At 44.7% G+C, this 57,671-nt stretch carries 53 protein-coding genes and 2 pseudogenes (1 of these 55 running past the window's edge); 8 read left to right on the forward strand and 47 right to left on the reverse strand.

All coding sequences use genetic code 11. The features are described from left to right. Positions 1-45 precede the first annotated feature (45 nt). The 7 genes from OB236_RS10755 to OB236_RS10785 all read right to left on the reverse strand — a co-directional run bounded on the left by OB236_RS10755 (position 46) and on the right by OB236_RS10785 (position 4,276). A complete protein-coding gene (locus OB236_RS10755) occupies positions 46-576 on the reverse strand; it encodes a stalk domain-containing protein (protein WP_262683997.1) in 531 nt (176 codons plus the stop codon). Positions 577-881: 305 nt separating this feature from the next. Next, positions 882-1,307 (reverse strand): hypothetical protein, encoded by a 426-nt coding sequence (locus OB236_RS10760; RefSeq protein WP_262683998.1) that lies wholly within the window; start codon positions 1,305-1,307, stop codon positions 882-884. Positions 1,308-1,677: 370 nt separating this feature from the next. Further along, positions 1,678-1,950, reverse strand: coding sequence for a hypothetical protein (locus OB236_RS10765; protein ID WP_262683999.1), 273 nt, complete (start codon positions 1,948-1,950; stop codon positions 1,678-1,680). Positions 1,951-1,987: 37 nt separating this feature from the next. Next, positions 1,988-2,995 (reverse strand): copper amine oxidase N-terminal domain-containing protein, encoded by a 1,008-nt coding sequence (locus OB236_RS10770; RefSeq protein WP_262684000.1) that lies wholly within the window; start codon positions 2,993-2,995, stop codon positions 1,988-1,990. 228 nt (positions 2,996-3,223) lie between these two features. Then, positions 3,224-3,583, reverse strand: coding sequence for a hypothetical protein (locus tag OB236_RS10775; protein ID WP_262684052.1), 360 nt, complete (start codon positions 3,581-3,583; stop codon positions 3,224-3,226). Positions 3,584-3,671: 88 nt separating this feature from the next. Then, complete coding sequence (locus OB236_RS10780) at positions 3,672-4,001, reverse strand: hypothetical protein (RefSeq protein ID WP_262684001.1); 330 nt, start codon at positions 3,999-4,001, stop codon at positions 3,672-3,674. Between the two features lie 116 nt (positions 4,002-4,117). After that, positions 4,118-4,276 carry a hypothetical protein gene (locus OB236_RS10785; protein ID WP_262684002.1) on the reverse strand — a complete coding sequence of 53 codons (159 nt, stop codon included), beginning with the start codon at positions 4,274-4,276 and terminating at the stop codon, positions 4,118-4,120. Positions 4,277-4,494: 218 nt separating this feature from the next. Between OB236_RS10785 and OB236_RS10790 the strand changes: the two genes are divergently transcribed. Next, complete coding sequence (locus OB236_RS10790) at positions 4,495-4,662, forward strand: hypothetical protein (protein WP_262684003.1); 168 nt, start codon at positions 4,495-4,497, stop codon at positions 4,660-4,662. Between the two features lie 32 nt (positions 4,663-4,694). On the opposite strand, the gene OB236_RS10795 is transcribed toward OB236_RS10790, so the two are convergent. From OB236_RS10795 to OB236_RS10825, 7 genes are all read right to left on the reverse strand, one after another. Continuing rightward, positions 4,695-5,093: a NucA/NucB deoxyribonuclease domain-containing protein gene (locus OB236_RS10795; protein ID WP_408638442.1), complete on the reverse strand. Its 399-nt coding sequence runs from the start codon at positions 5,091-5,093 to the stop codon at positions 4,695-4,697. Between the two features lie 76 nt (positions 5,094-5,169). Then, complete coding sequence (locus OB236_RS10800; RefSeq protein WP_262684004.1) at positions 5,170-5,676, reverse strand: hypothetical protein; 507 nt, start codon at positions 5,674-5,676, stop codon at positions 5,170-5,172. Between the two features lie 77 nt (positions 5,677-5,753). After that, the gene (locus OB236_RS10805) at positions 5,754-6,128 is read right to left on the reverse strand and encodes a hypothetical protein (protein WP_262684005.1); all 375 of its coding nucleotides are present in this window, start codon (positions 6,126-6,128) and stop codon (positions 5,754-5,756) included. A 97-nt stretch (positions 6,129-6,225) separates the two neighbouring features. Further along, positions 6,226-6,654 (reverse strand): ankyrin repeat domain-containing protein, encoded by a 429-nt coding sequence (locus OB236_RS10810; protein WP_262684006.1) that lies wholly within the window; start codon positions 6,652-6,654, stop codon positions 6,226-6,228. Positions 6,655-6,682: 28 nt separating this feature from the next. Further along, positions 6,683-6,877, reverse strand: a complete 195-nt coding sequence (locus OB236_RS10815) for a hypothetical protein (RefSeq protein ID WP_262684007.1) — start codon at positions 6,875-6,877, stop codon at positions 6,683-6,685. Positions 6,878-6,901: 24 nt separating this feature from the next. Continuing rightward, positions 6,902-7,171 (reverse strand): hypothetical protein, encoded by a 270-nt coding sequence (locus tag OB236_RS10820; RefSeq protein ID WP_076235225.1) that lies wholly within the window; start codon positions 7,169-7,171, stop codon positions 6,902-6,904. A gap of 278 nt (positions 7,172-7,449) precedes the next feature. After that, positions 7,450-7,788, reverse strand: a complete 339-nt coding sequence (locus OB236_RS10825) for a hypothetical protein (protein WP_262684008.1) — start codon at positions 7,786-7,788, stop codon at positions 7,450-7,452. Positions 7,789-8,042: 254 nt separating this feature from the next. Here OB236_RS10825 and OB236_RS10830 point away from each other — a divergent pair, with 254 nt between their 5' ends. After that, complete coding sequence (locus OB236_RS10830) at positions 8,043-8,342, forward strand: hypothetical protein (RefSeq protein ID WP_262684009.1); 300 nt, start codon at positions 8,043-8,045, stop codon at positions 8,340-8,342. Positions 8,343-8,594: 252 nt separating this feature from the next. Beyond that, positions 8,595-8,849, forward strand: coding sequence for a hypothetical protein (locus OB236_RS10835; protein WP_262684010.1), 255 nt, complete (start codon positions 8,595-8,597; stop codon positions 8,847-8,849). Positions 8,850-8,919: 70 nt separating this feature from the next. On the opposite strand, the pseudogene OB236_RS10840 reads toward OB236_RS10835, so the two are convergent. Further along, a pseudogene (locus OB236_RS10840) lies at positions 8,920-9,111 on the reverse strand (DDE-type integrase/transposase/recombinase); the annotation flags it as partial. Between the two features lie 238 nt (positions 9,112-9,349). Here OB236_RS10840 and OB236_RS10845 point away from each other — a divergent pair. Next, a complete protein-coding gene (locus OB236_RS10845; protein WP_262684011.1) occupies positions 9,350-9,643 on the forward strand; it encodes a hypothetical protein in 294 nt (97 codons plus the stop codon). Between the two features lie 241 nt (positions 9,644-9,884). Here OB236_RS10845 and OB236_RS10850 read toward each other — a convergent pair whose 3' ends face one another. The 16 genes from OB236_RS10850 to OB236_RS10925 all read right to left on the reverse strand — a co-directional run bounded on the left by OB236_RS10850 (position 9,885) and on the right by OB236_RS10925 (position 31,107). Continuing rightward, positions 9,885-11,624, reverse strand: coding sequence for a DUF5605 domain-containing protein (locus tag OB236_RS10850; RefSeq protein ID WP_262684012.1), 1,740 nt, complete (start codon positions 11,622-11,624; stop codon positions 9,885-9,887). 15 nt (positions 11,625-11,639) lie between these two features. After that, positions 11,640-11,828 (reverse strand): hypothetical protein, encoded by a 189-nt coding sequence (locus tag OB236_RS10855; protein ID WP_262684013.1) that lies wholly within the window; start codon positions 11,826-11,828, stop codon positions 11,640-11,642. 21 nt (positions 11,829-11,849) lie between these two features. Then, entirely contained in the window at positions 11,850-13,400 is a 1,551-nt protein-coding gene (locus OB236_RS10860; RefSeq protein ID WP_262684014.1) for a glycoside hydrolase family 43 protein, read from the reverse strand. Between the two features lie 70 nt (positions 13,401-13,470). Continuing rightward, positions 13,471-15,093: a response regulator transcription factor gene (locus tag OB236_RS10865; protein WP_262684054.1), complete on the reverse strand. Its 1,623-nt coding sequence runs from the start codon at positions 15,091-15,093 to the stop codon at positions 13,471-13,473. 1 nt (position 15,094) lies between these two features. Next, entirely contained in the window at positions 15,095-16,846 is a 1,752-nt protein-coding gene (locus tag OB236_RS10870; RefSeq protein WP_262684015.1) for a sensor histidine kinase, read from the reverse strand. Positions 16,847-16,932: 86 nt separating this feature from the next. Next, complete coding sequence (locus OB236_RS10875) at positions 16,933-17,820, reverse strand: carbohydrate ABC transporter permease (protein ID WP_076235389.1); 888 nt, start codon at positions 17,818-17,820, stop codon at positions 16,933-16,935. 53 nt (positions 17,821-17,873) lie between these two features. After that, complete coding sequence (locus tag OB236_RS10880) at positions 17,874-18,776, reverse strand: ABC transporter permease (protein WP_262684016.1); 903 nt, start codon at positions 18,774-18,776, stop codon at positions 17,874-17,876. Between the two features lie 67 nt (positions 18,777-18,843). After that, positions 18,844-20,577, reverse strand: a complete 1,734-nt coding sequence (locus tag OB236_RS10885; RefSeq protein ID WP_262684017.1) for an extracellular solute-binding protein — start codon at positions 20,575-20,577, stop codon at positions 18,844-18,846. Between the two features lie 295 nt (positions 20,578-20,872). Next, complete coding sequence (locus OB236_RS10890) at positions 20,873-22,411, reverse strand: alpha-N-arabinofuranosidase (RefSeq protein WP_262684018.1); 1,539 nt, start codon at positions 22,409-22,411, stop codon at positions 20,873-20,875. Positions 22,412-22,427: 16 nt separating this feature from the next. Next, positions 22,428-22,691 (reverse strand): DUF6171 family protein, encoded by a 264-nt coding sequence (locus tag OB236_RS10895; RefSeq protein WP_262684019.1) that lies wholly within the window; start codon positions 22,689-22,691, stop codon positions 22,428-22,430. Between the two features lie 18 nt (positions 22,692-22,709). Further along, positions 22,710-24,242: an alpha-N-arabinofuranosidase gene (locus tag OB236_RS10900; protein ID WP_262684020.1), complete on the reverse strand. Its 1,533-nt coding sequence runs from the start codon at positions 24,240-24,242 to the stop codon at positions 22,710-22,712. A gap of 36 nt (positions 24,243-24,278) precedes the next feature. Further along, on the reverse strand, positions 24,279-25,124 hold the full coding sequence (locus tag OB236_RS10905) for a carbohydrate ABC transporter permease (RefSeq protein ID WP_262684021.1): 846 nt from the start codon (positions 25,122-25,124) through the stop codon (positions 24,279-24,281). Positions 25,125-25,126: 2 nt separating this feature from the next. Then, positions 25,127-26,077, reverse strand: a complete 951-nt coding sequence (locus OB236_RS10910; RefSeq protein ID WP_262684022.1) for a carbohydrate ABC transporter permease — start codon at positions 26,075-26,077, stop codon at positions 25,127-25,129. An 88-nt stretch (positions 26,078-26,165) separates the two neighbouring features. Next, a complete protein-coding gene (locus OB236_RS10915; RefSeq protein ID WP_262684023.1) occupies positions 26,166-27,482 on the reverse strand; it encodes an ABC transporter substrate-binding protein in 1,317 nt (438 codons plus the stop codon). A 156-nt stretch (positions 27,483-27,638) separates the two neighbouring features. Beyond that, the gene (locus tag OB236_RS10920) at positions 27,639-29,276 is read right to left on the reverse strand and encodes a response regulator transcription factor (protein WP_262684024.1); all 1,638 of its coding nucleotides are present in this window, start codon (positions 29,274-29,276) and stop codon (positions 27,639-27,641) included. Then, a complete protein-coding gene (locus OB236_RS10925) occupies positions 29,266-31,107 on the reverse strand; it encodes a sensor histidine kinase (protein ID WP_262684025.1) in 1,842 nt (613 codons plus the stop codon). The genes OB236_RS10920 and OB236_RS10925 overlap by 11 nt, the downstream gene beginning before the upstream one ends. A gap of 337 nt (positions 31,108-31,444) precedes the next feature. Here OB236_RS10925 and OB236_RS10930 point away from each other — a divergent pair. Beyond that, a pseudogene (locus OB236_RS10930) lies at positions 31,445-31,572 on the forward strand (IS3-like element ISBth8 family transposase); the annotation flags it as partial. Positions 31,573-31,637: 65 nt separating this feature from the next. Here OB236_RS10930 and OB236_RS10935 read toward each other — a convergent pair. From OB236_RS10935 to OB236_RS10995, 13 genes are all read right to left on the reverse strand, one after another. Next, positions 31,638-33,281, reverse strand: a complete 1,644-nt coding sequence (locus tag OB236_RS10935) for a sulfatase-like hydrolase/transferase (protein WP_262684026.1) — start codon at positions 33,279-33,281, stop codon at positions 31,638-31,640. Positions 33,282-33,387: 106 nt separating this feature from the next. Continuing rightward, positions 33,388-34,935: a sulfatase family protein gene (locus tag OB236_RS10940; protein WP_262684027.1), complete on the reverse strand. Its 1,548-nt coding sequence runs from the start codon at positions 34,933-34,935 to the stop codon at positions 33,388-33,390. A 122-nt stretch (positions 34,936-35,057) separates the two neighbouring features. Then, complete coding sequence (locus OB236_RS10945) at positions 35,058-36,578, reverse strand: extracellular solute-binding protein (protein WP_262684029.1); 1,521 nt, start codon at positions 36,576-36,578, stop codon at positions 35,058-35,060. 192 nt (positions 36,579-36,770) lie between these two features. After that, positions 36,771-37,754: a formylglycine-generating enzyme family protein gene (locus tag OB236_RS10950; protein ID WP_262684030.1), complete on the reverse strand. Its 984-nt coding sequence runs from the start codon at positions 37,752-37,754 to the stop codon at positions 36,771-36,773. Between the two features lie 127 nt (positions 37,755-37,881). Then, positions 37,882-39,321, reverse strand: coding sequence for a sulfatase-like hydrolase/transferase (locus tag OB236_RS10955; protein ID WP_262684031.1), 1,440 nt, complete (start codon positions 39,319-39,321; stop codon positions 37,882-37,884). A 129-nt stretch (positions 39,322-39,450) separates the two neighbouring features. Beyond that, positions 39,451-41,694 carry a glycoside hydrolase family 3 protein gene (locus tag OB236_RS10960; RefSeq protein WP_262684055.1) on the reverse strand — a complete coding sequence of 748 codons (2,244 nt, stop codon included), beginning with the start codon at positions 41,692-41,694 and terminating at the stop codon, positions 39,451-39,453. A 48-nt stretch (positions 41,695-41,742) separates the two neighbouring features. Continuing rightward, positions 41,743-42,612: a carbohydrate ABC transporter permease gene (locus tag OB236_RS10965; protein WP_076235311.1), complete on the reverse strand. Its 870-nt coding sequence runs from the start codon at positions 42,610-42,612 to the stop codon at positions 41,743-41,745. Between the two features lies 1 nt (position 42,613). Beyond that, on the reverse strand, positions 42,614-43,570 hold the full coding sequence (locus OB236_RS10970; RefSeq protein WP_256711484.1) for an ABC transporter permease: 957 nt from the start codon (positions 43,568-43,570) through the stop codon (positions 42,614-42,616). A 248-nt stretch (positions 43,571-43,818) separates the two neighbouring features. Then, positions 43,819-45,633 carry a cache domain-containing sensor histidine kinase gene (locus OB236_RS10975; RefSeq protein WP_262684032.1) on the reverse strand — a complete coding sequence of 605 codons (1,815 nt, stop codon included), beginning with the start codon at positions 45,631-45,633 and terminating at the stop codon, positions 43,819-43,821. A 192-nt stretch (positions 45,634-45,825) separates the two neighbouring features. Then, positions 45,826-47,148, reverse strand: coding sequence for a sulfatase family protein (locus OB236_RS10980; RefSeq protein WP_262684033.1), 1,323 nt, complete (start codon positions 47,146-47,148; stop codon positions 45,826-45,828). Positions 47,149-47,373: 225 nt separating this feature from the next. Further along, positions 47,374-48,903, reverse strand: coding sequence for an extracellular solute-binding protein (locus OB236_RS10985; protein WP_262684034.1), 1,530 nt, complete (start codon positions 48,901-48,903; stop codon positions 47,374-47,376). Continuing rightward, positions 48,900-49,925, reverse strand: coding sequence for a response regulator transcription factor (locus OB236_RS10990; RefSeq protein ID WP_262684035.1), 1,026 nt, complete (start codon positions 49,923-49,925; stop codon positions 48,900-48,902). The genes OB236_RS10985 and OB236_RS10990 overlap by 4 nt, the downstream gene beginning before the upstream one ends. Positions 49,926-50,052: 127 nt before the next feature. After that, positions 50,053-50,814 carry an IclR family transcriptional regulator gene (locus OB236_RS10995; protein WP_076235321.1) on the reverse strand — a complete coding sequence of 254 codons (762 nt, stop codon included), beginning with the start codon at positions 50,812-50,814 and terminating at the stop codon, positions 50,053-50,055. 248 nt (positions 50,815-51,062) lie between these two features. On the opposite strand from OB236_RS10995, the gene OB236_RS11000 reads away from it, so the two are divergent. Genes OB236_RS11000 through OB236_RS11010 form a run of 3 tightly spaced genes read left to right on the forward strand, consistent with a single transcriptional unit; the run spans position 51,063 to position 53,634 of the window. Beyond that, positions 51,063-52,007 (forward strand): fumarylacetoacetate hydrolase family protein, encoded by a 945-nt coding sequence (locus OB236_RS11000; RefSeq protein ID WP_262684036.1) that lies wholly within the window; start codon positions 51,063-51,065, stop codon positions 52,005-52,007. A gap of 2 nt (positions 52,008-52,009) precedes the next feature. Then, positions 52,010-52,504, forward strand: coding sequence for a DinB family protein (locus OB236_RS11005; protein WP_262684037.1), 495 nt, complete (start codon positions 52,010-52,012; stop codon positions 52,502-52,504). Positions 52,505-52,521: 17 nt separating this feature from the next. Then, complete coding sequence (locus OB236_RS11010) at positions 52,522-53,634, forward strand: cupin domain-containing protein (protein WP_262684038.1); 1,113 nt, start codon at positions 52,522-52,524, stop codon at positions 53,632-53,634. A 183-nt stretch (positions 53,635-53,817) separates the two neighbouring features. On the opposite strand, the gene OB236_RS11015 is transcribed toward OB236_RS11010, so the two are convergent. The 3 genes from OB236_RS11015 to OB236_RS11025 all read right to left on the reverse strand — a co-directional run. Continuing rightward, a complete protein-coding gene (locus tag OB236_RS11015) occupies positions 53,818-55,338 on the reverse strand; it encodes an extracellular solute-binding protein (protein WP_262684039.1) in 1,521 nt (506 codons plus the stop codon). Positions 55,339-55,822: 484 nt separating this feature from the next. Continuing rightward, a complete protein-coding gene (locus OB236_RS11020; protein WP_262684040.1) occupies positions 55,823-56,629 on the reverse strand; it encodes an undecaprenyl-diphosphate phosphatase in 807 nt (268 codons plus the stop codon). A 321-nt stretch (positions 56,630-56,950) separates the two neighbouring features. Then, positions 56,951-57,671, reverse strand: the 3' portion of a protein-coding gene (locus OB236_RS11025; RefSeq protein ID WP_372237381.1) for a carbohydrate ABC transporter permease. 98 nt of this gene lie beyond the right edge of the window; 721 of the gene's 819 nt are visible here — the last part of the coding sequence; the start codon falls outside the window, past its right edge; it ends in the stop codon at positions 56,951-56,953.

Raw genomic sequence — 57,671 nt, forward strand, 5'->3', positions numbered from 1 at the left:
TTTAGGTTGTATTGCTATAATTCGACGATGTGGAAATGAATTCCTTTAGTTCAACTTATATAGTTTAAATTTTTTAGCAATTGTGTCAAGTGTATAGTTATAACCTTTTGGAGTAGCCCATGCAACATCCTTACTAAGATCTCCTATAGTAATATCAATTCGTCCATTTTCACCATAAGCTACTTGCATATCAAAATACTCACTAAGGAATGTAAGTGGCGTATACATTACATAATTTTCAGAAATTATAGGATATTCTAATCGTGTACTATGGACATCCCCTTTGCGACCAATATACGTTAATATGTTTTGATCTGAAATTACCATTAGTATTCGATTAGGATGATTAATTTTAAGTACACCATTGTAGTCTTCAGTTGACATGTTTAATTGACCTAAAACGGCCCATAGTGGTACATAAACAGCATTGTTTTTTGTTATAGGCGCATAGTCAGAATTTAATTCCTTGCCATTAATATAAACGGAATATTCAGATTCATTTGCTGAAGCCATTAATGGAATAAAGATAGATATGAATAAAGCGACAAAAAAGACAATACTTATACGAACTTTCAAATAGATCATCTCCTATATTGGGTAATAATACTAAGGTAGTTTACCATTTATAGGAATATTCATCTACAATTAATTTGAAAATGTGATGTCGATAAAACAATTATTTGCTCAGTTATTCAATCATTAGTCACAGTATGTAAGAATTTATTTCACGGGAAGTCCTACATAATAAAAATTAATAGAGCCTTAAATCATTCCTCCCGATATATCCTTACCACGCACTCAACATGTGTGGAGACGGTGAAAGGGATATATTGGTTTTCGAGAAAATCAAATTATGTGATTGTTGTACCTGCCAAAGAAATTTATAAGGTCTTTCTTTCTCCCGAGATAACTAAGTAAATTTGATCTTTTAAGTTCTTCTCAATGAATTCATCATGAACCCATAAGGTATCCGTTATCATGCCTCCACCTATACCTTCTTCCGAAAAATGAATTTCATAATATAAGCCTCTTCCATAAACATCATTACAGCCCCATGCTACCTTATCTAGATCAATCAACAAGGTCTGCAATTCCTCCTCTGAACATTCCACTAAACTCATAGGACAACTCAAATATATTTGTCCACCCCAATCACCTTCCATAATTACGTATGAATGCCCTGTTTCTTTTGCTTCTTGAAAATCCTTAATGAAAATTTCATTTGATAATCCGTTTACCTCATTTAGAATATGTCTTACTGGGCTATGATACTGAGGGATTTGTTTAGAATCTTTATTGCCTGTCATTTTGAAAATTCTCCTTTTGCCAACTAGAACTCGAACTTACACCTGCTTATCAAATTAATTATTGGTTAATTTCTCATATATATCATAATCATCAGACTCGTTTTTTCTCCACATTATTCTACTTCAATCCGGGCATTCATACATTCTTTCAATAAATTTAACTACAGAATAATCAAGTTCGACTAACTCATCCAAACTTTTAGTCTCCGTCTGCTTGCGTTTTGTTCGTTTTCCAATAATTCTTCGTAATCGGAATCCTTCACAACAATATAGCCTTTATCGGGAATAGGTGATAGATCGTGTATTTATCCGCAAACACAGACTAACTTTGGCATACCCATTTAACTCCTGTTCATTTGAAAACGATATTTTATTTGCATATTGCAATTATTAATGGCTCAATTAGTTCTCGAAACTTTTCAGAAGAGATTCCGTTTCCATAATGTTTCAAAATCTTTTTTAGCACAAAGTTATATTCATGCTTCTTAACTAATTCAATTTGCTCAATTAACTCTTTGAGTAATTCATTTCCTTCAATGGTTTTATAAAACTCAACATGCTCAATAAGACTTTCCAGAGATGGTTGCAGATTATTATTCACAGAATACATAGCCATAAAGTGCTCAAATGTTACTAGTTCCATATTGATATTGTCCACCCTCACTTATGAAATCGTCATTTCATTTGCCACCAGTAAATACAAAATCATTTTGCCTGATTGAAAGATCAATATTAGTAATATCTTTTTTGTTCGATCCACTTAATAAGAGATGCACGGTAAACTCTTCTGTTTTCCATGCAGCACTAATTGAAAGATCTCCATCAACCAGCTTTTCAAAAAATATTTCATCAACTTCATTCTGATTTTTGTCCTTAGTTGCTTCGATAAAAGAATTAAATGTCTTCTCATTTATAAAACGAGGTTCATCATACTCTGGTTTCCCATACTTTTGTTCTAGCTCATACCTGATCTTTGAAAATCGTTCTAAGGAACGTTCTTTATCATTGAGCCTGTACGCTATTTCTTTAAGCCTGTTTTCTCTAAAATGATAATAAACTTGTGTGTTAAAATTTAATAACTTGTAATCACTGTAAGCAACAACATAGCCGAGGTCAGCTAGTTCTTTTAACCCTTTACTCCTATTCTTTATCTCATCTAAATTCGTATCCCAGTTAAACTCACGGAAAAGATCTATTAGATTAGTTAACTGGAGATTCTTTCTGTCATCATCATATTTAACTTTGAGTCCCTGAGCCAGTGAAATCTCAATAATGGGTATGTACAATGACTCTTCAATCATTCTTATTGGCTGCTCTATTGGAAAACCATTGATGATTGCTAACTCCTGATCAATATTTATCACAATTTCAGAACTGTCTTTTTTTGCTATGACCTTTCTCTCAACCTCATCCCACGTTACTTCAAAACCACTACCTTCAAAATAATTTCTTGCTTGAACGTATAGATCATTGGGATTGGATTCAATATTGATCGTATTTAACTTTAATTGAGTATTGTTAAATTGAACGTCAATTAAGTTTCCTTCATCTTGCGCTAGTATAGTAGAACTATTTAATAGGCCAACCAAGATCGTTGCTATGATTAGTACTTTTCTCTTCAAAAAATTACCCTCTCTCACCATTTTCATTTCCAATGAATCCGTTATTTCATCAAAAATTATCTTCATTACCAAACAAGCCTTCAAATAATTCATGTATAATATGTAATGCAAAAAAATACAGTAACGTTAATATTACGATGAATATAATAATGCCAATAAACGCAATTTTAACAAACCTTTGCGTACGTTGAATTTCTCGCTTGTTACTCACCGTCCAACCAATCATCAGGTTCGTTGATATTTCTCATTCGTCATACTTCCTTTAAAGAGTCCTTTTATCGTGAACTGTATATTTCAAATCAATTCACCCTTCCAGTTTACCAAGACAATCTCTTTCTTTTCTGAATAACACCAATCAATTATCTTTCCCACTAAAGATGGTGTAGCAGATAAGTCATCCCATATCGGAGGAGTTTGTACTCTTATATCCTTGCGATCCCCAACAAACCCAACAAATTCCTTCCCCATGACTACAAGAAATGGACTCTTCTTTTGCTGCTTAATTACTTGCCCAATCTCATAAGCAACAATAAATTTCTTATCTTCAGATAAAATGTAGACTTTGATTTTTCCTTCATCATCGTAATCCGATTTCACGTACCAGTAAAAAAATTTTCCCTGACGAACTATTTTTCGCTTATACTTCTTACTCACAGCCAATGTTTAGCTCTCCCTGACAATGAAATAGTCTTTTTATTTATTATTTCGCAATTCCGCAAAAACATTACTTATTGTTTTCAAATTATTCATCCTTTTTCCAGTTTGTTAGTTTCCAAATCAATTCTTCCTTTGTTTTCTCTCCATGTAAGAAATCGAAAAAATAATCACTAATAAAATCTCTGCAAAAACAATCTTCATGATCCAGTCCTTCTTGATCGCCATGTTTCTTAATCATCTCTAAAGTATTATCTTGAGGTATACCTAATTCCGTTGCTATTAAGTCTTCTAATTTTTCTATGGTTGGTGATATAAAATTTATATCTGAAATTGATAAAACTTCTTTTAAAGAATCCTCTTTTTCATAAAGTTCTTGAATTATATCTATTAATTTACTTAATAAATTTTGATTCATGATTATCCCACCCTTCCAAAACTAATGATAGTATTCTGTTATTCAATTTCCTCATCAATAATTGCAGTTTTATGAAGCTGATAAAATTTAATCAATTCCTCCATACCTTTATTTGTTTATGTAAAACAATAGTATTCTTGATTATCATCTCTTGTAACTGCAAAACTTATTTTTTCTCTGGTGTCATTATCGCTATCTGGAATAATAATTTCAACATTTGCTGTATCAGAAACCTCATCATTTACTACACTAAGATTCAAAATATAGTTTGCCATCCTATCATCCCTTTTCTTTGATACATTATCCATTTATAACCATTATGATCCATATATTATAATTTTTTCCTCCTTAATCGAGCCATAATATTACATAAGCTGACACATTATCACTTAAAATGTGATACTTTTAACCTATTTTTTCACGAATTATGTAGTACAATAGTAACAAATAGTTGATTAAACAAACTATCAATAACTATATCAAGGAGGACAACATGAGCATTAATTATTACAGTGAATTGAAGAAAACAGATGATGAAGACTTAAGGTTAAAGCTGCTAATGAGAACTATTAAAAATTTATTAGAGGAAAAGAAAAATAGATCATTTTTTGAAAAGTTAATACATAGAAAGCCAAAAACTCAACCTAGAGGATGGGTATAATCGCTTTTTTGGACTTTACAACTGAAAATTTATCACTTAACTATAAACTTAACTTTTGTCCCATCAGAATATTTTTCTAACTGATTACTAACCCAAGATCCAGCACCACGATTGTCAGAGGGGTCTATGTACTTTATATCTGCTCCTGTTCCTCCTTCGGCATACATAGCCATAGGAAATTCATCTCGATCTAAATTAGGCTTTGTGGGAACACCTTTAAGTGATTTTTTTCGGTTATTTTCTGCTCCCTTTCGATCTATTGTACACACTGAAGACTCTCCATATTCGATGGCCTCTTTTATATGAGCTGCAGTCTCCGGAAATCTATCAGAAGGGAAATAGATTGTAAAAGCTGCCTCAGCATTATTGTTATGATTAATTGTCTGGACTGAAAATAGTTCGGGCTTATAAAAATATAAAAGTGCGATAATACAGAAGATAAAGAGAGTAAAAAAACTTTGATTTTCTTTTCATTTATAACTATCCGTTAAAATGGATTTTTATTTGCTAACCATATTGATAGAATTCTAAGACATATGTTTCATCTTTACCAAAGTCAAAGTAAGTTTGACACCATTCAAACTCGTCTTCCCCATACGGAGGATCTGTCTTTAATCTGTAAACTTTTAAATCAATATCTTGGAAAAAAACCTTTATCATTTGAATTAACTTTTCTGATACTATGTTAATTTCCTTTTTATATAAAATGGGGTTTATTACATTTATTAAATCATCATTTCGTTTAGAAAATGCTTCTATCAAAAAAAAGAACCAATCAGTGCTTAGTCTAAATAAATCATCTTCCCAATTTTGAAGCAATTCCAATCCTTCTACTTTAACATCTGAATGGCCCGATAGATTGCCAGCTTTATTAAATACAGAGACAGCCTTATCAATCGCAAAATCAATTTTCACAAACTTATATTCGTGTCCGTAGCAGACCCCATAAATAGAGTTCATAAGACCAAGAGCTTCAAGAAAGCCATTAATTCTTTGCAGTTTGTCTTCAGTCATCCACATTCCTCCACAAAAGATACCATTTCTTATCCGTGTTAGCTGATGTTGCTGACTTCTTCTTGTATTTCTAGAAATCATTTTTTGTTCAAGATTGGTCTTAATAATTTAATATTAATAAAAAGGAAATACGCTCCAAATATACTACCTGCAATAAATACCCATACATTACTGTAAACATCAACACTTGAATTATTAAATAATGCAGCTCCAATAATCCAGCCCAATACATTGTATGTAACAAAAGATAGTGGAGATATAATACTTAATTTATTTCTTAGATTTATAATTAAAGTTATGACGCTGAACGCTACCCATAGTAATTCAATTAACGATATAAATGCACTAAAAGTATGGATGGTATCGATGTTTGTAATTGTTATAAAACCCTCTATAATTTGTAGACAAGCAACAAAAATAGATATCTCAAGGTAAAATTTATAGTATTTCATTGAACGAATAATCCTTTCCATAAATCAAGGTTGTGAAGTAACATGTCATCTCCTAATGAAATTGACCTTTTATTGTTTTCAATACAATATCATTGTTTTATAAGATACTATTGCTAGAATAGTGTTCAAGAAAATCAATGATTTTCTTTGAATGATATGACTTTGCAATATCTATAGGGGATACACCTCGACTATCCTTCTTGTCTACTTTTGCCCCATTGTCCAGCAAGAATTTAATCATGTCTAAAGGTTCTTCTCCTTGTTCTCCACCAGTTTGAATTGTCCCATCAATAGATAAATCTACAGCTTGATGTAAAGGAGTCCATCCACCAGAACTTTGAAAATTTACATCAGCTCCATTATTAAGCAGGAATTCAACCATTTCTTTTCTATCATTTTCTACCGCATATACGAGTAAAGTCCAGCCTGTTTCGCTCTTACAGTTAATATCTATGCCTGTTGATAAAACATTTTTTAAGTATTCAATATCGCCCACAGCTGCAGCAGTAAATATTTTATTGTTCATACAGTCCTCCTGCGTTAAAAGTGAGCTTTTATCGGCTTCTATTTCTACTTTGCTTTTTTAATTTACTTGTACCATTATAGATAAAGGCTACAGCAGAAATCCCCAAGCAAATCTTAGTCCAAATATTCTCAGGGTGGATATCTAAAAATAGCAAACCGATAAATAAAAAAGCAAATATAAATTCACCGATTCCTAGATAGAAATTCACTTTATTAGTATTCATAACTAGCCTCTCTCCTCATGAAAGTCAGTTTTCATCAGAATTCTTCAATTCCCAAGCTGAAATAAAATCATCAATTTGTGATTTTTCTTTTTGTGGTTTTTGAACTTCTCCGTTCTCTTTATTCCAACCTAATGTAAATTCTGTATTTTGATGACGCTCTACAGGATGACCATAATCTGTTGTATGCACATTAAGTAGAATCCATCCTAAAGCCAAATAGCGATTCACTTCTTTGGGACTTACTTCTTGATGAATTTCTACAATATTTCCAAAATTACGATGATCCATTTTCATAAATTTCCCTCCCCCTAAATCTAGTAATTTATTAATTCTCTTATTGCCCCAAATTGGTATTCTCAAATCTTAAATTACCATCATCGGCATTGATTTTATTGTATTTATGTAATCTATTCCCTTTGCATCGCTGACAAGACCCGTGATTGCGGCATGTTCTATCAATTGATTTCGCACCGTAATATTTCTTTCGTTTATCCTTACGATTCGGGTAGTCTTTGTCAAAACTCAATCATTTTCCATCTCCCTATAAAACCAGTCTTTTATAGCCTGCGCACCTATGAAAGAATAGCCTCTTCCTTAACTGCATTGTATATACTATTAATTTTAATTGTTGTATCTTCAATTTTTTTGTAAAATGATTCTTTGTATTCGTCTACTACTTTTTCAACTCCAAACCCGTAATCTGAATAAGCATTAATTAATAACTGCTTCACTTCTTCTAAACGATCATCTATAAGTATTTTTAGTACATCAGCTGTCAAAAAATCGTGTTCATCTTTTGGCGCGCCCATATCAAGTAAATCAACAGGATCTAATTCATCTATAATCTGTTTAACTAAATAAAAGCCTTTCGGGTAATTTATTTTAAGGTGATTCTTCTCAACAAGTTCCATTAGACACCACCAACTCGTAGTCATTGTAAAATAAAATCCGTGTTTCATCAAATCTACACTTCAGTAGAAGTCTTATTACCATAGTGAAAACCGTTCAAAATATCTTTGCCTATCCTTATTCCAGTATATATTCGAACTCCCAATAATTCCAATACTCAATTTAATCCGAATCCGTGAAATGAAATAACAACTTGGCATCCCTTCCCATCAGAGTTAGCATACACACACTCAAACAACGGGAAGGGGGTAGCATTATGGAAGATTGGCCGGAATGGCTAGTGAAAGGTATACACAAGAGGTTTGATGAACTATCTCTATCTGTTGAACAGCAGGAACATATCGCTCCTTTGATCGAAAAATCATCAAAATTGCAAACGGATTTGAAAAATCAATTGACTGAATCTACTTACGGTATTTTGCTAGAGTGGGAAGATGCTGTTCAATATCAGCAATCGGCTGAAAAGGAATGGTTATATTCACGTGGGGTTAAAGATGGTATGGGGATGGTCAAAGAGATTAAGCTTTTTTTGAAGGAAAATCAGCTGGAATTTTGACGATCAAACAGCATGGACTTCCCATGCCATCTGTCGAAAATGGAGATTATATTATTCGGGCTGGAGATTAGCCGGTGCTTTCCTCGATCACCAGCCCGCTTTTCAAGGTAAATAAATAACGCGTTGGCGAGAGAATGGTTATCTTCTCTACCAACGCGTTAAATAGTTCATCCTCAAATTGTTCAAGTAAATCCTGCCGCGCATTCAATTTCGTTTACTCGATTCTTCACTTGAGGCAACCCCGAGGCTGATTTGGCCGAATATGTCATTATGATCCGTTATGCCATCTTGCCGCCCCACGCTCCGAGCAGCGCGGTTTCCAACTTCGATTCCCTGAGAGCGCATATCATTCAAATATTTTGCGATGAGTATCGCCGTTTGTCGGGCAATTCTCTGGATGAAGTTGAAAACTGGATCATGCCTGTTGCGGCGCGTAAACTATGTGCGGATGCTATCAGCGAGGAAGAAAAAATGTTGCTTCTCGCCGAGATCAGGTCAAGACTTTAGCTATTAGGAGTTCATCTGGCTTTGGTGCAACAATTGCAACTGATCAAAGATATCCGCGATTATGGTTTTGTTATGCTGTCAAACCAAACAATTTATTGATAAATTTAACTGTAGAAAGGACAGACGGATGATAGCATTCGATCTGTCCTTTCTTTATCATATGCATGACTTCGATTCCGGCAATTGTTTTCTCTGCAGTACTGAATGATTTGAATCCAAGCATGGTTTTAATGACTTTCTTTATGAATCGATGCTCTTGTTCGTTTTTTTTGCATGCGGGCGCTATACGCTGCCGTAGACCTAAGCGCTTGTGCGAAGGTATGGGAACGGAAGAACCTGCTGTAGCGTTGCATAGGTCCAACAAATTCGTACGCCCATAAATATCCCGCTTTACAGTGCGTGCCGCCTGCCTGATGTGAAAGGCAAGAACATTTTTCTCTATGTCGGGTACTTTATTTTAGGCTTCTGCATGGCGACCAGTAATAGGATCATGGACCTGATTGAGCACGTTAATAGGGACAACCCTGCTTTTCCGGGAAACCTACACGGTCGGAAGCCAGTCGGGCTTTGCTTTTACAACTCTCCACTTGCTTTTTTATTGGGTAACTCTGCTTACGATGCTCGGGTATGGCAAAAAATATCTGAACCGGAAGTCAACATTTATGACCTACTTTAACCCGGCTGCTTTTCCCGTCTATATTTTTCATCAAAATTTATTTGGATCATCTGGAGGCCGCTCCGAGTTTGTGGAGACTGCAGAAACTAAAATACCGGATTTTATGCCCATAGGCTGATTGGCTTCTGCATGTTGTTCCATCGCAGTCTGCTGGACCGTATCTGGGGACTTGACGAGATATTTTACCCGGGCAATTACGAAGATGATAGCTTCAGCCTGCGCGCCAGTATCAGCGGAAAAAATGATGGCCAAGGATGTATTCATTCACCATGAAGCCCAGGGCACATTCACTTCGTTCCTATGAAGAACCCGGAGTTAAATCCATAATATCCGATCCGCATGATTATTAATACCGTTATTCAAGCCTTCGTCAGGCGCACCGCCATGTACGGAATGCCTGGAAGCTCGATCCGGAATGCGCCTTCGTACGTGCCCGGCAGTCTCTTCACCGTCATGTTCCAAGTATCGATCACGTCCACATGATACCAGATGCCCGGCTTCATGCTATACTTCCGGTAACGTGGTTGATTAAAGCCGTAATAGAACAAGTAATACTCGTCGGCGATCCCTGCCGAGGGTACATCCCATTCGGATTGGAGCGGATTAAGCCCTTCGGCCGGCCCTTCCTCCATAATCCAGCGCAGGAAGGCGATCCGTTCCATACTCGTTCCATGAAGCTTGCCGCCCTTTGACCACCAGAGGATGTCATCCGGATGCAGATAGGTCTCGCCATGCCCGACATAGCCACCATGCACCGCTCCTTCCCAGAAGCGGCGGGTCATCTCCTGTCCGCTGATGTTGCCCCAGCCTTGATCGATATCGCCTTCATAAGCGCATTCGTCGATGACGATCGGTTTGTTCCACCGGTCCCGCCATTCGTTCGTGTTTTCGGCCGTTTTGTACACGTCGATCCGCTGAATGCTGCAGTGTGTGATCCAGTCCCGGCTGTAATCATAGAAAACAAAGCAGTTATGAATCGATATCAGCCGACCGTAGGCATCCTGCCCGGTTATGATCCTGGCGAAGCGTTCCCAATCGTCCGGCTGCTTGGCCCACATCAGGTCGTATTCATTGGCCAGCGACCACCAGACATTCCGGTAGGCGGACAGCCGCGCCACGATATAGCGCAAGTACCGGTCATCGGCGGCCGGACTCATCTCGGAGAACCCCCAGTGGTCATACGCATGGAACAGGATCAGGTCCGCTTCGATCCCAAGCCCCAGTAGATCCAGAATGCGGCTCTCCAGATGACGGAAGAACGCAGGGTTGAACCGGGTGTAATCCCATCCTTCCTCGAGCGAATCTTCATACGGATAATGCTGCGGCTCGTTGGCATTGAACTGGTAAGATTTCGGAAATACGCACATCCGCAGCTTGTTGAACGGCGATTTCCGAAGCGTATCGAGCGTCCGCTGCTCCAACTCCTCGACCTGATGCGTCCATACGTAACAGGTGGTGCCAACCGGGATATACGGCGTTCCGTCGGCATACCCGAAGTGGAACCGGTTTTTCACCTGGACCGGGCCGTGATTGCCGGACGCCGGGGCGGTGCTTGCAAACAGGCCTTCAATTCCGTTCAGGGAGCGCGCCGTGCTTCGCGTCCGGTAAGTCCACTCTCCCACGGTGTCAGGCATGAACCGGATGCGGTAGATGCCCTCCCCGTCATAAAAGCCCGCGGTTTCGACCGCCCGATCGGCACAGCGAAACTCGGCGCTCAGCGCAACGTCCACGAACGGATTCCCGTGGCTCGGGCCATGCAGCTCCAGCTCGAATACGCCCCACTGCTCAGCCTGCGGAGTCCCCTGCACGGTTGCGGAGCCTTCGGGAACCGTAGCCTCCTCGTAAAGTGCGGACGGCGCGATGTCCGCCTCCAGGACCGGCTCGTCCCGGATCGTCGCCAGCTCCTGCAGGATCGCGTGCAGCAGCTCCGGCATCCAAGTATACGCTTTATTGGAAGCCGCAAGCTGGGGAAGCGTCTGCATTTTCATAAACGACAAATAAGGAGAATCCGTAAGATCGGGAACATGCTTGAGCAGCACTGCCCGTGCCTCGGGATTCGCCCAGATCACACCGATTTTCGTTTGCTCCGTAAAAGACATTGCCAATCTCCCCCTTCATGGTAATGTAAATGGCAGATCGCTTGGTATGGTGAGAATCCCTTTCAGCTCCTTATGAAGGTAGTACTGCACCGAATTCCCGTTGCTGATTGTCCATTGGGCGATCGTTTTGACTCCAAGAGCAATTAGATGCTCCTCAAGATAAGAGGTGCAAGCGGATACGCAAGTCAAGTAAGGTGTGGACATGCGTCCAGTAATCTTCTAAGTTCATCTGCGGAATTTCATCACATTGTACGCAAACCTGGAAAACTGTGCCGTTCCTCCAATCTCCTTGGTAGAGTAGAGGAACAGTCCGTAACGCGCCCCTACAAATTGATCCATTTTCCAGACCATATTATGGGTAATACCAAGCTTCTTCCAATCCTCTCCGTCCATGTAATAAAACTCGCACTCGTCCGTATTGTTTACGAAATTGCCATAAGCCTTCAAAGTAACTTTGTTATTGTTCACTGGAATCCTTGCAAATTCTACACCGGTATCTTTGTCTACCAGGTTTCCGAAGATCGTTTTATCGTCTGTCGTCCTTGCCAACATGACCAAGTAGTAATGTCCAGCTTCCTTGGTAAGCGCAATGAAGCCATAGGTGCTGATCAAGAAGCACAAGCCTGCATAATCGCCATCCTTTAGCTCGCTTCCATCCAAGGTAACGATAGCTTCGCATGCGGGCCCCATTGCACGCTGTGTCAACGTATTTGCCGAAAATATTAAATTTTCACTAATTTTTCCAGATTGGATCCGATATGTACCTGGCTTATCCGTTACGGACCACAAATTATTTGTCGGAATATGATTCCACTGCCAGAAGTCTTTCAGATGGACGTTGCCGTTCTCATCCGGCCTGTAGAAGAAATCATCGCTTCCGATCAAAGGTTTGTATTCATATCCGGGTTTAGTGCTCGGTATGTCGATATATGAGGGCGGTTTCCTATCGAATACCGGAACATCATTATCCCAATGCAAAGGCACCAAGACAGGGATACGGCCAACGGCACCATGATCCTGAAACAATACGGCATACCATTTACCATCTGGAGTATCAACGATTCCGCCTTGTGCTATACCTGCATTAAAATACCCCATGTCATCATCAAACGCCTCTCCGCCAATAAAGTCCCCTTCCAGGGAAGCTGCTACAAAACAGGCTTGTGTTCTGCGACTGTGTCTGGAATTTGTTATGTGTATGAGAAATACGTAATATTTTCCATTAATCTTATAGACATGGGCACCTTCATAACCAAGATGATAAGGTTCTGTCTCCCTTACAATGATCCGGTTTAATCCACCAGGCTTGGGACCGGTCAAATCTTCCTTTAATTCTGTAAGATGGATCTCTGCATTTCCATATATAATAAAAACTCTACCATCATCATCAAACAAAAGTGAGCAATCATGATAGAATCCTTCAATATTCGGGTGCCTCGTCCATGGTCCTGTGATTTCAAAAGCAGAAAACAAATACGTTTGATGCGTATCATTTGCTACGAAACATACATAATATTGGCCTTGATGGTAACGCAAAGATGCCGCCCACATTCCCTTTCCATAGATCTGTCGGTCACCCTCCAGTCTCTGATCCGGTGTATGATCCAAAGCATCATATACATATGCTGCCACTTCCCAATGGATCAGGTCATACGATCGCAATATTACACACCCCGGCATAAAATGCATGGTTGTACTGACCATATAATAAGTATCCTCAACCCGGATCACATCGGGGTCCGGATAGTCAGCCCATATAATGGGATTCGGGTACATCTGCATTTCCCCTATCCTTAATTTAGTTCCTTCAATAAAACAGTTATGTTCAATAGTCGTAACGGCTTTCTCAACACTTTTTAGCTCGTAGGGCTTCCCGCTGTTCCAATGGTGTCAACCCTGTCATTTTCTTGAAAAATCGGGTAAACGAGTGAGCCGCATCATACCCCACACGAACACCGACCTCCGAAATTTTCAACTCATCCTGCTTGAGCAGCTCTCTTGCTTTTCCAATCCTTGCTTCCTCAATATAGTCAGATAAATTCCTGCCGCATTCTTGTTTGAAAAGTCTGGACAAATATGACGGATTAAAATGAAACTCACTTGCCAAACGCACTAGTGACAGATCCTCGGCTAGATGCTGTTCGATGTATAAACGAACCTTTTCGACCACCTCGGCCGCCCGATTTCGTTCACCCGTTCGTCTGACAGCGAACAAGGATTCCGCCGTCCGTTTCAAAAACTCGAAGCTCTCATACCACGATGCATGCTCGTCAATCTGAATAAGGCCAACGGCTCCTACTTTATCATGAAGCTCCCAGCGATTCATGTAAGATAACAGGATAAGCGCTATCATGAAATAAAGCTCCTTCAAAAAATTACTCCCTGTATTCCTTCCATCGAGCAGCGGTGTTGTCACTTCGTCAAAGATTCTAAGAAACTCGTCCCTCCGACCTCCTTCCAGATGCGCCGCTAACGCCTCCGCCTTTTCCCGGGAAGCTCGTTCTCTTGCCAATTCCGACGATTCGGAAGCTTTCATAGCAGCCAGCTGCACCATCTGAGCTCCATCACCTGCCCTCAGATGCTGCCACCGCCTAATCGAGTCATAGGCCGTCGACAACCACTTCCACTCGCAAGGCTCAGCACCTATCGTTACAGCAACCGATACTTGTAGAGACTCCTTGCAGGCTCGTTGAATCAGCTCAAATTCACCTTCCAGAAATCTTACCGTTCTAGCATAATCATCCGCTATTTCGAGTCCACTGCTCGGACGCGATTGGATGAACCAGACGAGATCACCGTAGCGATCAATCATTCCGAGACTTGTCGTTTTTTCTGTCAGGAACGTCTCCGCCAATATCTTGACGGCTAACGCCGCTTCCTGCCTATCGGCTAACGAATTTGAAAAGGAAGGAGCCAAGCCACCAAGAACCATGAGTACGGGCAACGAAGGATCGAGGGGAATGTTTAATTTATGGAAATCCTCAACCATCACATCTGCAGCACGCGCACCTTGGAGCAAGTGCCGAAAATAATTGCCTTGAGCAAGCGTTTCCAGCGTCGTGAGGCTCTCTCTGGACTGCTGAATCAAGTTGTTCAAACGCAGACTGTTTTCCAGTTCTTCGATGGCATCGCTAACTGCTGTGATGATTTTATCATATCCTTCACTCTTGAGCAGGTAATTGACGCCCGGAGTTTGGATCGCTCGATAGACATAATCGAAATCGTGATGGCCTGTTAAAAATATGATCTTGCAATGCGACCATTTCCGGCGAATGTTCTCCATGAGCTCCAGCCCCCCCATACCAGGCATACGGATATCGGATAACACGATATCAACCCTGGTCCGGTTCAGTAGCTCCAAAGCTTCGTACCCGGAGTAGGCTTTGTACAAATCAAGGTCGAGATTCAGTTTACGAAATACTTCAAACAGCCCGTCGGTAATGATCTCTTCGTCATCGACGATTAGCATTCTATTCACGGACATCAACCCCTTTAAAGGGAATACAAATGATCACTTTCAGTCCCCCGCTCTCACCTCTACATACCCTGAGCCCGTAATATTCACCGAAAGTGATCTTCATTCGGCGGTGAATATTTACCAACCCCGTCGTCTCCTCGTCACCATTATGAAGAGAAGACACAATACGTTGTAATGCCATGTCTGTCAAGTTTTCACCATTATCTTCCACCACGATGTGAATTTCAGTCTTTTCAATCTCGAAGCGAATAACAATCCTTCCGCCATGCGCCATCTGTTCCAGGCTGTGTTCGAATGCGTTCTCAATAATGGGCTGGACAATTAAGCGTGGAACCGATACTTGCTCGATTTCCTGTGGTAAGGAGTCGAACTGTACTTCAATACGCCTTGAGAAGCGAAGCTCCTGAATCTCTGTGTACATTCTGGCATGGTGAATTTCTAGTTTCAACAGCACATCGTCTGAAGCATTCCTGGTAACAAATTGAAAATACTCACCTAACTGTGTTGTGAACTGTCCGATTCGTTCAATATCTCCCGTTTTCGACATCGTATTCAGAATAAAAAGACTGTTGTATAGAAAATGCGGATTAATTTGTGATTGAAGCTGCTTCAGCTCGGCCCGTTGAGTCATGATTTTCTGCTTGTAGACTTGATCGATCAAAGAACGTAGATTTGCAACCATTTGGTTAAATCGGCCATACAAATATCCAAATTCATCCTTAGACTCATGCCGGATGTTAACGTCAAGGTCTCCATTTTCCATACGCCGAAAGCTTTTAACAAGCGTTAATAACGGTTTGTGAATAAACTTGTAGGTGGAGAACGCATAAACCGCAATAATAAAGACAGCAACGAACACAAACAGCCATGCCCACATATAAAACTTGTCCAGCGGTTTCTTGATCATTTGTTCGGGAATAAACCGGTAAATGGACATTTTTAGAAAGTCCGAGCTTGCAATAGCCGTATAATAACGGCTTCCTGAGATGGTAATGGTTCCCGCATTACGAATTGTAGTTTGCCTTATTTGTTGAACGGCAGTAGTCATATCCAGTTGCAAGTGCTCTACGGGCACACTCGTCACAATGACACCGGATTTCTCTGAGATCAACAAAGTTCCGCTGCCGGCATAGGTGTTGAACTGGCCCAGCGCCTCCTGAAGTCTGTATTGATCAAGCTCAACTTCAATGATAAACAGCGGTTGATTCCCATTGGTTCCGCTTTGCTTTGCCGCGCTTAAGAATAATCCACCATTCCACTCAATCATCTGGTTGTTGCGGCTGCCAAAAACCGAGCGAATCTCATAATACCTCTCGGAATCTAATTCGCGAGGACCGTTGGCAGATGAAATCGTTTTTGATATCGGATAGATGTGTGCGCTCACATTTTTGATATACGTACTACTGTTTTGAATGGCGTAGAGCCGTTTTCGCAGCGAATTGATTTTTTCAGTACGCCTAAAGGCATCCATCGTATTCCAGGTCAGCGTCAGATCATTGAGATCCTCGTCCTCGAGAACTCCATACTGTAGCAGCTTCATCCGTTCTACCTCTTTCTCAAAATCCGTTAGATAGAAGCTGATCTGGGTAACCGCCGTTTTGGAGATGTCTTCGCTTGCCGTTTGAACGATCCAGTGATACAGGTAAACGCCAAATAAAATAATCGGCAGCATGATAAACAAAAAAGTAATGAGCAGCCGAAGAAAAATCGTGTTTCGCAAAGAGAATGGTTGACGTTTGATCAAGGAGCAAGCCTCCAACGTTTTCTTCCATTATAGCTTGAAACCTTGAAACCTTCCTAAAGTATTTTCGTCCTGCACCAATCCACCTGTTACCCCTTTACGCTGCCAAGAACAATTCCTTTTACAAAATACTTCTGCAGAAACGGGTACGCCAAAATGATTGGGAGGGAGCCCAGGAATATCTGTGATGCTTTTAGCGTTCGGTCGGAAATAAGGGCCAAATTCAACGCTTCGTCGCGCGACATGCTTGATAAACTTTGCTGTATCACGATCGTCTGGATATAGCTCTGCAGTGGGTAATGGCTAGGGTCCCCCATAAGTAGAAGGCCGTCAAACCAACTGTTCCAATGCTCCACCATGGAAAATAAGGCAAGCGTTGCAAGAGCAGGCTTTGATATCGGCACATAAATTTTCCATAGTGTCGTCCAGTGACTAGCGCCGTCCATGACGGCTGCCTCCTCCAGCTCCTTGGGAAGCTCTCTGAAAAAATTAAGCAGCAGTACAACACTAAAAACGGGAACCGCGCCGGGTAAGACGAGTGCCCAGATCGTATCAAGGAGATTGTACTGCTTAAGCGTAGTATACCAAGGGATTAAACCACCGTGAAAGAGCATCGTCATGAAGAAAATCCAAGCGTAAACCATTCGCAGGCGAAATGATTTCGATTCCTTTGACAAAGGAAATGCGACGAGGATGGTTAAAAACAAATTTAATGGCGTCCCAATTGCTATGCGCTCCAAAGAAACAAGCATCGATTGCCAAAACGCTTCCCGGCTAGCCGTATAAGAATAAGATGCCAATGTGAAATCGACCGGCCACAGTTTTACATAACCTGCTGCTGCTGCAGTACTTGAACTGAACGAAACAGCGACGATGTGGATTAACGGAAGGACGCATATCAACGATACCAGTATGAGGAAGGACGCATTTAGAACGGAAAACCATTCTAACCGCCTTCGACTGTAAGGTACCTGGATAAACGCGTCAGATGCAGGTCTTGTTGAATGCTGTGCCACTGTTTTCCCTCCTTCTAGAAAATTCTATATTTAGCAAAACGATAAGCAACAAAATACGAGCCAGAAATCAATATGAGCGAAACCAGTGATTTGAATAGTCCAACCGCCGTTGCCACACCATATTGGGCATCCAACAAACCTAGCCGATACACAAAAGTATCAAGGATATCGCCGCTTTCATATACCTGAGGGCTATACAAATTGAACACCTGATCGAACCCTGCGTTCAGCAACTGCCCTAGACTTAGAACAGACAGCAATACGATTACCATACGCATGCCGGGAATGGTGATATGCCAGATCTTATGCCAGCGGTTTGCGCCGTCAATCGTAGCCGATTCATATAAACCGGGATCAATACCCGTAATAGCCGCTAAATAAATGATAGTCCCATAACCAAAGTTTTTCCATATATCCGAATAGACGAGAGTAAACGGAAACCATTGGTTGTCCCCAAGAAAAAATATTTTTTTAAGGCCGAGCGCGCCCAACAATTCGTTAACAATACCGCTCGAAGGCGATAAAATATCGATTAGTATGCCGCCCAGAACGACCCATGAGAGGAAATAGGGTAAATAAATGGTCGTTTGTACGCTTCTTTTAATCACTTCATTCTTCAATTCGTTGAGAAGAATGGCAAATACAATCGGAACAATCAAGCCGAGAATAAGCTTAAGACTTGAAATAAAGAGGGTATTCCACAAAACCTGATTAAAGCTGGGCAGGTGCATGACGTATTTGAAATTATCCCAACCGACCCATCTCTGATCACCGAATAAGCCCTTGGCAGGTATAAACTTTTGAAATGCGATGATGATTCCCGCCATAGGTACGTATGAAAATAATACGATCAGCACCAGTCCCGGTAATATCATCAGATGCAGCGGAAGCTCTCTCCACATTTTCCTGGTTACCATATTCATCCTCCATCGTTTGGAGCAAACTAAGCAGAGGAAGGAAGACAACTCCATCCTCTGCTCGTCGCTACTTCTTCTTTGATGTGTACCAGTCATTTACTTCTTTCGTTATTTGTTCTCCACCAAGCTTCGCCCAGTCTTTAACAAATTTATCAAATTCATCGATAGCTGCGCCCATAATGATTTTGGTATAAATCTCATTCTGCATCTTTTCCAAAGTAGATTTGCGTTCAACCATTGTAGAGGTAGGCGATCCAACGAACTTCTCCATCAGGAACTGATTGTTTTTATCGTACTGGTCAACCACACCCTCGGAGCCTTCAGGGCCGTAAATCCGCTCCCACCCCCAAAGTGCAAACCCTTCTTTCGAGCCCGAATTATAAGCGTCCAGTTTCCCTTGAATGGTCTTGGCTTCGCCTGTCAATGTCGAGGTATTTCCTGATTTACGGGTTGCATCGATCGCTCTAAACGCCTCCACGTTTTTCTTTACTGGAGCTGGCTGCACGGGGGACAATTGCCATACGCTTTCAGCTTCAGGAGGTGCGTAATATTTGTCAAACTCTGCCGTTTTACCAAAGTTTTTCTCCAAATGCAGATTGAAAAGCTTGACCACTGCTTCGGGATGCTTGAACCCCTTCTTCACCGCAAAGAACTTGGTCGTACTGAATTTTAAAGGTACTTTAGGTAACTCCCCGTTCTCCGAAACAATCGGAAACGCCCTCCACTGCGCTTGCGGGTCGTTATTGCGGATCAACTGGAGCGGCCAGATGGAATTCCACTGTTCACCGTATTCCATGCCGATCTTACCGGCAGCAATTTGCTCAGATACCTTGCCTCCGTCTTTAATCCCGAATTCCTGATCCAATTCCCCGTTTTTAAACATGCCCTGGAGGGCTAGAAGCGCATTCTTCACTTCTGGTTGAATGCCTCCATAAACCAGCTTCCCAGAACCGTCTGCCATCCACATATTCGGATAGGACTTGTACCCAGCCATAAACCCTTCCAATCCCATTGCTCCGCCCCACAAACTTTTCGTTACACCAAGACCATAAGTATCTTTTTTCCCATTGCCGTCCGGATCATTTTCCGCAAAAGCTTTTGAAATCGCTCGCACATCAGCCATCGTCTTTGGAGGTTGCAGCCCCAGTTTCTGTAGCCAATCTGTACGAATCCATAAAAACATGGCACGCTCAAGCGAGGAATCGACCTGCGGGATCGCCATCAATTTGCCGCCAAACGTAGCGGCATCAAACGGACTTGTGCCCTCCTGGGACAGGATTTCTTTGGCCAGTGGAGAAGCATATTTCTCATATATGGCCGTCATATCTTCGATCTGACCGGAATCAGCTAACTGATTCAATTGAGTTGCGTTCACCGGAATGACATCAGGCAGGTCACCGGAAGCAAGCGTTACATTAATCTTCTGTAAATACTGATCTGACGTGTCATTCCCCTTGACGACCCAGTTATATTTGATATTGATGCCCAACTGATCCTTGTATAAACGGCTCCAGCGGTTGTCTTCTAACGTTTCGCCCTTTAACACACCGAGTACGTTATTTTCTACGACGTCGCTTAGATTACGGACGAACGAGACATTGATCGGCGGATCATACTTGCCAAGCGGCTCTGTATTTGCACCCTTCACATCGTTATTTCCCACAGTGCTCGCCGGTTCATTCTTAGCTTCTTTCTGATTGGTACTCGTCGAACCGTTTTGACTTGTACACGCCGACAAGAGCGTTGTGATTACTAAAATAGAAACAGATAGCGCTTTCACATTATGCTTTTTTAGTTTCATGTACATCCCCCGATACCCAGTTTTTAAAATATTAACACAGTGGCGCTGTGTATGTTTTCATTATAGGAGCCGCACAGGAGTCTAACAATGTGCAACTCTTTACTTTACTTACCAATTGTTGTCATAATGTAAACGCAATCACTATTCCTTTTACCTGCGCAGCCATTGTGATTTTGAAGCGGGCACCTTCCGTAACTGAGATTTTCCAGACATTTGTTTGCCATGCATGCAATAAAAAGACCCGCCAACGGGCGAGTCGTCAAGTGTTTAAATTAAGGGAGTATGACTTATAGATTTACATCAACCGCTCGGCTGAAACGTCCAGCCTTACCAAAACTACAGACGCTTTCGGAATTGTCACCGTAAGCTCCGAGCCTGCTGCCGATACGGGATGTTCCATCGGCGTAACCTTGTATGGCTCATCAAAGCTGTTGCCATCCTTGTGGCTGGATGAAGACAATACGACCATTGACCCTGTGCCTGCATACTCGCCACCATGCAGGTCAAGCTTAACCTCCTGATCCTCATCGACGGCTAAGTTAGCAAGTGTAACCGCCAGTATGCCGTCTTTGACCGACGCCGAGCAGGAGATGCTTGGAACGTAATGCGTCTCGCCCTCTATGGTATAGATGATGTCACTGCAATCAACTGCCGTTTTAAGGCTCATTCCATGCTGGTGAATTTTATACATATCAAACACGTAGTAGCTTGTAGTGGCCACACAGTTATTACCCTTGGCAAGAAACAGGGAATGGATACAGTTTACGAGCTGCGCCACGTTAGCCATGACAACCTTATCGCAGTGGTTGTTGAAAATATTCAAGGAAAGCGCAGCCAGAACCGCCTCTCGCATCGTACTCGACTGCTCAAACAAGTATTTGCCCGGTAGTGGATGCCTGCCGTTCTGCAAATGCCACACCCCCCACTCATCGACGATGAGTCCAATGGACGCTCCGGGCATTGCAGCTTGAATCATGTCAAACTGGGATTGGATAAACGGCTCCATCTCCAGCCCGACACGCATCATCTCATACCACTGCGCATCGGTATATTCCAACTCCGATCCCATTTTTCCCGTATTGGTCACATAGTAGTGAAGAGAGTATCCAAACATGGGAGAAACCCGCCCCACTGTATACATCTCCTTATACTTGTCAAAAAACTTTTCCGTCCACTCCGGAATATTTTCGTACGGCCCGCATGCTATGTACTGAAGCTCCGGTCCGACACTTTTGCTGATAATACCATACTTTCGGTAAATATGGCAGTAATCCTCGGGTGTCATGCAGCCGCCGCCACCCCAATTTTCGTTGCCAAGTCCCCAGTATTTGATGTTGAACGGCTCCGGACTTCCGTTCTTCTCGCGTTCCATCGCAAGTGTGGTTGTTCCTCTCGGCATATTGCAGTATTCAATCCAGTTTCTGGATTCCAATACCGTTGTTGTCGTAGCGTTTACCGCCAAATACGGCTCAGCATTCACAAGCCTGCAAAACTCGATAAACTCATGAGTGCCGACCTGGTTGGATTCAAACTTTCCGTCGTTCATATACCACCAGTTCACGGTTGTCGGACGCTGCTCTTTCGGACCGATGCCGTCTCTCCAGTTGTAAGTCTCCGCAAAACAGCCGCCCGGCCAGCGAATAACAGACGGTTGTATGGCCTTCAATTTCTCAACAAGCTCTTGTCTAAAGCCTTGGATATGAGGGACTTCGGAGTTTTCGCCTACCCAGATTCCGTCGTATACGACTCCTCCCAAATGCTCTACAAAGTGTCCGTAAATGTCGGGATTAATGAGCCCTATCTGGTCTCCCAGTCTAATGTCAATTGTAGTCATCCTCATTCTCCTGCCCTTACCATTTGGGAGTCAAAGGATAGGGGCATCCCCTATCCTTTATTTTAGTCCGAATTTGCACAAGACAGCCGCAATATTTGCACGTCCCTCCAAGTGTATAACCGGTGCAACTGACACATTGAGCAAGCCGCCCTGCGCTTATTACGTCGTCGGCAAGCTCTACATGACGAGAATCAATCAGCATTTGCAGCATAGTCTTTATTTTCTCCGGTGTGACATGTATCGTTTCCGAACAGTCCTTGCATGGCCCCTGTCTGGTCATCGGGGTACCTCCTCCCGATTAAGAGATTGTCAGCACGACAACAGACATCGGCGGAATATCCGCATGGAATCCTTCTTCGTTCAACTGTACGCCTGTGAACAGCTCGGGCTTGACTTCATCTGGTTGTTCAAACGTATTATGGCTGTTCATCAAGGATGATACCAGTACTCTACCCGTAACCTGCTTGCCGACGAATCCTTCCGTATAGCCATCCAGCGGCGCGGCTTGTTTTGGGTCCGTATTACAGATGGTTATATTCAGCTTGCCTGCCGCATCCATGGAAGCGGATACGCTTAGCTGCGGAACTTCTTCCCCATTGAACGTGTAGGTACCGCTCTGAATCTCGATCGGCTGCATAATGGCATCCATGTGTACCTTAAACATTTCAAACACATGATAGGTAGGGGTCAGGATCATTTTTTCCCCCTCCGTTAAAATAACCGCCTGCAGCACATTGATCGTCTGCGCAATATTCGCCATTCTTACGCGGTCACAGTGATTGTTGAAAATATTCAGGCTGATCGCCGCGGAAACTGCGTCTCTCATCGTATTTTGCTGGTACAGAAAGCCGGGATTGGTGCCGGGCTCAACGTCGAACCATGTACCCCATTCGTCGATGATCAGCGCCACCTTCTTCTCGGGATCATATTTATCCATAATTGCCGAGTGCTTCACCACAAGCTCCTCTGTGAAATAGGCCGCCTTCATAATGCCAAACCATTCGCTTTCGTCGAAGTCGACGGCTTGTCCTCTCACCGCATCCGGTTTTTTCAAATAAATTCGGTTGCCGTCGGGATTTTCGATTACGATGCTGTGATCTCTTAATCTCGTGTAATAATGGAGCGCCAGTCCATCCATGAAAGGTCCCGCTTCCCGCATGAGCACCTCCGTCCAGTGGTAATTGTCCCCCCTTGGGCCTGCAGCGATTTTATAGATGGCATTATCTCCATAATCCCTTACATACGTGCTGTATTGCCGATAAAGATCCGCATAATATTCCGCTCTCATTCGGCCGCCGCAGCCCCAGTTTTCGTTGCCTATACCGAAATATGTCAACTTCCAGGGCTTTTCTCTTCCGTTTGCTTGCCGCAGGTTCGCCATCGGCGATTCACCGTCGAAGGTCATATATTCGACCCACTGCTGCATCTCATAGACCGTTCCGCTTCCGACATTCCCGCAAATATACGGCTCGGTCTCCAGCAGCTCGCACAAATCGAAAAATTCGTGGGTACCGAAATGGTTATTCTCAACGACGCCGCCCCAATGGTTGTTAATCATTCGGGCTCTCAATTCCTTAGGCCCAATGCCTTCCTTCCAATGATATTCATCGGCGAAACACCCACCCGGCCAACGCAGCATCGGAATGCTCAAATCCTTCAAAGCCTGAACAACATCATTTCGGATTCCTCGCGTATGGGGAATGCCGGAATCCTCACCGACCCAAATCCCCTCATATATACAACGTCCCAGATGCTCGGCAAAGTGTCCGTAAATGTTTCGATCGATTTTGTGAACTGCCGCTTGCGTATTGATTTTAATGCTGCTTTTCATATTGTTAGCCTCCTGATTGAAATAATTTATGATGGTTTAGCCTTTAACGCCGCCAGTGGACAAGCCTGAAATAAAAGCCCTCTGATTTAACAGAAACAAAACAATAATAGGGATGATCGCGAGCACGGCTCCGGCAATCAGCATGTCATAATTGTTGCCGTAAGGCGACATCAGCGAAGCAAGACCTATTGGAATTGTAAACATCGTATTGGTACGGAGCACGATTAAAGGCCATATAAAGCTGTTCCAGCTCTGCATCGCCAGCAATATCCCCATTGCGCCGAACGCCGGCTGCATTAAGGGTGCCATAATTCGGAAAAATATACCGAACTCCGAGCATCCGTCGATCCTTCCCGCATCCATAAAGTCCTTGGAAATGCCCGTTACGTACTGCCGGAAGAAAAAGATCGCCATAGGCGAAACGACAAACGGCAAGATAACTCCATAATACGTATTGATGATGCCCATCTTCACCGTGAGCTTATAGAGAGGCAGCATCAAAATTTCAAGTGGTACCATCATAACAAACAGCACCAGCATAAAAATCAAGTTTTTCCCCTTGAAGTTATATGCCCCTAAGCCGTAGCCAACCAATGAAGACAGCAACAGAGAGAATACGGTATGAAGCGCAGTTATGCCAAGACTATTTCTATACCAGAATAAATAAACACTGCCCTTGCCTGAAAACAAAAGCTTATAGTTGTCAAGACTCATCAGGCTCGGGATAATCCTGAAATCCATACCACTTCGGAACAGCTCCTTGGAGCTCTTAAAAGATGCCATAAACATGTAGTAGAGAGGAAATAAGACAATAAAGCATACGATGAGGAAGAAAGCAATCATTAATACCATTAACAACTTTCTTCTAATATTAGGATTCATCGTCAGTCACTCTCCTTCTTAAACAGTCCGAACATTTTCAGCTGTATCAGATTAACCGTCAGTACGATCAGGAGCAGGGTAATGCCAATTGCTGATCCCATCCCCATATCATTTCGTTGAAATGCTTGCTGGTAAATAAACCTGACGATGGTGAGCCCGATATCTCCCGGCATGCCTTCGTTCCAGAACACATAGCTTTCTCCGAACATTCTGTATCCTTCAAAGATGCCTATCGTCAAGGTGTAGATGATAATGGGCTTTAGGAGCGGCAGCGTTATCCAGTAAAACTTGGAAAATACACTGGCTCCGTCCATTTCAGCCGATTCGTATAATTCCTCGGGGATGCTTTGAAGACCGGCCAGGTAATACACCATATTAATACCGGCAGTTCTCCATGTATTGAGAATGACCATCAGCATCATTCCCGTACTATAGTTAAGAATCCAATTTTGGGGAGAAATACCGAACTTGGCGATAACAGAATTAATGAATGCCGTATCGGCTTCCCCAAACATAAGCCTGAAGGAAACACCGGCAACGATAACAGAGGTTAAGGCCGGGATGAAAATGACCGACTTAAACAATGTTTTTCCCTTGATCAATTTGGAATTCAGAAAAACGGCGAACACAATCGGGATCGGAATCAATAACAGGAGCGATAAAATCGTGTAGATCGTATTCGTTTGCAGCGCATTGAAAAAATGCTCGTCAAACATTCTCCGGTAGTTATCGAGACCTATAAATTTGCTGCTGCTAAGCCCGTGCACCTCTTGAAAGCTCATGCTGATCGTGGATGCTGTCGGGTATAAAAAAAAGATGAGAAACGATAAAAGAAACGGCGCTACGAAGAGATAAGGAGCAAACTTTTCCGAAAAAAATATTCTTCTCAAGCTGAATGCTTTCTTCGTCTTGGGATTTTGGCCATATGCCTGCCGAACAGCTTCTTTATTCAACTATTTCACCTCCATAAGCATGACGGCTGCCGTAAGCGGTTGCACATCCCCGTTTGTGCAGCCGTCAGCATTACAATCTGCCGAATGGCTACTTCTTCTGTTTGCGGAGCTCGGCTGCAGCAGCTTTTAATGCCTGTTCGGGAGTTTGCGATTGGTCCTTCAACGACTTGAACATGACATTGGAATTGACCAAGTCCTGGGCGGCGGAGCTCAGCTCGCTCATATTTGGCGATTTGATCTCGTCCTTCATGCCCAGAAGTACATTGAATATAACCTCATTGCTGAAATAGGGATCGGGCTTCTGCAGCTCCGGATCATTCCAGACATCCCATCTGATCGGATCGAACTTCAACTCCTGCCAAATCCTCACATTCGATTCCTTGGTCAGCTTCGCATACGCAAGAAACTTTGTGGCTGCGTCCTGGTTTTTACTCTGCTTCGTAACGGCTGTGCCGGTTCCTCCCATACCTGCGGATCTTACGTTGCCATTTTCCCAAACAGGCATCGGTCTAACTAAAATTTTTCCTTTCAAATCAGGCATGTATTCCAAAAATCTGCTCATGTACCACATCGGCATGATCAGCGAAGCCGCTTCTCCCTTATTCATAAATGTAAAGAATTCCTCCGCTCCAGTGTTGCCGCCCGGCATCGGGACTGCGATTTTATCCTTATCAATCATATCCTTCATCGTCTGCAGCGTCTTGATATTGATTTCGTTGTCAAGCGTAACGTCGCCTTTTTTATCCAAATAGTCGGAGCCTCGCTGAATGATCATAGGCCAGAACGGTCTTTGACCTGTTACTTCGAAGGAGGTCATCGGCTTACCGGTTGCAGTCAGCACCTTTTTACCGGCTTCGATATAATCGTTCCAGGTTTTTATGGTATCCACATTTACGCCAGCCTTATCTAGAAGTTGCTTGTTGTAATATACAACTGTAGCGCCGACATGGAAATCGATCCCGTAATACTTTCCGTTTTTACTGTAAATATCGAATCGGGATTGAATGAACTTATCTTTCTCAGGCTCGATAATGTTGTTCAATTCTACCAGCTGGATATCGCCTTTAAGAAAGTTTTGAAAATAGTTAATGTTGATATCGCTAATGTCTGGTGCTCCTACTCCGGATTGAAGGGCGATGAGCAGCTTATTGTGCATTTCCGCATTGGGGTACGTGTCAATCGTCAGTTCAATCGGCTGATTGGGATTACTTTTATTCCAAAGCTCCGCCGTTTTTTCATAATATTTCTTATGAAGCTCCTGGAAGGTCCACAATGACAGCTTAACCGGTTTCGGCGCACCCGGATTACTATCCTTGGCCTGATTGGCCCCGTCACTGCTGCAGCTCGACAGAATGGTTGTCAACAGAACCGCGGATACAGCTGCAATAGAAGTTGCTTTTCTCATAGAATCGTTCCCCCTTAAAAAAGATGTTGTTAAGTAAACGAAATACGTTTGTTTGTTTACCTGTAACTAATTATAAAAACAAACATCGCTTTATCGAACTCCATTTTTTTATAATAAACTATAAATTTTTGATATGTACATCCGTTTATTACTGTATCACTTCCTGCAGCTCTGCTCGTATTCAAGCGGTGTCATGCCCGTTACCTCCCTGAATACTTTAAAGAAATAATTATAGTTATTAAACCCGACGCTGCTGACAATTTCCTTTAGCTTAAGCTCGCCGTTCTCGATACACTGCTTAGCTTGCTCAACCCTGACATGATTCAAATATTCAGCAAAGCCTATTCCGCATTCTTCCTTAAACAGTCTGCTGATATAGGAGCTGCTTGCACCCGCGAAATCAGCGACATCCTTCAAGGAAAAGTCGCTGCTGTAGTTGCGATGTATATACTCGACAGCTTTCTTCGTTATATTGCTTAGCCCGCTCTCTAATTTCATTAGCTTTAGCATCGATATCAGTTTATCGTATAAATTCACGACCCAAGCTTTAATATCCATAAGGGTTTCGTACTTCTGTATCAGATTGTAAGGAATGTCCTCTGCCGTATACAGCTTGGTTATCTCAATTCCCGTATCCTTGCAAATTTTGTTTACAATATTGATCAATTCGGCACAAATCATCTGGGTAGATTTGCTACCCAGCCTCATACTCGAGATTTTGCCAAAAATGTCATCCAACCTGCTTTTCACCTCCTTGTCATCCTGGTTTTTCAGCGCGGCATAAATGGCTTTTTCATCTTTTATATCCAAGCAGAAGAAGCTTTCCTCCTTTTTATGAGGGGTACTCTCGATAAAAATACTGTTTTTGCCTTTGTAAAACTTGTCCCTCAATAGGGTCTCCGCGTAGTTGTAAGCCTGAGGCAGTTTGGTCAATTCCGTGCAAACCTTGCTTACGCCAAAGCATACCGTTATATTCAAATGTTTTTTGATTTCAGATCTCATTCGGTTTAGTATCGTATACATGGTATTGTAGATATACATCGTGCTCTTCAACGGGCCTAACGAGAAAATCATCGCAAACTTCCCTTTAGCCATATGCACGATGACGGACTTTTCCCAATCCTTAAGTATTTCCTTCGATATTTCCATGAAGGTATGGAGCACTACGTCCACTTCTTGAGAAGAAAATTTTTCTTCAAGCAATCGAAAATCGTCAATTTCGGCTATCGTCACCATCAAGTTTTCCGTATCCAGCTTCATGTCGAGAGCACGCACCCTCCCTGTGACCTCCTCCACATCCGACAGCCCCCCCTCTAGCAGCTTCCGGATAAACGTTTGACGCAAAACAGCCTTGCTGGTCGTCAGCTCCTTATCGATATCGCTCTGTCTGTCGCGTTCATTCCGATACGAATGAATGGAGCTCCGCGCCGTATTCAAAATATTCAATAAAAATGGCGCATCCAAACGATGCTTTAGCACATAATCCATTGCGCCATTCTTCATGCTTTGTCTTACATAATCAAAATCGTCATAAGCACTCAGTGCAATAATACTGATCTGCGGGAAGTTTTTTTCCAAATGCTCGATCAAACCGATGCCGTTTAATCCAGGCATATTGATATCCGTAATAACAATATCGGGAGTTTCTTTTTCGATAAGCTGAACGGCATGGTTTCCGTTATGGGCATCCTCCATTATATAAAACCCTGCGTTCTCCCAATGGATCATCGTCTTCAATACGGTTCTGGAAACCGCATCGTCATCAACTATGAGCACCTTCAGCCTATTTGACATCGTCTTCACCTCCTACAGCAGGAATTGTTATTTCAACAGTCGTAAACAGATTAGGCACGCAATGAATCGAAAGTCCGAATTTTTCACCGAAATACAGCTTTATTCTTTCGTCAACATTCCGAATCCCTATACCACTGAATCCGGATTGATTAATCGTTGTTGCTTGCTGCAACAGACTGTTCAACGTATGTCCGTCCATCCCGACACCATTATCGGTAATCGTTATTTTTAATTCATTCTGGACCCGATATCCTTTTATAATAATCAAGCCCTGTCCTTCCATAGGCTCAATTCCGTGCAGCAGACAATTTTCCACAATCGGCTGCAACGCGAACTTCAATATATGACAATCCAGAATATCTTCCTCAATCTCAAAATGCACCATGAACTTGTCATAATACCGGTAAGCCATAATGTTTAAATAGTTTTTGACATATTCGATCTCCTCTCTAATATTGATCAGCTCGCTGCCTTTTCCCATAGAACCGTGAAGCAAGCTGATCAGGGAAGTGATCAGGTTGGATATATTGTCGGCCTTCTGGACATTGGCCAGCCATCTGACGGTATTCAAGGAATTCGATAAAAAATGCGGATTGATTTGCGCTTGTAACGATTTTAGTTCTGCAAGCCTTTTCAATTTTTCCTTCATTTTGACTTCATCAATCAAGTATTGCAGCTCACTGACCATTTGATTGAAGTTTGTCGTCACTTTCCCCAATTCATCGCTGCTCCTATCGTCAATCTGGACGACTAAATTGCCCAGCTTCACGTTATTCATCGAATCGATAAGACGCTTTAGAGGAGAGGAGATACTCTTGGATACGTAGTAAGACAGAAGCAGTGCGAGCACAAAACAACCAACACCGAGTACCAATATATAGAAGCTTATTTTTACCGATTCATGGTCCAAATAGGAAAAGGGTATGGTGCTTACTACATACCAATCGGCACGTGGTATATATGTATACGCGATCAAATGACGCTTACCGGCAATCGTGGTGTTGAATGAGTACGTGTCGGTATCCCTATTCTGCTTAAGCTCTTCAATCAGCGTGTCATCGGGGTAAGGCGTGGCGACCTTAAGCTGCGGATTTTGACTCGATATAACGGTTCCTTTCCCGTTCACTATAAATATATGGGAACCAGCTCCCAGGGTAATGTCTCTGAACTTATTGAATATATACTTCACGTCAATTCTCATGATCATATACCCAATCGGAAGTCCTTCAAACGACTTAAAGCTTCTGGACAACAAAATACCCGCTTCCCCGTAATTACTGAAACGAGAGCTTGAATTCCGTGCCAGCTCTTCGTTATCCTGATTTTGAATTGACCAGACAGGAACGCCGTTTTTAATCATCGTTTCTTCAAATAGTTCGTTTAAATAATCGGATTTCAAATTAAATTTGAAGCTAATATCCCCGTAGGCAATCACTTTCTCCTTATTTCTTGTATAAACCAGAACATCGGACACACTGTGAAAAAAAGAAAATCGTTTAGCCAGCATTTCCTGTATCTTGATTTGCGCCACGTTCCTTTCCCATTCGCTCATTGTATTGAAGCCGCCCATCGTCTGTTGAACGAGATCGGAGAATGCAATGTCAACGCTGTCATTTTCAAGCTTTATAAGTTCATTTACTATATTTTCGCTGACTTGGTCCATCAGCTGGATGGAGGCCGTGCTGATTTTCGTTCTTATCGCATCGCTTGATATGTAATAAGAAAATATTCCAATAATGAACATGGGGAGCAAGGAAAGCACAGCAAAGGAGATGAGCAGCCTGTTTTGAATCTTGATCTTACGGATTAGCCGGTTCATGTTAAAAGTCATAGTCTCAATCATCCTTATGTTTAGTAGATGGGGACAGCATTACATGAAGCTGAAACACACGCTTAACGCGAAAACTCGTCCAGGAATAATAGCAGATAATCGACTGCAGCAAAACGATATGGCCATCAACGGTTTGAAAAGCTTCTATCAATTTTAGCTCCTCATCTTAATAATCGCCGAACAATCACAGTATCGTCAACTATAACTATGTTTTTAATGTCATTTCTTACTCTTTTGCACGTTGAAGGGAAATATTGTACATAAACAACGATACCAAACAAAATCCAATGGTGTTTGAAAGTTGACAAGAAAAAGAGACGTAGCGGAAGCTGATCTCCATTCGGATCAAGGCTTCCAGTATACGTCCCAGGCGTACAACACGCGTTTAGAAGCATTCGGCGTTAAAGGGGCAGCCACTCTCGCAAAGCAACCTGCCTGGATAACGCATGCATCGAATCATTTTTTCGCATTTCATGACAGGAAAAGATCCCGCACCCAATCAGGGAGTGCAGTTATTCTCTTTCCCCCAGTTACAACGCAATAATAACAAATGAAGCAGTTGTTTCCCCGCTATCCTTATACCCGATGCGAACCGCCTTTGCACGAATGAGTAAGGTTCCCTTTGACAGGATAATCGGTTTCGTATAAAGCTTCCAGGATGGATTCGTTCCCTCCTCCGTCGTGTAGGCAATGGAAGCGCCTTGGGTCGCGGAGTGCAGCAGGATCGCTGTCGGCTCCCCATATTCGCCTTGGGTTACGCCGGATCGACCTGGCAGCTCGCTATTAATCGGGATGAAGATCGGTGCGGCGGTTTGCGGCTGAACACCGCCGGGCCACATCTGAGCTACCATTCGATCTTCCGGTATGTCGCCCCATACATCGTATTTGTCGCGCCAGTCGTCCAGTACCGTGCGCAATCTTTCCAAATCAACCCGATAACTGGGATCGACCGCTAAATTACGAATTTCGTAAGGGTCATTCACGCAATCATATAATTCTTCAACAGGCCTCGTGTTCTGCATCAATAATCGCTGATCTCCTTCAAGCTGGCCCGAAAGCTCCAGTCTCCACAACTCCTGGAAAGCCGGATGCTGGTGACTGAATTGAATCCATTGCAGGTAAGGCTTCTCCGGGTAGTAATTCCGAATATATTTATATCGCTTGTCACGCGCAGCACGTACCATGTCATACGATTCGTCATAACGGTCGCGGGTCGCAAATATATAATCCCTCGGTTTTGCGTGTGCACCCAAGAAAGGCTGCCCTTGCAGATGGCTTGGCATGGCTGCACCCGCTAATGAAAGAACCGTTGGCCCCAGATCGATCAGGCTGACAAGCGTATCGTTCACTTGACCCGGTTCCATCACGCCTGGCCAACGAACAATGAGAGGCACGCGGATTCCCGCGTCATACGGCCAACGCTTGGCTCGAGGCAGGCCTTCGCCATGGTCGCTCCACAAAAATACGATCGTGTTATCGGCGAGACCGTCTTCCTCCAATTGCCGAAGAAGGGCACCCACAAACTTGTCTGCCTCGGCAATCAGATCATAGTACCTGGCAATTGATTCACGGATTTTCGGTGTATCCGGCAAGTAAGGGGGCAGCTTTACCTGATCAGGATCGGTAATGAGCGGTCGATCCGTCACCATATCGGGATAATAAGCCTTTCGAATCATATCTCCCCACATGCTGCTTTCGTGCGTTAGCATGTGATTGAATACGGCAAAGAATGGCTGCCCTGTCTCCCTATGTCGCCAATGTGCTTCCCTTCCATCTTCGTCCCATGCGGTTAAGGGAGAAGGGAATTGATAGTCCGTCTTCCAGTTGTTCGTACAGAAATACCCTTCGGCTCGCATATACTCCGTAAACGTCTTCACATGTGCCGGAGGTACAGCAAAATAAGGCGTCGGCAGCTCCGGCGTAAATTTATTGACGTGCTCTGTGCGCATGTGATGGGCTCCGATCGCTGTCGGGTACATGCTGGTAATGATAGCGGATCGGCTGGGAGAGCACAAGCCCGCCGTAGCAAATGCGTTAGAATAGACGGTGCCCGCAGCCGCCAGCTCGTCGATAAATGGAGTCCGCGCAAGCGTATCACCATAACAACCGAATCTCGGACTCGTATCCTCTAAAGAAATCCACAAGATATTAGGTCGGTTTGTGGTCGCTTTCATTGATTTCATTCCCTTCCATTAGATATACAGGCAGTTCCTATGAAAATCTCCCCCGTAGATGAGGACTCTTGGGGGAGATATGCTGCAAAATCATTCTTGGCAGTTTTTATTTCCCTGCCATCTTGGCACCGATCTTGGCTTGTAAGCTTGCTAAAACGTTGCTCGGCTCAGTCGGAAACTCGCCAGGATGCCTGCGGACCAGTTCCGGCACAAGATGGCCTCTGCCCGTTTCCTTTAACCGATCCATATACTTTCTCAAATACCCCTTGGCGTGGAAGGGTCCGCCCTCTTTCATAACGGTCCACAATGGATCGACAGCGTCACTGTTTCTCCGCATCATTCCGTCATGCCACTCGTTTAAATAATAGACCGCTTCAAAGCAAATGTCTCTTCGCTCTGCCGCAAGGTTATGCTGCTCTTTCGGATCTTCGGCAAGATTGTACAGCATCTCTTCATCGAACAAATGAAAGCCGTCATGATAGCTGCGAATATAAATCCAATCCTTGAAACGAACGGATCGCTGGACAACATGTGCACATTGAGAAACGACCAGGTAATCGCGTCCGCAGTCAGCTCCTTCCTTGAGAGCAGGAGCGTAGCTCTCGCCGTGCCAATCGGGTACGGCAGGACTGTCCAGCATTTCTGCCAAGGTCGGCAGCAGATCAAGATGGTAATGCAACCCTTCGTCCACAACGCCCTTTTTCATGCCCGGCCAGCGGATAATCATCGGAATGCGGCATGTGCCTTGATCGGCGGTAGCATGCTCTCCATAAATCCCGAGCTGTCCCATGTTTTCGCCATGGTCTGCGGAAATAATAATGATCAGTTCGTCCATGACCCCTTGCTCTTCCAAGGCTGCAAATAACCGTCCCAGATGATCATCCATATAACGAATGCCACAATCGTATCCGTCAATCATCCTTCTCATATCATCCATGGATTGGATTTCACCTGGATGTCGGGGGAAGTTAGGGCTTGTTTCGTTTGTATACTTTTTCCCTCTATGATCAATGTGCAGCTCATGAACGCAATGCGAACCGACCATTTGCTTATGCCTATCCAGCACTTCCTCAGTCAACCATTCGGGCAGCGGTTCCGACTCAAACGGATTTCCGAATTCCATCGGTGCGCGGTATGGCGTATGCGGATCCCAATAGTTGATATACAGGAACCAATTATCTTGACTTGCGTTGCGTTTAACCCAATCGAGTGCCACCGGTGTAACATGCTCGGCCGATTCGTTGCCGTATCTTCCCGTATTCAAGATCTCATTAAATCCCGCATAAAAGTGGAAGGTCGAATGTCTTTGGGCAAAGGGGCTAATCAAGGCGGTGTTCATATCGGCCGCCAGACCCAAGTAAGAAGGGAGCGATCCTCCACGCGTCAATTTCCCCATAAGCTCGCGTTCTGTTCCTTCGAGCTTCATATCGCCCGCCGTACCGCCGTGGCCTACCAAACCGTTGACAATACCGAATTTACCGCTCATAAGCGCCGTTCGAGATGGAGCGCATGGAGCATCGGAGGTATAGTAATTAGTAAATCGAACGCCCTCCGCTGCGATTCGATCTATATTCGGCGAAGTATTCCGATGATAGCCATAGCATCCCAGGTGATCCGGACTTGTTGAATCTAAATCCAAAAACAACATCCTCATTCTTTGTCTCAGCTCCATCCATTAAATTAATGTTCATGTGGGTTAATCATAATAGTTGAACCTGCAGAAGTCGTTATTCAATTCTCTGATTTTCGGTACAAATCGCTGATCAAGCTGGTCCTTTATTCCGTATAAGATTTGTTGATTTCTTCAATGATTTTATTACCGCCGCCGGCCAGCCAGTCTGCCGATGCTTTCTCAATGGAAGAAACGGGATCGCGTCCCATGATAATTTTTGAGACCGATTCCATAAATTTAATATTGAGATTACTGCCGGCACGAGTCAGCGTTTCGGATTCGAGGCCCGCGCCCTTATTTTTCCACGAGTTCTTTTCGTTTTGTGCAAACATATCTCTAATCATTTGGTGATAGGACGGGTCCTCCCATTTGTACATTTGAATACCAGGATCAAACGGGCGGAATACCCAATTGTTTAGCAGGTTTTGACGATCTTTGTCCGCTGCTTCCAATTTTTCAAACTTACCGTCGGACACCTTCTTGTAATGAACCCCTTCGATACCATTTTTAATGAAATCCGAGCCCTCTGGGGAAAGGAAGTAATCCAGAATCATCAGGATACGCTTCTGTTTTTTCGGATCGATCTTTGCATTGATGACGTTTTTATCTAGCATGTCTAAGTTTAAAGTTCCAGTCAAGCCTGTCGGCCCTTTAGGAGGCTCCAATGCTGTAGGCATCGCGTCAGGGACCAATTTTTTAATGGCGGCTTTATGGTTGTTCCAATCATTCGGGTTTAAATAAGCAAAACCTACTTTATTCCCTTCAAATTTGTCTACGGTCGACCTGATTTTATTTACGGCAAAATCCTTATCCAGGACCCCTTCTGTATAGGCTTTGTTCATGAAGGTCAAGAATTTTTTCCACTCTTCCACCTGTGTTTGGTAAGGAACCAATTTGCCGTTAATATCTTTCCACTGATTGTATAAACCAAAGCCGGCCATAATAAAATCAACATCGCGAATTGTATTGTTGGTTTGATCGTAATAGAACGAAAACCCGGTTGTATCCTGTTGCCCATTGCCGTCCGGATCTTTGGTTGCAAACGCTTTCGCTACATCGTAAAACTCATCAATCGTTTTGGGAGCTGATAAATTGAGCTTTTTTAGCCAATCCTCACGGACGGATAACGAATCTCTGGTTTCCGTTACATAATAAGGAAATCCAAGCAGCTTTCCTTTCGGATTAAGCGAGTATAACGGTTCCTTCGGGATTTTCGCCAAGTTTGGATATTCGCTCAGCACAGGTTGAACGTCCATAAAGATTCCTTGCTTCTTCCATTTATTGAACTCCGGATTAAGCACGAAGAACACATCGGGGAAATCATTAGAAGCAGCCAGCACATTAAGCTTCTCTTTGTAGTTTGCGGCAGGCACCCATTGCATCTTAATATCCACATTGAACTTTTTGTTTAGTTCTTTAATCATCGTGTTATCGTCCGGCCAACCTCCGCCTTGGAAGGCACGCGCCATCCAGGTGATGGTCAGCTTCTCGCTCATGCCGTTAGACACAGCAGTTTTATCGTCTGTCTTTTGTGGTGAAGCGCTTCCAGCATCCTGCTTGGAGCAGCCAATGACACTGCCTATCGAAAGCATAAGAGCACACAAAACCAGTAGCTTCTTTTTCATATTTTTTCCCCTTTCATTTTTACAACAATTATATTTACATCCCTATCATAGGCGAATGGAATAGAATAAGCGTTACACGATTCTCTGATTTATTAACTAGAGATAGCATGAACGCATTGTTTGTAATCAACGTTGTCCGAAAAGACGAATTTTCTTGCCGGATAAAGCAGAGTCGCTCGCTGCCAAACCCTTTCATCCAGCATTTAAGGATTCGGTATAGTCGGCGGCGCAGCGGAATCCCGTATTGCCCGATGAGCTGTCTGGTGTGTTGCCCGTTCTGGCGGCAACGCGGTAACGATTGCAATATGACTTATGGCATAAGTACGAGCCCCCGCGCATCACTCTGGCCTGCCCAGTGGTCGGACCCTTAGGGTTGACCCGCGTCTCCCTCAAATGATAATCCTTACTGAACCAATCCTCACACCACTCCCACACGTTCCCTGCGGTTTGATACAAGCCATATCCATTGGGCGGGAAGGCATTCACGGGTGCCGTCCCGATATAGCCGTCGCTGGCATTGTTTTTATCCGGAAATTTCCCCTGCCAAATATTACACATATGCTTGCCGTCCGGCTTGAGGATGTCTCCCCATGCATATTTCTTCTGCACGAGCCCGCCTCGTGCGGCATACTCCCACTCCGCTTCCGTCAGTAGGCGTTTGCCTGTCCATTGACAGTAAGCCGTCGCATCGTTCCAAGACACATGCACCACAGGATGATCCAAGCGATCCTCAATGGTAGAGTCCGGGCCCTCCGGCTGCAGCCAATAAGCACCTTCCACCGACCACCACCATGGCGTTTTCTGAACCATCTGCTTGACCTTGCTCGCTGTCTCCTTCGAAATTAAAAGATGGAAAACAAAGGACCAGCCGAATTGCTCAGCTTCCGTTTTATAGCCAGTCGCGTCAACAAATTGCTTGTACTCGGCATTTGTCACCGTGTAAGGCGATATATGAAACGGACTAACCGTTACGCTACGAATCGGTCCCTCGCCGTCCGAAGGAAACCCTTCCGCATCATCCGTACCCATCAGAAAGGTGCCGCCTTCCAGCAGAATCATCCCTTCACTTGGATCAGCATTACTCTTCTTTGTTACCGATAACGAAGCTTCGGGTGAGACGATTATACCCGAAGAACCAAGTCTTGAGGCTGAACAGCACGACGGTTTATTTTCCACGAAGAATGTCCCCCTGATAATAGACTAACTATAGATCGCAAGACGGAAAGGCCTGATAGGATATAATGATCGAGATGTCCCCTGGTATCAATACTGTAAAATCAACCTCGCGTATGCTTCCTCATTACTATTCGACGATCGGGAGCTTGGTCGCCTCTTCCGGCACTGGCCACCTCTCTTGTTCCGACACGTCGACGGCTTTCCCCCATTTAGCCAGTAACTGATGATGCTCCAGCTTCTGCTGATGCTTCTCAATGATCGCAGGAATATTCCATGATGCATCCAACTGAGCTTGGAATTGCTCGGCAATATCGGCTCTTTCATGAACCAAGTTGTGAAGCTCCTTCGGGTCCGAGCTCAAATCGAACAATTGATTGTGCTGCTCATAGTAGACGTAAGCTACAAACTTCCAATTTCCCTTCCGCAGCATGCGTCCTGGAATGTGCTTGCCTTCAAGCGTTTCCATGCATTCGCTTATGACGATTCGCTCGGCATCCTCCGCTCCTCCATTCAGCAGCAGCTTCAAGTTCATACCGTCCTGCCTTGGCGGCGTTTCCGCTCCTGCAAAGGCGCATAACGTCGGACCCAGATCCATGATACTTACCGGCTGCGAGATGTTTCTCCCAGCTACAACTCCCTCTCCTGCAAGGACCATCGGTATTTTAGACGACCCTTCGTAGAAGGTGCTTTTTCCGATCAATCCATGCTCTCCTGCTTGCTCACCGTGATCGGACATGTACACAAACAAACCTGGACGAGCGCTGCGTTCCAGGTAACGGTTCCAAGCGCTCCTTACCTCCCCAACCTGGCTGTCAATCGTTTCGATCATTCCCAAATAAGCGGCACGCAGCTTCGTTACATTTTCTATGGTAAGCTGGTGATTTTGACGAAGCTTTTGCAATACGGGATGACCGTCATCCTGCAGGAACGACTCCGGAATGTCCATCCGCTCCTTGTAGTACATGTATCGGTCCGGAGGCGCAACAAAGGTATGATGCGGGCCATAAGTTCCGACAACGATGCATTGAGGCTTTGCGTGGTCCTCCTGCAAGTATTCCAAGGCAGCCTTGATGACAGCTTTGTCATATTCAAGTACAGGGGAAGTTCCGCCGCCGATGATTTTCAAACTTTTGTTCGCCATGGTGCCGACATAAGGCCCAAGATCCGTCCGAGCTTGCCCATAACGCCCCCAAAATAACGGAGTCAGCTCCCCCATAATTCTTCGTGTGAATCCATGCCGCTGATCCTCTCCGAGAAAATGCATGCGCCCGCACAGCACCGTGTCGTATCCTTCTGCGGCAATACCGTGCAAAAAAGTCGCCTGATCGCTGCCAATCGCCCCTCCATTGGTAAATACACCCGTTTTTTCCGGCAGCTGCCCCGTGAGCATCGACGTTCTCGAAGGGACACAAAGCGGCGACGACGTATAAGCCGTGCTCATCACGGTCCCTTCCTTGGCCAATTGGTCCAGATGAGGCGTACGCACCAGCGAGTGCCCTGCAAAACCTGCATACTGCGCATGATGCTGATCACTTAAAAACACCAAAATATCCGGTTTGCTACTCATGGCTATTCCTCCATATCATTTATATAGAATTTTAAAAGCAACGAAGCACACTATTCTCACCACTCGATACTCAATGAAAATAATGGGCTTCGTAAGACCTGTTCAGTTAGCGTCGAACTTGCTTTATCCCTATGTGCCAGATAAGGCCTTGTATTTTTCAGTTCTGGCATCCTGAATGATACCGCTCCAATTGAGTCCGTATGTGAAATCATATGCATGCCCGGCGGAGTCTATATAAACCGCCAGATCATGAGGAACATCCTCCTGCTGCTCCTCGACCGTCTTCATGTCAGCCGGCATTTGGAACGGCAGCAGTCCGCTAGGTTCGGCGGCACCTGTGATCAGTTCCATGATCGCCCGATCCTCAGCTCCAAAGTTCGCCAGAATCGCGCTGGCGGCTCCCTCAAATTCAGCTAAAACCGTCGGATTCGCTAAAGCGAGCGAAACAATTACCGGTTTATCCTTCATGAGCCGTTTAGTCTCCAGCACCATGTCGAGATCGCCCGCATTGGTCACCGTCACCGTCTTACCCTTGTATGTACGGTTGAGCACATCCCTTGGGTCTCCGGCTAAGCTCGTTTCCCGCGCATGCTCCGCCGTATAAGGTGCATACTGCAAGCTGATCGGCACATACCCTGTTCCACCCGCCGCTTTATCTGCCTTGCTATAGCCCATCGTCGAGCGGGGACTTTCGATGAACACTAAGGCAAAATCCGCTTCATCGGGCTCAGCCGTCACTTCAAAATATTCCCGAACTATATCCAGTTTCACAGGATACCCAACGCTAGCCGGAATCGGCAGCCCGATCCAGTTCGTGCTGGCCGGCAGCTTGCGCCTCGGAATATACACCTTTTTTTGCTTTTTAAAAGGGAGGATTCCATCTTCGTTCTTAAGCAGCACAAACGATTTCAGCTGCGCCTCGAAGCCTGCCTTTGTGAATGCGTCGCAACCTACTTTAGCCACCGTTTCCTCTACTTGAACATAAGGGTTCTCGAACAGACCCAAACGGATCATGTTCTTCAGCAGCCTCACGGCAGACAGCTCGAACCGCTTTCGCATGAAGGCTTCTCCATACTCCTTAACGCCGATATGATACGCCTCAATGATCGGAGCAGCCTGATCATTGCCGCCGAATTGATCGACCCCGGCCATCAGCAGCCTATAATGGCGCTCAGCCACGGTGTACCCATCTTCCACTCCCCAGGACCTGCCACCGGGGGACAGCTTCGTAATGTCCTCTGGCTCGTCGTGCGTAATGCTCCAGTCCGTGCAAACAACACCATCATAGCCTACCTGCTCGCGGAGCAGATCGTTGATAAGGTATGAGCTGTAGGAATTACCGACGTTTTCTCCGTTTTTCTTATCCTGACCGCAGGAAATCGTGTAGTAAGGCATGACGGCAGAGGCCTTTCCCGTCTTGCCGTTCAGACGAAACGCGCCTTCGGTAAAAGGAATCAGATGCTGCTCGAAGTTGCTGCCCGGATATACGGCATACTTGCCGTAAGCGAAGTGTGCGTCGCGCCCCGCTTCCCCGGAGCCGCCGCCCGGCCAATGCTTCACCATCGCATTGACGCTGTTATAGCCCCAGCCGTCCGCAATTTCCGCTTCGCCCTCCGACGTCTGAAAACCGTCGATATAAGCACGGCCCATATCTGCCGAGAGCTGCGGGTCCTCGCCGAATGTCATGCCGAATCGGAACCAACGCGGATCCGTAGCGATATCCACCTGTGGAGACAGGGCTGTCGTGAGGCCCAGAGCGCGGTATTCCTGTGCGGCAACCTCACCGAATTGTCGAGCCAGCTCCGGCTCGAACGACGCAGCCAGCCCCATCGATTCCGGCCAAATGGAAATTTTGCTGCCCCCGGCGACTTTAAATTCGGCGGAAGCATCAAGTCCGTGCCGTGGATCCGAGCTGTTATTCGCCGGTATGCCCAGTGGCTGGCTCTCAGCATACGCCTGCAGCCGGTTGCTCCATTTCGCCGCGATCTCCGAACTTTCCACGCTGGTGATCAGCACATGCCGGATATGATCTCCGGTTAGGAACTGCCGCTGCTGGTCCGTCAGCTCATACGGCATCGCGCCGCTTTCGTCAAACGACTTCCCGCCGTAGGTCGCAGGATTCCACCCTTTATTCCCCGGCAGCGACTGATGCTTACTGTACAGCATGAGGCCTGCAATTTGAGCGACAGACATTTTGGTCGCGAGATCCTTCGCCCTCTCCTCTGGGGATAAGCGCCAATCCTCGTATTTATCCAATATACCGTCTTTGTTCAGGTCCTTGAAGGCTAAGCCGTCTTGATAAATAATGCCCACACCCGAATCTTTGGAGTAACCGAGAGTCGGCCCTCCCGGGTTTTTGACATACCCAATCATTTCATCGTTTGGTCGCTTCTGCACATGTTTCCCCTCTTTTCTTTAAGCTTAGCCTTTCACCGAACCCATCAGCATACCTTTATTAAAATACTTTTGCATAAACGGATAGATGACCAGTAAGGGTACAGCGGTAATCAGGACTGCGGCCATCTTAACGGCTGGCGTATAAGCAAAACCTCCCGCATCGACCTCCATGCCGGAATCGCTTTCGATCAGCATTTGTCTTAAGAACACCTGCAGCGGCATATCCGCAGAGTTATTAAGGAAGAGAATGGCGTAAAAGTAAGTGTTCCAGTTTTGAACCGCATAGAACAACGTAAAGGTAGCTATTGCCGGCATCGATAACGGAATAACGATTTGCCAAAACAAACGCAGCTCCGAGCAGCCGTCAATACGTGCCGATTCCTCTAATTCAGCTGGAATGTTTTGAAAGAAGCTTCGCATGACGATCAGGTTGAAAGGCGCGATCGCAGTAGTCAGATAAAGCGCCCAATAGCTGTTTAGAAGCCCTAACTCTTTTACTACAAGATAAGTAGGGATCATGCCGCCGGCAAAAATCATCGTGAACAGCACCAGAAAATTCATCATACGTCGGCCCCTAAGCCAGCTCTTGGATAAGCCGTAAGCCATGAGGCTTGTTAACAGGATATTGATTAACGTGCCCGTTACCGTAATGGTGACAGCATTTCCGAATGCGGCTTTGAAGTTTGCATTACTCAGTAAGTAACCATAAGCCTCAATGGTCCACTCGTGCGGAATGATGAAAAATCCGCGTGACATAAATTCGTGCTCCGTTGCAAAGGAGCTGGCAATAACGTAGAAGAACGGCACTAGAATAACCAGCACTGAAACGATGAGCAGACCGTATATAATTCCAGTAAAGACGGAATCCTTCCCGCGTGAATCAAATGTATTCATCTTAGTAAACCCCCTCTTCTCCTGCTTTCTTGGAAAGCTTGTTTGCCAGCAAAATCAGGACTAAACCTACGAGCGATTTAAACAAACCGACAGCTGTTGTAAAGCTGAACTCTCCCTGTAGAACGCCTGAACGGTATACATACGTATCAAACACATCGGAAACCGAAAGGTTCAAGGAATTTTGCATTAAGTAAATGTGCTCAAACCCGATGTCCATAATATGACCCAATCTTAGAATAAACAGAATAATGATCGTTGCCTTTAGCGCAGGAAGCGTGATGTGCCATAGCTGTTTCCATCGGTTAGCACCGTCAACAACAGCTGCCTCATACAGGGTAGGATCGATCGAAGCCAATGCCGCCAAGAAGATAACCGCATTCCAGCCCGCTTCCTTCCAGATGCTCTGCAATACATACACGATGCGGAAATAGTCTGGATCTGTCATCAGCTCGATCCGAGCGAAGCCTGCACTAGCCAAGCCTTTGTTGATAGCGCCTTCCTGCGTAGCGAATAAAATGACTGTAATACCCACCAAGACAACCCAGGATAGAAAATGCGGCATGTAAATAACGGTTTGTACAAATTTCTTGAACAACTGCATACGAACCTCATTCAAAATAACCGCGATCAACACGGGAGCTGGAAAAAACAAAAACAAGTTTAACGCACTTAAAATGAGCGTATTTTTTAACAAGGTCCAAAAATCCGGCTCTCCGAACAACCGTTCAAAGTGCGCGAAGCCCACCCACTCGCTTTCGGAAAGTCCGGCAAACGGATTGTAATCCTGGAAGGCAATGATGATCCCGGCCAGTGGCAAATAACGGAAAATAAGAAAAAACAACAAACCCGGTAAAATCATCAGGTATAATGGAAGTCCTCTCTTCCATTCCTTTAACGCCGACTTTCTGAGTGATTGCGATTTAAGCTGCACAAGCTTTACTGTGGAATCTCCCTGCACGTTTGTTCCCTCCTGCATGATGCATCATATTTGATATAGCTACATCATAATGGCTTCGCTTTCATAAGTCGTTACACGATTCTCTGATTTCCAAACTACACACTATGAAGAGGGGCACAGCAATTTCGGCTAACCCGGCTGTGAAAAAAGAAGACCGCCCGCCGGTTCCCCGGACGGACGGCCTATGCAGATCCTCGTCGTCTTTATCGCAAATAAGTCGTTTCGGTGCCATACAATTCTCTGAACTTCTAACCATTCTTCGTCCCTCTGTAGCTGAATGGAATTCGAATGGAAACTACGGTGCCGCGGTCCGGAAAGGAAGTCAGGCTAAGTCCATAGCCCTCGCCGTATTTCAAGAATAAACGCGTATGCACGTTCCTTATGCCGAGCGATTCTGTCTGTATGAACTCCTCGTTGTTCACATTCTCAGATATATCCTTTAACCCTTGTGTCAGCTCCGCCAGTTTGGACTCCGATATTCCCCCTCCATTGTCCGCAATTTCGATCACCAAATCATCCTTGTCGTCATACGCGCTAACCAGGATAGCTGCGTCTCCCGCCCTGGGTTCAACCGCATATTTCACGGCATTTTCTACGATGGGCTGGACAGTCAGCTTCACGAGCAGACAATCGTGGAATTTCGGATTGACCGTGATTTGGCTAAAAAACTTTTTTGGAAAACGGATATGCGTAATCTCAAGATACTTTTCCAAGATGGCGAGCTCATCCTTCAAGCTCACTTCGTTATCCGAAATTTTCGCCGTATATCGGTATACGTCCGCCAAATTGGCAGCCATGCTGACGACCAGATCGTCGTTATTGAGATAACCTATACTTTTGATAACATCCAATGAATTATACAGTAAATGCGGATTGATTTGGTTCTGCAGCGCCTGGATATACGCTTCCTTCTGCCGCAGACGCGTATGCACATCCTGCAGCTTCAGGTTGGAAATCGTATTCAGCTGATTATCGAGCTGTTCAACCATCTTGTTAAAGCTGTAGTTCAGCTTCTGAAATTCGTTCATCCCCTGCTGAAATTCAGCCCTCGTCTTATAGTCGCCCTGAAACACCCGATTCATATTGTGCTTCAGGTGTAGCACCGGTGTTACAAATAAATTGGAGACAAGCGGTACGAGAAACATGACCATAACGGCAATAAGCGCAAACGCGATGATCGTGGAGTTACGTGCCGAATAAAGGCCGCTGGCCATCTCGTCAAAAGGCACGATGGCTACAACCCGCCAGCCCAGCACCTTGGAGCTGCTTGTCGATACAAGTACCTTTTCTCCGTTATAGGTTCGAAGACTCACCCCACCCTCGGCCGGCGTGCCGAGTTGACCCAAAGGCGTATCGGCAAGCTTCCGGCCGCGCCATTCTTTAACAGGATGGTATACGATCGTATCATCCTGAGAAAGCAACATGAACTGGCCCGTATTGCCTAACTTCGAACGCTCGAAGGTCGCTTCAATTTCGTTGAGCCCCAAATCCATAACAAGGAAGCCGATGGGCGCCAGACTAGAACTACTGTAGACCGGATTCAGCATAGAGATTACGGACATGCCCATTTGCTGCGGGTAGGTAATGGTATGGGTTGGAATAAGGACGCGTTGGTCCGAGAAGGAAACGGCAAACCAAGGCTCTGTACTGAAATTCTCGCCCGAGGAGTTATAGCTGCGCATGGCCAAAACCCGCTTGTCTGTTGACATTAAGAAAACTCCAGCCACTTCACTGTAATTAAGTGCAACGTGACGTCTTAACATCGCTTCAATTTCATCCGCCTCGAAAATATTGATGCTGCGGCTGCCATCGAACCAACTCTGAATTGGTTCTTCCTTCACTAACGTTTTAGTCGTTTTGGACAGCTGCTCGAAGTAAAATTCGATATGATGATTTAATCGCTTGGTTGCTTCGTCCGTGACGGTATGAAAATCCTTTTTAACCGTATTACTGTAGTTAAAATGTGAGAAGATGCCCATGAGAATCATCGATAAAAGACTGATCCCCAAAAACAAGACGACCATGCTGACCTTAATCGGAAACCGAATCCAAAATTTTCTCATGTGAACCATACCTTTTCTATGTTCATTTGTCCTAATCGTTATCCGTACAAGTTCTTTCCGGGGTGAGTATATCCCTCTTTTCAAGAATAATAAAAATTAGCCAATTTGCTGAAAGGTTATCCAGGAAATGAATAAGGATGCCATCCTCTCAGATGACATCCTCTTTTAATCTTGCGCGGCAGCAAGGAAACCTTAACCTTCGCTACCCCATTTGTTAATCGTATCTGGTATGGAAGGCTGCGACAATGCTCCGGTCGCTTCCCACCACTCATCCACAGCTTGGCGAAGTACTCTGCGTGCTTCTTCCGCTTCGGGATGTCCTGCCACATTGACCAGCTCGTCCGGGTCCTGATGAAGGTCGTACATCTCCTCCATATCTTCCTCGTAGTAATACACATACTTCCATTCTGGCGTTTGTGCGCCACGGAAAGGATGATAACCCCAATACGCCTTGTAATGCTCAAAGAAAACAAGCTGCTCCGCAGGAGACTCAGCCAATTTGAGATGAGGTATCAGCGAACCGCCTTCGCATTCGGCAGGCACCTCTATACCGACCGCATCCAGCAAGGTGCCGGTAACAGCCGAACTGGATACCAGATCAGGAATGACGTTTCGCGTTGGGTTCGTCCCCGGCACGTGCAGGATCACGGGCACGTTATACAGCTCCTTATACGGAAGAACCCCCTTCAATCGCAGCTTGTGGGCCCCCTGCATATCGCCATGATCCGTTGTAAACAGGACGACTGTGCTTTCAAGCATTCCCTTCGATTCAAGCTTATCCATTAAACGGCCAAGGTTCTGATCCATAAGCGTAAGCAAGGAACGATAGTGTTGAGCGTCACGCCGAACCAGTTCCTCCGTAAGGATGGATTCGCCCGTCCTGGAACGTTCCAACTGAAAGGCAGGCTTGGTAGATAAGTCATCAAGATAATAGCTGCTCGGAATGGGCATGTCTTCAAGCGGAAACTGCTCCGCATACTGCTCAATCAGCTCGAATGGTTTATCAACCGGCACGTTCGGATGCGGCATAAACCAGTTTACCGCCATAAAGAACGGCTTGCTACCTTCATAATCGTCCAAGTAATTCAATGCTTTCGTGGTTGTTACAGCATCCTTGTGGCTGTGAAAGCGCGGATCGGAATTGGCAGCTCCCAGCTCAAAACCGTCTGTCCGATAATCGGTAATCTGAAACTCATGATCCGCTGGGGACAACCCCAAATGCCACTTTCCCAAATACACGGTCTCATAGCCAGCCTGATTAAACGATTTTGCAATGCCCCACTCCTGTGGATCGAGCACATGACCGATATTATTGACGCCAACCTGATGCGGGAATTTCCCTGTCATCCAGGTGGCCCTCGACGGCGAGCATTGTGCGGATGTGGAAATCACACCTGTAAAGCGCACACTCCGTCCGATTAGCTTATCCAGATTAGGAGTATAATAACTGGAATTAATGCAGCCCATGGCATCGAGATTTTGTTGGTCTGTGGTGATCATCATAACATTTTTCATAGCGTCTTCTCCTCGTATTATGAATAATGGCTTCGGCTCGTTGCAAACACTTCCCAATAAGTCAGCACATCCGCTTCCGCTTACTCTGGCTTAATCATATTGAATTCGTTTCCGTATGTCGTTACACAATTCTCTGATTTGTGATACATGCGATTGCGATTTACCTTTTGTAGGCATGAAAAAATGCTGTCCGACAGACTACTCCAGTCGAACAGCATGGCAACACTACTCTTTGTAAGCCCGGTTTATTTCCTCCATGATTTGTTTGCCGCCATTCGCCATCCACTCAGCCGAAGCGGTTTCTATGGAATCAACGGGGGCATCACCCATAATAATTCTTGCCACAGCTTGGGCAAAGTTGGCATTCAGCTTAGTACCGTTTCGAGTTAAAGTCTCCGATTCCAAGCCGGCCGCCGGATTGCTCCACTTATGTTTTTCATTCATGGCAAACATATTTTTAATCGCTTGGTGCTGCGCTGGGTCCTCCCATTTATACAATTGAATGCCCGGATTAAAAGGACGGAAAATCCAGTTATTAATCAAGTTTTGCCGATCCATGTTCGCGGCCTGCAGCCTTTGGTATCTATCATCGGTTATTTTCTTATAATGGACACCTTCGATCCCGTGCTTGATAAAGTCGGCTCCCGCCGGGGAAAGGAAATAATCGAGCATCATCAGGATACGCCTCTGCTTTTTAGGATCGATCCTGGAATTAATAACGTTCTTATCCAGCATATCCAGGTTTGAAGTACCGGTTAAGCCGGTCTGTCCCTTTGGCGGTTCCATCGGAGTATAGGCTGCATTCGGTACAAGCTTGGTTAAGGTGTTCCTGCTTTTCAGAAACTGATTCGGATTCAGCATGGCAAAGCCAACCTTACCCGACTCGAATTTCACCGTAGATGCGCCAACCTTATTTACGGCAAAATCCTTATCCAATACACCTTCCTTGTAAGCCCTATTAAGGAAGGTCAATGCCTGCTTCCACTCATCCACCTGCGTTTGATACGGAATTAATTTCCCGTCGACATTCCGCCACTGATTTCTCAAGCCAAATCCGGCCAAAATAAATTCAACGTCACGAAACAGAGCGTTATCATCCATATAAAAAGTAAATCCGCTTGTATCCTGTATGCCATTCCCATCGGGATCCTTCGTTGTAAACGCCTTCGCTACCTCGTAAAACTCATCCAATGTTTTGGGGATGGCCAGATCGAGCTTCTTCAGCCAATCCTCCCGTACGGTCAACGTATCCCTCGCTTGTGTGATGTAGAAAGGAAATCCGAAAACTCTTCCTTTTGGGTTGAGTGCCTTCAATTCGGCATCCGGAATGTTCGCAAGATTGGGGTATTGATCGAGAAGTGGCTGAACATCAAGGAACAAGCCTTGCTTCTTCCACCGGTTAAAATCCGGGTAAAGTGCCAGAAATATATCTGGAAAATCATTCGAGGCTGCGAGCACGGCCATTTTTTCTTTATAAATATCTGCGGACACCCATTGAATCTTTAAATCGACATTGAATTTGTTGTTTAATTCCTGGATCATCGGATGGTCATCGGGCCAGCCTCCACCCTCAAAAGCGCGTGCCATCCATGTAATCGTCAGCTTCTCGCTCAACTCATTCGCAGGATCGGCTTTTTCTTCCACCTTAGGAGATGCCTTCAATCCTTCGGAATCCGTTCCCGTACAGCCTAAGACTGCGGATGACAACAGCAGGATAGCGCACCATGTCAGCCATTTCTTTCTTATAGGTATCATATCCCCATGCCTTTTCTATATTCATTCGGCGATAGCCCTGTTATATTTTTAAACACCCGGTTAAAGTAAGGCATGGATGAGAAGCCGACCATATCTGCTACCTGGTATATTTTCAAGTCTGGCTCCAGCAGCAGCTGCTTCGCCTTCTCGATCCGGAACTTGTTCATATAGTTGACGAACGAATCGCCCGTATGCTGCTTGAACAACGCACTGAAATGGGAAACGCTAAGACCGACGTAATCGGCTATTTGTGATAGACTGATCTCTTGCATGTAGCTCTTCTCGGCGAAATCGCAGGCCTTCTTAATGACGAGCCGAAAAGAGCGCTTGTGATGTTGATGCTGATGCTGTTCATATTGACACCATTGTTCGATTAAATACTGAATATGCCTTTTCAGCGATTCCTCCGTCCGCTCATCGAGAACGTCCGATTTCTGAAATTCAGGGTACGTATATTCCAGCAGGTCATTCAGCTTTCCGGCCAATATGCGAAGCAAACCAAGCTTCGAGCTCGGATGGCTGTTCTTGTTCCTCAGAATGGATTGAACCAGCTGCGCTTGCTCCCCCATTAGCTGCTGAACATCCATGGTTTGAATCTGTTCGACGAAGGTGTTGATGCTCATCAGCTGATCATGAACAGGATGGAGCAACTCCAGCCGGTGTAAGGATCTTTCCAGCGCTTCCTTGAGTACATCTTCTCTTACCGGCTTCAGCAAATATTCGGACACCCCGTAACGTATGCCTTGCTGAGCATAAGAGAAATTATCATAGCCGCTGATAATAATACTTACTATAGGGAATTTAATTTCATCGATTTGCTTGATTAACGACAGCCCATCCATCTTGGGCATCATAATATCGGTTATAAGGACGGTCGGACACAGCTCTTGAATAAGGTTCCAAGCCTCAACCCCATCTCCGGCTTCCCCTGTGACCTTAAACCCGCTTCCGATCCGGTCTACCATCTCGACAATACCGCTGCGGATCCAATGCTCATCCTCTGCTACGAGCACATGGTACATCGGGGTCCCCTCCTCTCATCTGTTCATGTGTTTTTCTAATGCCATACAACTTCTTTCTGAGGTTAGCATTTCCCTTTACTCGAAAAAATTTAAAATTATCCAATTATCTGAAAGTACAGCCATGAACTCAGCCTTTGCAGCCGAAGATCGCACATATCTCTTTGTTCACTTTTAGCAAATATTGGCTCATGACTTCGTCGATGTGCGTGGGCAGCGCGTCGGAGAAGCCGACAATGACCACAGCCCCGAGCAGACTCTTTTGAAAATTAATAATCGGCAGGGCAACCGAAGAGATACTTGGAACAAGCGGTTCACTGGCAAAGGAAATCCCATGCAACCGTATCGCCTCGATTTCGGTCTTCAGCTTTAATCCACGTTCCTCATCCAAGGTCGTAAGCTGCTGCTTACTCCAAACGCCTATCACCGCCTCCTCCATAAAAGCGGCGTACACCTTACCTGCTGCCGAGAGGATTGGGAGCAGCGTGCCGATCTGAGCACCGATATTCAAGCCCTGATGACTATTGATCATCTTCACGACGACCGGGCCGCTCTGCGACCATGACGTCAGCAGCACGGTTTGTTTGCAGGTCCGGTTGATTTCCTGCAGGAACGGCGTCACCCGCTCGATCATCTCCTCCTTGTTCAAGGCTTTCATGCCAAGCTCGACCAGCTTGCTGCCAAGGGAATATAAGCCGTTCTCCTTATCCCGGTATAGAATCCCGCTAAGGGTGAGCGTATTTAAATATTTATACAAGTTACTTTTCGTAATCTGGGTTTTCTCTTGGATATCATTAAATTTCAGCGGTTGATCGTATGACGCCACGAGCTCAACGATACTGAAGCCGATTTGCAGTGATTGAATGGTAGTGCCTGATTTGATTTCGGTCATGACAAACAACCTTTCCGGAGGTTATAGAGTGAACAAAGTTCACTATGAATAAATAAAATATAGCGATATTACTCAAGACGTGTCAACCTGCACTATCAAAAAAAGAAGTAATCGTCGATTAGATATATTGACAATTTCTGAAGAATACGTTTTTATTATATAATAAGAGAATTAAGTTCTCTAATATTATAATTATTTATTCGTAGAACAAATCCTGCGATATTCTATTAAACAAAGGAGCGAAAATCATGAAATTAGTAAGCTTTAACTACGAAGGTAACACGCGTATCGGATGTCGTCTCGAGAATCAAATTATTGACCTAAACCTCGCCTGCCGCTCAATGCTGGAAGCCGACGGCGTCATCCGCGCAGCGCAAATTGCAGAAGCCTATGTTCCCGCGAACATGGTGGAATTTTTACAGGGCGGCGACCCAAGCATGGCACTGGCGAACAAGGCCGTCAATTATGTCCTGAATAGCACCGAGGGATTCAAATATAAGGTTCTACAAAACGTGTCAGATGTAAAAATCGAGGCTCCTGTGCTGAATCCCGGTAAAATGATTTGCGTCGGCCACAATTACCGGGAGCATATTCTCGAAATGGGCCGCGGACTGCCTCCGGTTCCGGTGGTATTTGCGAAATTCAGTAACACTATTGTCGGCCCTCAGGACGACATTCCATTCTATCCGGTTTCCGAACAGCTTGACTATGAAGCGGAATTTGCATTTGTCGTCGGGAAGCGCGCACGCAGCGTATCACAGGCTGACGCGCTGAATTATGTTGCCGGTTACACGATCGTGAACGACGTCACCTACCGCGATATTCAAAGAAGAACGATTGAATGGCTGCAGGGCAAAACCGTGGAAGGCAGCGCGCCGATGGGCCCTTGGCTTGTGACCACCGATGAGCTTCAAGACCCTTCGGGACTGGAGGTTGTCCTGACCGTTAATGGCGAAGAGCGCCAGCACTCCAATACCTCGAACCTTGTATTCAGCGTATCCTACTTGGTTGAATTTTTATCGAATCTGATGACCCTGGAGCCGGGAGACGTGATCCTGACAGGCACGCCGGGAGGCGTTGGCGTTGCCCGCGAGCCGCAGGTGTTCCTGAAAGACGGCGATGTCGTGCGTATTGAGATCGACCGCGTCGGCGTACTGGAGAACAAAGTAAAGAAAGTAAGCGAGGGGGTATAAGGATGACTATGAACGAAACGATTGCTGCGATCCATCAAACCACAGACGAAATTGTCGAGCTGACAAAGGGGCTGTCCGATGAGCTTATTCTCTGGAAGCCAACCGAAGAAAAATGGTCCATCCAGGAAGTCGTCTGCCATCTTGAGGAAGCGATTCCTTACTGGCTGCATGAACTGCAGGATACCTTGAAAAAACCAGCACCGTGGGGTCGTGGCCTGCAGCACGAAGGACGTCTCGCTGCTGTCAGTCAAGCACACCAGCGTTCTACCGCTGATGCCTTGGAAGGGCTCGCGAATACAAAGCGGCAGGTGGAGACTATCCTCGGTTCGATTGGTGAAGACGACTTGAAGCTGGAAGCGGAAAGTCGGAACCCACGTTTCGGCATAAAGCCGATGTCTTTTATTATCGATCACCTTCTCACCGATCATTTGGTGACCCATTTAAAGCAAATTCGCAGAAACATCGAACAGTTTGAAGCCCGGAAATTAACAAACTAAAGAAGAGGTGCGAGCCCATGGCAGAAAAAACAGATTTTTTCCAAAGTCAAACCGTCAAGAATTTTAACCAGGAAATTGAGAAATACCACCTGGGTCCGCTCTGGAACGCCATTCCCGAGCTGATGCATAAGCAGCCGACTCCGCACGCCGTAGCGTATTTATGGAAATGGGAAACGCTTTACGCAAAGCTTATGGAGGCGCGTGAAATCTTTACACCGGACCGGGGCGGAGAGCGGCGGGCGATTTATTTGCAAAATCCCGGATTAACGAATCGCCAGCCATGGGGCTGGGCGTCGACGACACAAACGTTGTACGCGGCCGTTCAACTGTTACTGCCTGGTGAAACCGCCCCTTCCCATCGTCATACGCAAAGCGCTCTCCGGTTTATTATGCAAGGAAATGGCGCCTATTCTATCGTGCAGGGCGAACGTTTTTTTATGGAGGAAGGCGATTTCCTGACTACTCCTAAAGATCTGTGGCACGGCCACGCCCACCTCGGCGATAAGCCGATGATTTGGATGGACTGCCTGGATATTCCAACGATCTATGCGATCGGCGGGACATTCTTCGAAAGTTATCCGGAACGCATAGAGCAGCCGAATGTGCCGGACTACTTCAGCCCTGGGCGGTATGAGGGCGGTATGGTTCGTCCGATATCTGACCGGGAGCCGAAGATTGCACCGGTTGGTTCCTATAAGTGGTCCCAAACGCTAGCAGCTCTCGAAGGCTTAAGCCGCTTTGAGCCGGACCCGTATGATGGCTATGCCGTTGAATTTATTAACCCTAGCAATGGGAAAACAGCCAACCCAAACATTGCCGCTTGGATGCAAAAGCTGCCGGGAGGCTTCCACTCGAAAGCTCACCGCCATACCAGTTCAAGCATTTATCAGGTGTTCAAGGGTTCCGGCTGCTCGATCATCAATGGCGTTCGCTTTGATTGGTCGCAGGGCGATTTCCTTGTCATCCCGAATTGGGCTTGGCATGAGCATATCGCTGCTGAGGATGCTTATATGTTCTCCGTGAGTGATAGCCCGATAATGGATAAATTCGAGCTTCAGCGCGAAGAGAGCTATGAGGCCGACTCAGGCCATCAGACGGTCGTAGACGAATTCAAACCGCTTTTGCCTTAATTCTTAGAATAAACCTGATTTAGATAAGCCTGCTTGAGATCCCGATCACAAGCAGGCTCTTAGGTATGCCGGCGGCTTGGTGCATGGCCGACAAGGTCATGGCTGGATAATCCGCACGACAACCGGTAGACTGCACGCAAATAGCCCCCTCCAATCAAGGAAGGGGCTGAGGGGTATGCCAAATTATTCTTTATACGACTTGTTGATTTCTTCGATGATTTTATTGCCTCCGCCTTGCAACCAGCTTTCGGACGCTTTCTCAATGGCATTAATCGGATCACGGCCCATAATGATTTTTGTGACGCTTTCCATAAACTTGGCGTTCAGATTGGCACCGCTGCGAATCATGGTCTCGGATTCCAGCCCTGCCGCCTGATTGGCATACTTATATTTCTTGTTTTCTATGAACATGTCGCCGATCTTTTTGTTTTGAGACGGTTCATCCCATTTGTACATTTGAATACTTGGATCAAAGGGACGGAACACCCAGTTATTTATTAAGTTCTGACGGTCCTTGTCTGCCGCTTCCAGCTTCTCATATTTATCATTGGAGACTTTCTTGTAATGAACCCCTTCGATCCCGTGCTTAATGAAATCAGAGCCCTCTGGCGAAAGGAAATAATCCAGCATCATGAGGATACGGCGCTGCTTCTTCGGATCGATTTTTGCATTGATTACGTTTTTATCCAGCATATCGATATTATTCGTTCCGGTTAAGCCTGTCGGGCCTTTTGGAGGCTCTAAGGGAACGGGTACGGCGTTCGGTGCAAGCTTGGTTACGTTTTTAATTGTCGTGTTGTAATCATTTGGATTTAAATAAGCAAAGCCCACTTTACTCGACTCGAACTTCTCTACGGTCGACCTAATCTTGTTAACGCCAAAATCCTTGTCCAGCACGCCTTCATTATAGGCTTTGTTCATAAAGGTCAAAAAGTTTTTCCACTCCTCTACTTGTATCTGATAAGGGGTTAGCTTACCGTTTACATCCTTCCACTGATTCCATAAGCCGAAACCGGCCATGATAAACTCAATATCCCGAAGTGAATTGGTAGTTGAATCTATATAAAACGAAAAGCCGGTCGTATCCTGAACACCATTGCCGTCCGGATCTTTGGTTGCAAATGCCTTCGCCACTTCATAAAATTCATCCAGCGTTTTTGGTGAGGACAAGTTAAGCTTCTTTAGCCAATCCTCGCGGATGGATAAGGAATCTCTTGCTTCCGTGATATAGTAAGGAATTCCGAGTGTTTTGCCCTTCGGATTCAGCGAATTCAGTGCTTCCTGAGGAATTTTCGCCAAGTTCGGATATTGACCTAAAAGAGGCTGTGCATCAAGGAATATTCCCTGCTTCTTCCACTTATTGAATTCCGGATGAAGGACAAAAAAGACATCAGGAAAATCATTCGAAGCTGCAAGCACATTCAGCTTCTCTTTATAATTAGCAGCCGGTATCCATTGAAGCTTCAGGTCCACGTTAAACTTTTTATTTAATTCCTGGATCATCGGATGGTCTTCCGGCCAGCCTCCGCCTTGAAAGGATCGAGCCATCCAGGTGATGGTCAACTTTTCACTTATTTCACCTGTAGCCGCAGCCTTGTCATCGGACTTTTTTGGTGCTGAGAAGCCAGCATCCTGCTTTGTGCAAGCTACAATACTGCTTACTGAGAGCGCTAAAGCGCATAATACCAACAACTTCTTTTTCATTGTGTTCCCCTTTCAAATGTACAACGGTTTTTGTTATATCCTTATCATAGTGGATTTGAACAAAAACCGCTTTACACGATTCTCTGATTTCTTACCCAGAGAGAGAACAACACTTATCGCTTTCTATTATTCAGGACACTACATCTCTTAACCAAATGGTCCCATAGAAGAGCTCTCATTTTCTACATTATAATGGCAGCTTGGAGCACGCTGCCCCTCCTGGTATCATATTCCTGACAACGGTTCCCGGGTGGTAGGCGCTGGGCATAATTGGCGGCTTCTTTGAAACGCCCTTCTTCCGGTTCAATTAGCCGTATATCTGCAAGAGTATAGAGCATTAAGATTTAAACTCAATATCAGATTGAGGTGTTGCTTAAGTTAAATCCGAATAATAAAGTTGTAGACTACTCCATTAAGCTATCGTGTTCCGTTAGAGCATAATGATAGTAGGAAAGATTTCTTTAGCATTCAAATACAAAACTGGTTACTGTAAGACTACTATTAAATAGAAGAGAGCTGCTAAGACAAAACGGTATAGTGCAAACCATTCTAATCGAATTCGCTTAATCAGTTTGATGAATGTCACTACTGCAATCATTGCCACAAGAAAGGATGTCGTAAAGCCAATTAATATTAGAAAGAAATCATCAGAATTCAGCAAATCGCGACTATCGTACAAATCCAACAAGCTTGCACCGAACATAACAGGCACGGAAATAAGGAACGTAAAATCTGCGGCCGCTTTTTGGCTAGTGCCAAGCAGAAGGCCACCTGAAATCGTCGAACCCGATCTAGAAAAACCCGGATATAAAGACAAACATTGAAATACTCCAATCCCGAAAGCTTGTTTATAAGTAATCCCATCAATCGTATCAGCAGTTTCAGTTCTCCTACTCCGCGCTGCGATGATCATCAACAAGCCACCAGTAACTAGACCGATTAAAACAGGGGTTGGACCGAATAATTGGCTTTTTATTGTGTCCTTGAAGAGAAGATATACGATTAATGCTGGTAACATAGCCAAAATCATATGAATGACATTTAATCCTTTACTTTGGGAAAAATCCATTCTAATCAGATTAGCCCCTATCTCCAAATACCTTTTCCAATAAAGAATGAGAACTGCCATCACTGCACCCAACTGTATAACAATTTTAAAAGTTATTGCAGCGTCTCCCTCAAAGCTAAGCAAATAGCCTGCTAAAATAAGATGTCCAGTAGACGATACCGGTAAAAATTCAGTTAAGCCCTCTATTATGCCAAGTATTATTGCTTTAATTACATCAGTCATCAGTGGATATCCCCCTTACGGAATTAAACTCGTTCAACAATTTCCAGTATAAGGGAGATATCAATATATACCCATCGATTGACCTAACAATATTCAATTCAGTATGACATAATTGTCACATTGCTCATTACTTTAGTACCTTGAACTTGTCCTTCCCGGTAAAGGAATCAATTTCTTGTCCCTCGACAGCTTCCTTCTAATTTACTGTGACTTTCGGTTCGATTCCCCCTTATACTGCTTTTATCATACAAGCTCATATGCGAATCTGGGATCTATCTGTATCCTTCTTTTCGTAACAGACCTGTTCATATCGGTTTGAGTTCATCCTTTCATTCCGGAAGTAATCATACCGCTCACAAAATAACGTTGGAATGTCAAGAAGACGGCAAGCATTGGAATCATGGTGATAACGGACATAGCCAATAGACTTCCCCAATCGACATTGAATTCACCGATAAAATTAGAAAGAGCTAACTGAATGGTGTATTTGGACGGATCGCTGATTGCAATTAATGGCCATAAGAAGTCGTCCCAACGCCACATAAAAGAGAAAATAGCCAACACAGCCAGCATGGGTTTAGCAATCGGTAATATAATGCGCCAATAGATTTTCCATTCGCTCGCACCATCCATTCTTGCCGCTTCCAACAGCTCCTCAGGCACCGTTAATAAATACTGCCTCATCAGAAACACACCTGTCGGCGTAGCTGCTGGCGGAATGATAATGGCTAACAAATTATTGTACAGACCCAAAAAACTTAGCACTTTAAAAATGGGGATCATGATGACCTCAAGCGGAATCATTAAAGTGGAAATAAACCCGATGAGAATAATGGAGCTCCCTCTAAAGGAGTACTTTGCCAAGGCAAACCCGGCCATAGAATTAATAAATAACAGTAGAATAGTTGATGAAATGGTAACTACCACACTATTTTTAAAATATAAACCGAAGTTACCTTTACCCCACGCTTCGGTAAAATGTTCAAAAGTTATAGGCTGTGGCCAAAACTTAGCCGGAAAACTGTATAAAACGTTATTCGTT

Source organism: Paenibacillus baimaensis (genome assembly GCF_025567575.1).

Bases quoted from the DNA above. Each gene is read 5' to 3' on its own strand.
- OB236_RS10765 (WP_262683999.1), bottom strand. From the start codon at position 1,950: ATGGAACTAGTAACATTTGAGCACTTTATGGCTATGTATTCTGTGAAT.
- OB236_RS10785 (WP_262684002.1), bottom strand. From the start codon at position 4,276: ATGGCAAACTATATTTTGAATCTTAGTGTAGTAAATGATGAGGTTTCT.
- OB236_RS10825 (WP_262684008.1), bottom strand. From the start codon at position 7,788: ATGGAACTTGTTGAGAAGAATCACCTTAAAATAAATTACCCGAAAGGC.
- OB236_RS10820 (WP_076235225.1), bottom strand. From the start codon at position 7,171: ATGAAAATGGATCATCGTAATTTTGGAAATATTGTAGAAATTCATCAA.
- OB236_RS11005 (WP_262684037.1), top strand. From the start codon at position 52,010: ATGACTATGAACGAAACGATTGCTGCGATCCATCAAACCACAGACGAA.
- OB236_RS10975 (WP_262684032.1), bottom strand. From the start codon at position 45,633: ATGAGAAAATTTTGGATTCGGTTTCCGATTAAGGTCAGCATGGTCGTC.
- OB236_RS10915 (WP_262684023.1), bottom strand. From the start codon at position 27,482: ATGAGAAAAGCAACTTCTATTGCAGCTGTATCCGCGGTTCTGTTGACA.
- OB236_RS10940 (WP_262684027.1), bottom strand. From the start codon at position 34,935: ATGAGGATGTTGTTTTTGGATTTAGATTCAACAAGTCCGGATCACCTG.
- OB236_RS11000 (WP_262684036.1), top strand. From the start codon at position 51,063: ATGAAATTAGTAAGCTTTAACTACGAAGGTAACACGCGTATCGGATGT.
- OB236_RS10965 (WP_076235311.1), bottom strand. From the start codon at position 42,612: ATGAATACATTTGATTCACGCGGGAAGGATTCCGTCTTTACTGGAATT.
- OB236_RS10805 (WP_262684005.1), bottom strand. From the start codon at position 6,128: ATGAAATACTATAAATTTTACCTTGAGATATCTATTTTTGTTGCTTGT.
- OB236_RS10995 (WP_076235321.1), bottom strand. From the start codon at position 50,814: ATGACCGAAATCAAATCAGGCACTACCATTCAATCACTGCAAATCGGC.
- OB236_RS10865 (WP_262684054.1), bottom strand. From the start codon at position 15,093: ATGCTAATCGTCGATGACGAAGAGATCATTACCGACGGGCTGTTTGAA.
- OB236_RS10885 (WP_262684017.1), bottom strand. From the start codon at position 20,577: ATGAAACTAAAAAAGCATAATGTGAAAGCGCTATCTGTTTCTATTTTA.
- OB236_RS10880 (WP_262684016.1), bottom strand. From the start codon at position 18,776: ATGGTAACCAGGAAAATGTGGAGAGAGCTTCCGCTGCATCTGATGATA.
- OB236_RS10955 (WP_262684031.1), bottom strand. From the start codon at position 39,321: ATGAGTAGCAAACCGGATATTTTGGTGTTTTTAAGTGATCAGCATCAT.
- OB236_RS10935 (WP_262684026.1), bottom strand. From the start codon at position 33,281: ATGAAAGCGACCACAAACCGACCTAATATCTTGTGGATTTCTTTAGAG.
- OB236_RS10900 (WP_262684020.1), bottom strand. From the start codon at position 24,242: ATGAAAAGCAGCATTAAAATCAATACGCAAGCGGCAGTTCACAAAATC.
- OB236_RS10790 (WP_262684003.1), top strand. From the start codon at position 4,495: ATGAGCATTAATTATTACAGTGAATTGAAGAAAACAGATGATGAAGAC.
- OB236_RS10905 (WP_262684021.1), bottom strand. From the start codon at position 25,124: ATGAATCCTAATATTAGAAGAAAGTTGTTAATGGTATTAATGATTGCT.
- OB236_RS10815 (WP_262684007.1), bottom strand. From the start codon at position 6,877: ATGAATACTAATAAAGTGAATTTCTATCTAGGAATCGGTGAATTTATA.
- OB236_RS10800 (WP_262684004.1), bottom strand. From the start codon at position 5,676: ATGACTGAAGACAAACTGCAAAGAATTAATGGCTTTCTTGAAGCTCTT.
- OB236_RS10920 (WP_262684024.1), bottom strand. From the start codon at position 29,276: ATGTCAAATAGGCTGAAGGTGCTCATAGTTGATGACGATGCGGTTTCC.
- OB236_RS10770 (WP_262684000.1), bottom strand. From the start codon at position 2,995: ATGAAGATAATTTTTGATGAAATAACGGATTCATTGGAAATGAAAATG.
- OB236_RS10895 (WP_262684019.1), bottom strand. From the start codon at position 22,691: ATGACCAGACAGGGGCCATGCAAGGACTGTTCGGAAACGATACATGTC.
- OB236_RS10985 (WP_262684034.1), bottom strand. From the start codon at position 48,903: ATGATACCTATAAGAAAGAAATGGCTGACATGGTGCGCTATCCTGCTG.
- OB236_RS10855 (WP_262684013.1), bottom strand. From the start codon at position 11,828: ATGTCCACACCTTACTTGACTTGCGTATCCGCTTGCACCTCTTATCTT.
- OB236_RS10890 (WP_262684018.1), bottom strand. From the start codon at position 22,411: ATGACTACAATTGACATTAGACTGGGAGACCAGATAGGGCTCATTAAT.
- OB236_RS10810 (WP_262684006.1), bottom strand. From the start codon at position 6,654: ATGAACAATAAAATATTTACTGCTGCAGCTGTGGGCGATATTGAATAC.
- OB236_RS10780 (WP_262684001.1), bottom strand. From the start codon at position 4,001: ATGAATCAAAATTTATTAAGTAAATTAATAGATATAATTCAAGAACTT.
- OB236_RS10860 (WP_262684014.1), bottom strand. From the start codon at position 13,400: ATGTACCCGAATCCCATTATATGGGCTGACTATCCGGACCCCGATGTG.
- OB236_RS11020 (WP_262684040.1), bottom strand. From the start codon at position 56,629: ATGACTGATGTAATTAAAGCAATAATACTTGGCATAATAGAGGGCTTA.
- OB236_RS10990 (WP_262684035.1), bottom strand. From the start codon at position 49,925: ATGTACCATGTGCTCGTAGCAGAGGATGAGCATTGGATCCGCAGCGGT.
- OB236_RS10850 (WP_262684012.1), bottom strand. From the start codon at position 11,624: ATGTCTTTTACGGAGCAAACGAAAATCGGTGTGATCTGGGCGAATCCC.
- OB236_RS11015 (WP_262684039.1), bottom strand. From the start codon at position 55,338: ATGAAAAAGAAGTTGTTGGTATTATGCGCTTTAGCGCTCTCAGTAAGC.
- OB236_RS10945 (WP_262684029.1), bottom strand. From the start codon at position 36,578: ATGAAAAAGAAGCTACTGGTTTTGTGTGCTCTTATGCTTTCGATAGGC.
- OB236_RS10925 (WP_262684025.1), bottom strand. From the start codon at position 31,107: ATGACTTTTAACATGAACCGGCTAATCCGTAAGATCAAGATTCAAAAC.
- OB236_RS10980 (WP_262684033.1), bottom strand. From the start codon at position 47,148: ATGAAAAATGTTATGATGATCACCACAGACCAACAAAATCTCGATGCC.
- OB236_RS10760 (WP_262683998.1), bottom strand. From the start codon at position 1,307: ATGACAGGCAATAAAGATTCTAAACAAATCCCTCAGTATCATAGCCCA.
- OB236_RS11010 (WP_262684038.1), top strand. From the start codon at position 52,522: ATGGCAGAAAAAACAGATTTTTTCCAAAGTCAAACCGTCAAGAATTTT.
- OB236_RS10960 (WP_262684055.1), bottom strand. From the start codon at position 41,694: ATGATTGGGTATGTCAAAAACCCGGGAGGGCCGACTCTCGGTTACTCC.
- OB236_RS10830 (WP_262684009.1), top strand. From the start codon at position 8,043: ATGGAAGATTGGCCGGAATGGCTAGTGAAAGGTATACACAAGAGGTTT.